61 protein-coding genes (1 of these 61 only partly in view) are annotated in these 52,515 nt (G+C 71.7%); 32 read left to right on the top strand and 29 right to left on the bottom strand.

Annotation, left to right across the window (positions count from 1 at the left end):
* Nucleotides 1-15 precede the first annotated feature (15 nt).
* Nucleotides 16-513: an SDR family NAD(P)-dependent oxidoreductase gene (locus ACGFI1_RS37410; RefSeq protein ID WP_392792354.1), complete on the bottom strand. Its 498-nt coding sequence runs from the start codon at nt 511-513 to the stop codon at nt 16-18.
* Nucleotides 514-643: 130 nt separating this feature from the next.
* On the opposite strand from ACGFI1_RS37410, the gene ACGFI1_RS37415 reads away from it, so the two are divergent.
* Nucleotides 644-1,078 carry an Rrf2 family transcriptional regulator gene (locus tag ACGFI1_RS37415; protein ID WP_392735552.1) on the top strand — a complete coding sequence of 145 codons (435 nt, stop codon included), beginning with the start codon at nt 644-646 and terminating at the stop codon, nt 1,076-1,078.
* A gap of 309 nt (nt 1,079-1,387) precedes the next feature.
* Nucleotides 1,388-1,513 carry a hypothetical protein gene (locus ACGFI1_RS37420; RefSeq protein WP_392735550.1) on the top strand — a complete coding sequence of 42 codons (126 nt, stop codon included), beginning with the start codon at nt 1,388-1,390 and terminating at the stop codon, nt 1,511-1,513.
* A 78-nt stretch (nt 1,514-1,591) separates the two neighbouring features.
* On the opposite strand, the gene ACGFI1_RS37425 is transcribed toward ACGFI1_RS37420, so the two are convergent.
* Both ACGFI1_RS37425 and ACGFI1_RS37430 read right to left on the bottom strand, forming a co-directional pair.
* On the bottom strand, nt 1,592-2,080 hold the full coding sequence (locus ACGFI1_RS37425; RefSeq protein WP_392792356.1) for a TIGR03618 family F420-dependent PPOX class oxidoreductase: 489 nt from the start codon (nt 2,078-2,080) through the stop codon (nt 1,592-1,594).
* Between the two features lie 73 nt (nt 2,081-2,153).
* The gene (locus tag ACGFI1_RS37430) at nt 2,154-2,759 is read right to left on the bottom strand and encodes a TetR/AcrR family transcriptional regulator (RefSeq protein WP_392792359.1); all 606 of its coding nucleotides are present in this window, start codon (nt 2,757-2,759) and stop codon (nt 2,154-2,156) included.
* Between the two features lie 104 nt (nt 2,760-2,863).
* Between ACGFI1_RS37430 and ACGFI1_RS37435 the strand changes: the two genes are divergently transcribed.
* The 4 genes from ACGFI1_RS37435 (at nt 2,864) to ACGFI1_RS37450 (ending at nt 8,418) form a co-directional block, all read left to right on the top strand.
* A complete protein-coding gene (locus ACGFI1_RS37435) occupies nt 2,864-4,051 on the top strand; it encodes an MFS transporter (RefSeq protein WP_392792614.1) in 1,188 nt (395 codons plus the stop codon).
* A gap of 55 nt (nt 4,052-4,106) precedes the next feature.
* Complete coding sequence (locus ACGFI1_RS37440; protein WP_392792362.1) at nt 4,107-4,607, top strand: FBP domain-containing protein; 501 nt, start codon at nt 4,107-4,109, stop codon at nt 4,605-4,607.
* Nucleotides 4,608-4,707: 100 nt separating this feature from the next.
* On the top strand, nt 4,708-7,452 hold the full coding sequence (locus tag ACGFI1_RS37445) for an ATP-binding protein (protein WP_392792365.1): 2,745 nt from the start codon (nt 4,708-4,710) through the stop codon (nt 7,450-7,452).
* A gap of 213 nt (nt 7,453-7,665) precedes the next feature.
* Nucleotides 7,666-8,418 carry an SDR family oxidoreductase gene (locus ACGFI1_RS37450; protein ID WP_392792368.1) on the top strand — a complete coding sequence of 251 codons (753 nt, stop codon included), beginning with the start codon at nt 7,666-7,668 and terminating at the stop codon, nt 8,416-8,418.
* 91 nt (nt 8,419-8,509) lie between these two features.
* Here the strand turns inward: ACGFI1_RS37450 and ACGFI1_RS37455 are convergent, their stop codons facing one another.
* From ACGFI1_RS37455 to ACGFI1_RS37470, 4 genes are all read right to left on the bottom strand, one after another.
* Nucleotides 8,510-9,085: a universal stress protein gene (locus tag ACGFI1_RS37455; RefSeq protein WP_392792370.1), complete on the bottom strand. Its 576-nt coding sequence runs from the start codon at nt 9,083-9,085 to the stop codon at nt 8,510-8,512.
* Nucleotides 9,086-9,328: 243 nt separating this feature from the next.
* Nucleotides 9,329-10,102, bottom strand: a complete 774-nt coding sequence (locus ACGFI1_RS37460) for an ABC transporter permease (RefSeq protein ID WP_138639357.1) — start codon at nt 10,100-10,102, stop codon at nt 9,329-9,331.
* On the bottom strand, nt 10,099-11,043 hold the full coding sequence (locus ACGFI1_RS37465; RefSeq protein WP_392792373.1) for an ATP-binding cassette domain-containing protein: 945 nt from the start codon (nt 11,041-11,043) through the stop codon (nt 10,099-10,101). Before ACGFI1_RS37465 ends, ACGFI1_RS37460 begins: the two co-directional genes overlap by 4 nt.
* 12 nt (nt 11,044-11,055) lie before the next feature.
* Complete coding sequence (locus ACGFI1_RS37470; RefSeq protein WP_392792376.1) at nt 11,056-11,724, bottom strand: DUF4097 family beta strand repeat-containing protein; 669 nt, start codon at nt 11,722-11,724, stop codon at nt 11,056-11,058.
* 224 nt (nt 11,725-11,948) lie between these two features.
* Here ACGFI1_RS37470 and ACGFI1_RS37475 point away from each other — a divergent pair, with 224 nt between their 5' ends.
* On the top strand, nt 11,949-12,692 hold the full coding sequence (locus tag ACGFI1_RS37475; protein WP_392735834.1) for a GbsR/MarR family transcriptional regulator: 744 nt from the start codon (nt 11,949-11,951) through the stop codon (nt 12,690-12,692).
* A 12-nt stretch (nt 12,693-12,704) separates the two neighbouring features.
* Here the strand turns inward: ACGFI1_RS37475 and ACGFI1_RS37480 are convergent, their stop codons facing one another.
* Nucleotides 12,705-13,574 carry an SDR family oxidoreductase gene (locus ACGFI1_RS37480; protein WP_392792378.1) on the bottom strand — a complete coding sequence of 290 codons (870 nt, stop codon included), beginning with the start codon at nt 13,572-13,574 and terminating at the stop codon, nt 12,705-12,707.
* Between ACGFI1_RS37480 and ACGFI1_RS37485 the strand changes: the two genes are divergently transcribed.
* Complete coding sequence (locus ACGFI1_RS37485; RefSeq protein WP_392792381.1) at nt 13,573-13,992, top strand: MerR family transcriptional regulator; 420 nt, start codon at nt 13,573-13,575, stop codon at nt 13,990-13,992. The two genes, ACGFI1_RS37480 and ACGFI1_RS37485, sit on opposite strands and share 2 nt — an antisense overlap.
* A 42-nt stretch (nt 13,993-14,034) precedes the next feature.
* Here the strand turns inward: ACGFI1_RS37485 and ACGFI1_RS37490 are convergent, their stop codons facing one another.
* Nucleotides 14,035-14,532: a MarR family winged helix-turn-helix transcriptional regulator gene (locus ACGFI1_RS37490; protein ID WP_392792383.1), complete on the bottom strand. Its 498-nt coding sequence runs from the start codon at nt 14,530-14,532 to the stop codon at nt 14,035-14,037.
* Between the two features lie 198 nt (nt 14,533-14,730).
* On the opposite strand from ACGFI1_RS37490, the gene ACGFI1_RS37495 reads away from it, so the two are divergent.
* On the top strand, nt 14,731-16,197 hold the full coding sequence (locus ACGFI1_RS37495; RefSeq protein WP_392792386.1) for an MFS transporter: 1,467 nt from the start codon (nt 14,731-14,733) through the stop codon (nt 16,195-16,197).
* A gap of 22 nt (nt 16,198-16,219) precedes the next feature.
* On the opposite strand, the gene ACGFI1_RS37500 is transcribed toward ACGFI1_RS37495, so the two are convergent.
* A complete protein-coding gene (locus tag ACGFI1_RS37500; protein ID WP_392735535.1) occupies nt 16,220-17,416 on the bottom strand; it encodes a site-2 protease family protein in 1,197 nt (398 codons plus the stop codon).
* Between the two features lie 140 nt (nt 17,417-17,556).
* Between ACGFI1_RS37500 and ACGFI1_RS37505 the strand changes: the two genes are divergently transcribed.
* From ACGFI1_RS37505 to ACGFI1_RS37525, 5 genes are all read left to right on the top strand, one after another.
* A complete protein-coding gene (locus tag ACGFI1_RS37505; protein ID WP_386874801.1) occupies nt 17,557-18,006 on the top strand; it encodes a hypothetical protein in 450 nt (149 codons plus the stop codon).
* A 93-nt stretch (nt 18,007-18,099) separates the two neighbouring features.
* Nucleotides 18,100-18,906, top strand: coding sequence for an SDR family NAD(P)-dependent oxidoreductase (locus ACGFI1_RS37510; RefSeq protein ID WP_392792389.1), 807 nt, complete (start codon nt 18,100-18,102; stop codon nt 18,904-18,906).
* Nucleotides 18,907-18,980: 74 nt separating this feature from the next.
* Complete coding sequence (locus ACGFI1_RS37515) at nt 18,981-20,342, top strand: FAD-binding oxidoreductase (protein ID WP_392792392.1); 1,362 nt, start codon at nt 18,981-18,983, stop codon at nt 20,340-20,342.
* A gap of 46 nt (nt 20,343-20,388) precedes the next feature.
* A complete protein-coding gene (locus ACGFI1_RS37520; RefSeq protein ID WP_392792394.1) occupies nt 20,389-20,754 on the top strand; it encodes an Mth938-like domain-containing protein in 366 nt (121 codons plus the stop codon).
* A 217-nt stretch (nt 20,755-20,971) separates the two neighbouring features.
* Nucleotides 20,972-22,486 (top strand): protein kinase domain-containing protein, encoded by a 1,515-nt coding sequence (locus ACGFI1_RS37525; protein ID WP_392792397.1) that lies wholly within the window; start codon nt 20,972-20,974, stop codon nt 22,484-22,486.
* A 31-nt stretch (nt 22,487-22,517) separates the two neighbouring features.
* Here the strand turns inward: ACGFI1_RS37525 and ACGFI1_RS37530 are convergent, their stop codons facing one another.
* Together ACGFI1_RS37530 and ACGFI1_RS37535 are read right to left on the bottom strand one after the other, a co-directional pair.
* Nucleotides 22,518-23,015: a GNAT family N-acetyltransferase gene (locus tag ACGFI1_RS37530; RefSeq protein WP_392792399.1), complete on the bottom strand. Its 498-nt coding sequence runs from the start codon at nt 23,013-23,015 to the stop codon at nt 22,518-22,520.
* Between the two features lie 20 nt (nt 23,016-23,035).
* Nucleotides 23,036-23,911 (bottom strand): NAD(P)-dependent oxidoreductase, encoded by an 876-nt coding sequence (locus tag ACGFI1_RS37535; RefSeq protein WP_392792401.1) that lies wholly within the window; start codon nt 23,909-23,911, stop codon nt 23,036-23,038.
* Nucleotides 23,912-24,008: 97 nt separating this feature from the next.
* Between ACGFI1_RS37535 and ACGFI1_RS37540 the strand changes: the two genes are divergently transcribed.
* Nucleotides 24,009-24,350 carry a winged helix-turn-helix transcriptional regulator gene (locus tag ACGFI1_RS37540; protein ID WP_392792403.1) on the top strand — a complete coding sequence of 114 codons (342 nt, stop codon included), beginning with the start codon at nt 24,009-24,011 and terminating at the stop codon, nt 24,348-24,350.
* Here the strand turns inward: ACGFI1_RS37540 and ACGFI1_RS37545 are convergent.
* A complete protein-coding gene (locus ACGFI1_RS37545) occupies nt 24,337-24,777 on the bottom strand; it encodes an ATP-binding protein (RefSeq protein ID WP_392792406.1) in 441 nt (146 codons plus the stop codon). The two genes, ACGFI1_RS37540 and ACGFI1_RS37545, sit on opposite strands and share 14 nt — an antisense overlap.
* A gap of 171 nt (nt 24,778-24,948) precedes the next feature.
* Between ACGFI1_RS37545 and ACGFI1_RS37550 the strand changes: the two genes are divergently transcribed.
* Nucleotides 24,949-25,803: a Scr1 family TA system antitoxin-like transcriptional regulator gene (locus ACGFI1_RS37550; RefSeq protein ID WP_392792408.1), complete on the top strand. Its 855-nt coding sequence runs from the start codon at nt 24,949-24,951 to the stop codon at nt 25,801-25,803.
* Between the two features lie 25 nt (nt 25,804-25,828).
* Nucleotides 25,829-26,017 (top strand): DUF397 domain-containing protein, encoded by a 189-nt coding sequence (locus tag ACGFI1_RS37555; RefSeq protein ID WP_392792410.1) that lies wholly within the window; start codon nt 25,829-25,831, stop codon nt 26,015-26,017.
* Nucleotides 26,018-26,134: 117 nt separating this feature from the next.
* Here the strand turns inward: ACGFI1_RS37555 and ACGFI1_RS37560 are convergent, their stop codons facing one another.
* Nucleotides 26,135-26,560, bottom strand: a complete 426-nt coding sequence (locus tag ACGFI1_RS37560) for a hypothetical protein (RefSeq protein WP_392792412.1) — start codon at nt 26,558-26,560, stop codon at nt 26,135-26,137.
* 156 nt (nt 26,561-26,716) lie between these two features.
* Between ACGFI1_RS37560 and ACGFI1_RS37565 the strand changes: the two genes are divergently transcribed.
* From ACGFI1_RS37565 to ACGFI1_RS37575, 3 genes are read left to right on the top strand one after another with little or no spacing between them, the layout of a single operon-like run.
* A complete protein-coding gene (locus ACGFI1_RS37565) occupies nt 26,717-27,361 on the top strand; it encodes a DUF998 domain-containing protein (RefSeq protein ID WP_392792414.1) in 645 nt (214 codons plus the stop codon).
* 45 nt (nt 27,362-27,406) lie between these two features.
* A complete protein-coding gene (locus tag ACGFI1_RS37570; protein WP_392735505.1) occupies nt 27,407-27,778 on the top strand; it encodes a YciI family protein in 372 nt (123 codons plus the stop codon).
* Nucleotides 27,775-29,013 carry an RNA polymerase sigma factor gene (locus tag ACGFI1_RS37575; protein WP_392792416.1) on the top strand — a complete coding sequence of 413 codons (1,239 nt, stop codon included), beginning with the start codon at nt 27,775-27,777 and terminating at the stop codon, nt 29,011-29,013. The genes ACGFI1_RS37570 and ACGFI1_RS37575 overlap by 4 nt, the downstream gene beginning before the upstream one ends.
* Before the next feature lie 120 nt (nt 29,014-29,133).
* Here the strand turns inward: ACGFI1_RS37575 and ACGFI1_RS37580 are convergent, their stop codons facing one another.
* Nucleotides 29,134-29,262 carry a hypothetical protein gene (locus ACGFI1_RS37580; RefSeq protein WP_392792419.1) on the bottom strand — a complete coding sequence of 43 codons (129 nt, stop codon included), beginning with the start codon at nt 29,260-29,262 and terminating at the stop codon, nt 29,134-29,136.
* On the opposite strand from ACGFI1_RS37580, the gene ACGFI1_RS37585 reads away from it, so the two are divergent.
* Entirely contained in the window at nt 29,240-30,358 is a 1,119-nt protein-coding gene (locus ACGFI1_RS37585) for an MFS transporter (protein WP_392792615.1), read from the top strand. The two genes, ACGFI1_RS37580 and ACGFI1_RS37585, sit on opposite strands and share 23 nt — an antisense overlap.
* Here ACGFI1_RS37585 and ACGFI1_RS37590 read toward each other — a convergent pair whose 3' ends face one another.
* Both ACGFI1_RS37590 and ACGFI1_RS37595 read right to left on the bottom strand, forming a co-directional pair.
* A complete protein-coding gene (locus tag ACGFI1_RS37590) occupies nt 30,359-30,871 on the bottom strand; it encodes a GNAT family N-acetyltransferase (RefSeq protein WP_392792422.1) in 513 nt (170 codons plus the stop codon).
* 2 nt (nt 30,872-30,873) lie between these two features.
* Entirely contained in the window at nt 30,874-31,755 is an 882-nt protein-coding gene (locus tag ACGFI1_RS37595; RefSeq protein ID WP_392792425.1) for an SDR family NAD(P)-dependent oxidoreductase, read from the bottom strand.
* Between the two features lie 68 nt (nt 31,756-31,823).
* Between ACGFI1_RS37595 and ACGFI1_RS37600 the strand changes: the two genes are divergently transcribed.
* On the top strand, nt 31,824-32,414 hold the full coding sequence (locus ACGFI1_RS37600; protein WP_138637368.1) for a TetR family transcriptional regulator: 591 nt from the start codon (nt 31,824-31,826) through the stop codon (nt 32,412-32,414).
* Here the strand turns inward: ACGFI1_RS37600 and ACGFI1_RS37605 are convergent.
* The 3 genes from ACGFI1_RS37605 to ACGFI1_RS37615 form a co-directional block, all read right to left on the bottom strand.
* On the bottom strand, nt 32,411-32,758 hold the full coding sequence (locus ACGFI1_RS37605) for a MerR family transcriptional regulator (protein WP_392792428.1): 348 nt from the start codon (nt 32,756-32,758) through the stop codon (nt 32,411-32,413). The genes ACGFI1_RS37600 and ACGFI1_RS37605 overlap by 4 nt on opposite strands.
* An 18-nt stretch (nt 32,759-32,776) precedes the next feature.
* Nucleotides 32,777-33,784, bottom strand: a complete 1,008-nt coding sequence (locus ACGFI1_RS37610) for an MDR family NADP-dependent oxidoreductase (protein ID WP_392792431.1) — start codon at nt 33,782-33,784, stop codon at nt 32,777-32,779.
* A 76-nt stretch (nt 33,785-33,860) separates the two neighbouring features.
* Nucleotides 33,861-35,243: an MFS transporter gene (locus ACGFI1_RS37615; protein WP_392792433.1), complete on the bottom strand. Its 1,383-nt coding sequence runs from the start codon at nt 35,241-35,243 to the stop codon at nt 33,861-33,863.
* An 80-nt stretch (nt 35,244-35,323) separates the two neighbouring features.
* On the opposite strand from ACGFI1_RS37615, the gene ACGFI1_RS37620 reads away from it, so the two are divergent.
* The gene (locus tag ACGFI1_RS37620; RefSeq protein ID WP_392792435.1) at nt 35,324-35,902 is read left to right on the top strand and encodes a TetR/AcrR family transcriptional regulator; all 579 of its coding nucleotides are present in this window, start codon (nt 35,324-35,326) and stop codon (nt 35,900-35,902) included.
* Between the two features lie 5 nt (nt 35,903-35,907).
* Here the strand turns inward: ACGFI1_RS37620 and ACGFI1_RS37625 are convergent, their stop codons facing one another.
* Nucleotides 35,908-36,336, bottom strand: a complete 429-nt coding sequence (locus tag ACGFI1_RS37625; protein WP_138637372.1) for a hypothetical protein — start codon at nt 36,334-36,336, stop codon at nt 35,908-35,910.
* An 86-nt stretch (nt 36,337-36,422) separates the two neighbouring features.
* Here ACGFI1_RS37625 and ACGFI1_RS37630 point away from each other — a divergent pair, with 86 nt between their 5' ends.
* The 3 genes from ACGFI1_RS37630 (at nt 36,423) to ACGFI1_RS37640 (ending at nt 37,785) form a co-directional block, all read left to right on the top strand.
* The gene (locus tag ACGFI1_RS37630; RefSeq protein WP_392792437.1) at nt 36,423-36,689 is read left to right on the top strand and encodes a helix-turn-helix domain-containing protein; all 267 of its coding nucleotides are present in this window, start codon (nt 36,423-36,425) and stop codon (nt 36,687-36,689) included.
* Nucleotides 36,631-37,209, top strand: coding sequence for an MmyB family transcriptional regulator (locus ACGFI1_RS37635; RefSeq protein ID WP_392792440.1), 579 nt, complete (start codon nt 36,631-36,633; stop codon nt 37,207-37,209). Before ACGFI1_RS37630 ends, ACGFI1_RS37635 begins: the two co-directional genes overlap by 59 nt.
* A gap of 168 nt (nt 37,210-37,377) precedes the next feature.
* The gene (locus ACGFI1_RS37640) at nt 37,378-37,785 is read left to right on the top strand and encodes a phosphoribosyl-AMP cyclohydrolase (protein ID WP_392792442.1); all 408 of its coding nucleotides are present in this window, start codon (nt 37,378-37,380) and stop codon (nt 37,783-37,785) included.
* On the opposite strand, the gene ACGFI1_RS37645 is transcribed toward ACGFI1_RS37640, so the two are convergent.
* Nucleotides 37,778-39,640, bottom strand: coding sequence for a cellulase family glycosylhydrolase (locus ACGFI1_RS37645; protein ID WP_392792444.1), 1,863 nt, complete (start codon nt 39,638-39,640; stop codon nt 37,778-37,780). The two genes, ACGFI1_RS37640 and ACGFI1_RS37645, sit on opposite strands and share 8 nt — an antisense overlap.
* Nucleotides 39,641-39,718: 78 nt before the next feature.
* Here ACGFI1_RS37645 and ACGFI1_RS37650 point away from each other — a divergent pair, with 78 nt between their 5' ends.
* Nucleotides 39,719-40,318, top strand: coding sequence for a TetR/AcrR family transcriptional regulator (locus tag ACGFI1_RS37650; protein ID WP_387068965.1), 600 nt, complete (start codon nt 39,719-39,721; stop codon nt 40,316-40,318).
* 121 nt (nt 40,319-40,439) lie between these two features.
* Entirely contained in the window at nt 40,440-41,252 is an 813-nt protein-coding gene (locus ACGFI1_RS37655) for a transporter substrate-binding domain-containing protein (protein WP_392792446.1), read from the top strand.
* Between the two features lie 12 nt (nt 41,253-41,264).
* Here ACGFI1_RS37655 and ACGFI1_RS37660 read toward each other — a convergent pair whose 3' ends face one another.
* Both ACGFI1_RS37660 and ACGFI1_RS37665 read right to left on the bottom strand, forming a co-directional pair.
* Nucleotides 41,265-41,942 carry a hypothetical protein gene (locus tag ACGFI1_RS37660; protein WP_392792449.1) on the bottom strand — a complete coding sequence of 226 codons (678 nt, stop codon included), beginning with the start codon at nt 41,940-41,942 and terminating at the stop codon, nt 41,265-41,267.
* Nucleotides 41,939-42,544: an RNA polymerase sigma factor gene (locus ACGFI1_RS37665; protein ID WP_138637378.1), complete on the bottom strand. Its 606-nt coding sequence runs from the start codon at nt 42,542-42,544 to the stop codon at nt 41,939-41,941. The genes ACGFI1_RS37660 and ACGFI1_RS37665 overlap by 4 nt, the downstream gene beginning before the upstream one ends.
* Before the next feature lie 659 nt (nt 42,545-43,203).
* On the opposite strand from ACGFI1_RS37665, the gene ACGFI1_RS37670 reads away from it, so the two are divergent.
* Both ACGFI1_RS37670 and ACGFI1_RS37675 read left to right on the top strand, forming a co-directional pair.
* Entirely contained in the window at nt 43,204-45,366 is a 2,163-nt protein-coding gene (locus tag ACGFI1_RS37670) for a bifunctional polysaccharide deacetylase/glycosyltransferase family 2 protein (protein WP_392792452.1), read from the top strand.
* Nucleotides 45,367-45,570: 204 nt separating this feature from the next.
* Nucleotides 45,571-46,179 carry a TenA family protein gene (locus ACGFI1_RS37675; RefSeq protein WP_386875062.1) on the top strand — a complete coding sequence of 203 codons (609 nt, stop codon included), beginning with the start codon at nt 45,571-45,573 and terminating at the stop codon, nt 46,177-46,179.
* On the opposite strand, the gene ACGFI1_RS37680 is transcribed toward ACGFI1_RS37675, so the two are convergent.
* Both ACGFI1_RS37680 and ACGFI1_RS37685 read right to left on the bottom strand, forming a co-directional pair.
* Nucleotides 46,176-47,261 carry an alkene reductase gene (locus ACGFI1_RS37680; protein WP_392792454.1) on the bottom strand — a complete coding sequence of 362 codons (1,086 nt, stop codon included), beginning with the start codon at nt 47,259-47,261 and terminating at the stop codon, nt 46,176-46,178. The genes ACGFI1_RS37675 and ACGFI1_RS37680 overlap by 4 nt on opposite strands.
* Before the next feature lie 5 nt (nt 47,262-47,266).
* Nucleotides 47,267-47,650, bottom strand: a complete 384-nt coding sequence (locus ACGFI1_RS37685) for a RidA family protein (RefSeq protein WP_392792457.1) — start codon at nt 47,648-47,650, stop codon at nt 47,267-47,269.
* Nucleotides 47,651-47,746: 96 nt separating this feature from the next.
* Between ACGFI1_RS37685 and ACGFI1_RS37690 the strand changes: the two genes are divergently transcribed.
* Complete coding sequence (locus ACGFI1_RS37690; RefSeq protein ID WP_364549521.1) at nt 47,747-48,184, top strand: MarR family winged helix-turn-helix transcriptional regulator; 438 nt, start codon at nt 47,747-47,749, stop codon at nt 48,182-48,184.
* A 79-nt stretch (nt 48,185-48,263) separates the two neighbouring features.
* Here the strand turns inward: ACGFI1_RS37690 and ACGFI1_RS37695 are convergent, their stop codons facing one another.
* The 3 genes from ACGFI1_RS37695 to ACGFI1_RS37705 form a co-directional block, all read right to left on the bottom strand.
* Entirely contained in the window at nt 48,264-50,549 is a 2,286-nt protein-coding gene (locus tag ACGFI1_RS37695) for a heavy metal translocating P-type ATPase (protein WP_392792459.1), read from the bottom strand.
* Nucleotides 50,550-50,581: 32 nt separating this feature from the next.
* The gene (locus ACGFI1_RS37700) at nt 50,582-51,553 is read right to left on the bottom strand and encodes a hypothetical protein (protein WP_392792461.1); all 972 of its coding nucleotides are present in this window, start codon (nt 51,551-51,553) and stop codon (nt 50,582-50,584) included.
* Nucleotides 51,554-51,614: 61 nt separating this feature from the next.
* Nucleotides 51,615-51,821, bottom strand: coding sequence for a heavy-metal-associated domain-containing protein (locus ACGFI1_RS37705; protein WP_364549530.1), 207 nt, complete (start codon nt 51,819-51,821; stop codon nt 51,615-51,617).
* 201 nt (nt 51,822-52,022) lie between these two features.
* On the opposite strand from ACGFI1_RS37705, the gene ACGFI1_RS37710 reads away from it, so the two are divergent.
* On the top strand, nt 52,023-52,515 hold the 5' portion of the coding sequence (locus ACGFI1_RS37710) for an Fpg/Nei family DNA glycosylase (protein ID WP_386875055.1). The gene runs 371 nt beyond the window's last position; only the first 493 of its 864 coding nucleotides appear in the window; it begins with the start codon at nt 52,023-52,025; its stop codon lies beyond the right edge, outside the window.

Consider the following 52,515-nt stretch of genomic DNA (forward strand, 5'->3'; position numbering starts at 1 on the left):
CGCAAGGCCCGCTGCTCACCCAGCCGCCTCACCGCCACCGTCCAAGCCATCCTCACCCTTCACCACCAGGGCCAATGAAGTTGGAATTAGCTCAATGATGCGGCCGCCCGCGCGCAGCACTCGGGAGGCGGCCCGGATGATGGCGATCACGCCGAGGTAGTTGGTGGCGTGCATCCGGTCCAGTGCGGCGGTGTCGGCGTCCGGGTCGTCCACCGTGCCGCTCACGCCGATCGCCGCGTTGTTGACGAGGATGTCCAGGCCGCTGAAGTGCGCCACCACGTCGTCAATCAGCGCCGGCGCCTGACTCGTGTCCGCCTGGTCGGACTTGAAGGCGACGGCCTTCGCTCCCTTGCCGCGCACCTCGTCGACGACAGCCTGCGCCTGCTTCTCGGAGCTGACATAGGTGAAGGCGACGTCGGCGCCCTGCTCGGCCAGCAGTCGTACGGTCGCGGCTCCCAGTCCGCGCGAACCCCCGGTGACCAGGGCGACCTTGCCCGTCAGCGGCTTGTTCATTCTTCTCACCTCACTGGTTGACCATCTTCCGACTGTCGTAACGATAATGATTACGACAGCCTGTCGCAACTTTGGCTGTTACGACTGGTTCGTCGTAACATCGGGAGTTGCGATCGAGAGGAACGAGTTCATGAGCGCCAACAGCAGGTTGACCATCGCCGCCCACGCGCTGGCCTGGATCGGTCTCTACCAGCGCCAGGGCCATGAAGTCGCCACCTCCGAGCAGATCGCGACCAGCGCGAGCACCAATCCCGTGGTCATCAGGCGGCTGCTCGGCGAGCTGCGCAGGGCCGGGCTCGTGGAGTCCCGGCGGGGCGTGGGCGCGGGCTGGTCACTGGCGCGCGAGCTGGGGTCGATGACCCTGCTCGACGTGTACGAGGCAGTGGAACCCGGCCCGCTGTTCGCGATGCACCGCACCACCCCGGACCAGGGATGCGCGGTGGGTTGCGGCATCCAGCCGGCAATGCAGGGCATCTACGACGGCATCGAGGAGACCCTGAGACACGAGCTGGCCCGCGTCACGCTCGAGAAAGTACTCCAGGACGTACTCGCGGCACCTCGCTAGCCTCCCCATTACGCCCTGACATCACCAAGATCCCCTCCATGCCCAGGCCAGTGAATAGCCTGGCAACCAGTCACGCCGGAGACCGTTGCAGTATTAGACCGTGTCCTACGAGCTCGTCTGGGCGAACTCAGCGAGCAGATCGAGCATCTGCGGATCAGCCGCAAGGCCCTCATCTCCCTCGCCGAGGAGGACGCCGCCCCGGTCGAGCCGGTCGCAACTCCTCCCACCATCCCCGATCACCCCGCCTATCAGCAGATCCTCACCGTCTTCGGCAAGGCCGGCGGCTCCCTGCGCGCCCGCGATCTGGCCATGGCCATGGACCTGCCGCCGACACAGAACGCCATCCAGAACGTCCGCGCCAAGCTCAAACGCCTGACCAGCCGCAGCATCCTCGTCGAGACCGAACCGGGATTGTTCACCCAGCCGCGCCCATAGTCCGAACGGTTCGTCTCCGACCAGCAGGCCTGACCCAACCCCAACGACGAAAGGGACATCAACTCGCGAACCGCCCTCTTAGGTCAGTGGACCGTCCAGGGCGATTCCGTACATGTGGGAGACCCGGAGCCGGATGACGAGGCGCCGGTCCCGCACCATCCGCTCGAAGAACTCCGCTTCGTCGGCCGGGTCGATGGGGCCGAACAGCGGCAGCAGTTCGCGGCCGACGGCGTCGCCGGGCCGCGTGGTGACGCCCGAGACCTCGGCCTCGCCCTCGGCGACGGCGTAGGAGAGGACGGTCTCGCCCTGGACCTGGAAGGTCGCGCGCGGGTCCCGGAGGAGGTGGCGCACCTTGATGCGGTCGGCGACCGACGGGATCCGGATGATCCGCTCGTCGGGATCCCACGCGTAGACCATCGAGGCCAGGTGCGGCTGGCCGCTGCGCTTCAGTGTCGCCAGCGAACCGAATTGCTGCCCGCCGAGGAGCCGGCTCGCCTCTTCCTGGGTGAGGGCGCGGGGGCCGGGCCCTTGGCCGGGGCGGTACTCGGGGGTGTTGTCGTCGGTCATGGTCGCCCTCCTGGTGGTAGCCAACAGGAGGGACTTTAGCAGATAGTTTTGTTGTAGATGGTTTTGTTCGGATCTACCGGTCCGTGGTCGTGTCGGGGCCCAGGGACTGGATCGCGGCGTCGATCGCGGTGGCCAGGCGGGCGGGGTCGTGGCCGGCGCGTTCTCGTACGCGGAGCCCGAGGACCGTTGTGAACAGCAGTTCCACTGAGGCTTCGATGTCGAGGGTGGTGGGCAGTTCGCCCCTCTGGTGGCCCTCGCGCAGGAGTGAGCGCAGGGCCTGGCGGGTGACCTCGAAGGCGGCCTCGGTCCGCTGGTGGATCTGGTCGTCGGCGGTGCCGAGCTCGGTGGCGGTGTTGACCACGAAGCAGCCCCGGCCGGGCTCGCCGTCGGACGGGCAGGAGACCAGCCACAGCATCCAGTCGCGCAGCACCTCGCGGACCGGGCGGCCGGCGGCGTCCAGCTGCTGCTCGGCCTCGGCGGAGTCGGTGGCCCGGTAGTGGTCGAGCGCGCGCAGGAAGAGCGTGTGCTTGTCGGTGAACGTCCGGTACAGGCTGCTCGGAGTGAGTTCGAGTTCGGCGCCCAGGTCGCGCACCGAGGTGGCGTTGTAGCCGCGGCGCCAGAACAGCCCGGTCGCCCGGGTGACCGCGTCCTGCTCGTCGAACTGCCGGGGGCGTGCCATGTCCGTCACCCTACCCGGCTTGTGGAGCGATCGCTCCCATACTAGGGTCCGCCGTCATATGGGAGCGATCGTTCCCAAATGGCGAGGAGGCATCCGTGACGACGATGGGCAAGTCCGCGGTCCGGGCGGAGCAGGCTCCACCGAAGAACCGGTGGGCGGCGGTCGCCGTGGTGGCGCTCGGGACGTTCCTGCTGGTGACCGCCGAGCAGCTGCCGATCGGGCTGCTGACCCGCGTCGGGTCGGCGCTGGCGGTCTCCGAGGGGACGGCCGGGCTGATGGTGACGGTGCCGAGCCTGGTCGCCGCGGTCGCGGCGCCGCTGGTTCCGGTGCTCGTCGGCGGGATGGACCGGCGCCTGCTGCTGCTCGGGCTGATGGGGCTGATGACGCTCGCCAACGTGGCCTCGGCCCTGGCGCCGAGCTTCACCGTCCTGGTGACCTCCCGGGTGCTGGTCGGGGTGGCGATCGGCGGCTTCTGGGCCGTCGCGAGCGGCCTCGCCGTCCGGCTCGTCGCCCCGGCGGCGGTGCCGCGCGCCACCGCGGTCATCTTCGGCGGCGTCGGAGCCGCCAACGTGTTCGGCGTCCCGCTCGGCACGCTGCTCGGCGACTTCTCCGGCTGGCGCGTCGCGTTCGCGACGCTGAGCGTCCTGGCGCTCCTCGCGCTGCTGGCCCTGCTGGCCGTGCTCCCGCCGCTGGCCGCGTCGCGTCCGGTCCGGCTGCGGCTGCTGGCCGCGCAGTTCCGCGACCCGGGCGTCCGCGTCGGCATCCTGGCGACGTTCCTCATCGTGACCGGCCACTTCGCGGCCTACACCTTCGTCAGCCCGGCGCTGCAGAGGCTGTCGGGAATCGACGAGCGGCTCGTCGGCCCGCTGCTGTTCGCCTTCGGTGCGGCGGGCATGGCCGGCAACTTCATCGCCGGTGCCGCGCTGGCCCGCCGTCCGCACCGGACCGTGCTGGTGATCGCCGTGGCGCTGGCGGCCGCGATGCCGCTCTACCCGGTGCTGGGCGGGACGCCGGCCGGCGGCGCCGTCCTGCTGATCGCCTGGGGCCTGGCCTTCGGCGGCGTGTCGGTCGGCCTGCAGACGTGGATGATCAAGGCGGCGCCCCAGGCCGTGGAGGCGGCCTCCTCGCTGTGGGTCGCGGTGTTCAACCTGTCGATCGGCCTGGGCGCCCTGGTGGGCGGTGTCATCGTCGACTCGCTCACCCTCCAGGCCGTCCTGTGGGTCGGTGGTGCCTTCGCCTTGGCGGCCGCAGTGGCGGTCTGGTGGGCGCGTACCAACGAGAACCTGCGCTGAGCTACGCCGATAATGCTTTGCCCGTGCGTGGGACGCGAACCTAAACTCGCAGGTCATGCGTCCGATAACCGAACGCGGCCTGCGGTCCTGCTTCGTCAACTGCTCCAAGGGCGAGGCCAAGCGCCTCACCCTTCCCAAGGACTTCGCGGAGTCGCCCTGGGACGACCTCGACTTCCTCGGCTGGCGGGATCCGAAGGCCCCCGACCGCGCTTACCTGGTCGTCGAGACGGACGACCGGCTCACCGGGGTGGCGTTGCGGCTCGCGTCCGCGCCGGGCAAGGCGCGCGGGTTCAACTCGACCAGCCTGTGCTCGTTCTGCCAGACCGTGCACACGGGCGGCGGTGTCGCGTTGATGAGCGCGCGGCGCGGCGGCGACGCCGGCAAGCAGGGCAACACCATTGGCCGGTACCTGTGCGCCGACCTGGCCTGCTCCCTTTACGTGCGGGGACGGAAGCAGACCTTGCTGGGCACTGGTGATGACGGTGTCCCCATTGAGGAGAAGGCTGCGCGCATCAGGGCGAATCTGGACGAGTTCATCGGCTCGGTCGTCGCCTGATCGTCTCTGCCTCAGAGCATCCCTCGCCCTCTCCACCGCCGGGCGCATTCGGACATAATGAGCGGTGCTGCGGCATCGTCCGCAATTAAGGCTGGTAGCGGTGGACCAACTGCTCGGGCGGGACGCGGAGCGCGCTCTTCTGGATCAGGCGATCGCGGCGGTGCGCGCCGGGGAGAGCCGCGTGCTGGTCCTGCTGGGAGAGCCCGGGGTCGGGAAGTCCACGCTCCTGGGGTACGCCGAGCGCGCGGCGACGGGCATCCGGGTGCTGCGTGCGGCGGGCGTCGAATCGGAGATGGAGCTGGCGTTCGCCGCTCTGCACCAGCTGTGCGTCCCGCTGCTGGACGGCCTGCCGAACCTGCCGGAGCCGCAGCGTGAGGCGCTGGAGACGGTGTTCGCGTTGCGCGCCGGGCCCCCGCCGGAGCGCTTCCTGGTCGGGCTCGCGGTGCTGGGGCTGCTCTCGGACGCGTCCGAGAAGGGCCCCGTGCTGTGCGTGGTGGACGACGCGCAGTGGCTGGACCGCGCGTCGGCGCAGATCCTCGGTTTCGTCGCGCGCCGGCTGCTGGCCGAGTCGGTCGCCCTGCTGTTCGGCTCCCGGGAGCGTCCGCGGGATCTGATCGGGCTGCCGGAGCTGGAGGTCGCGGGCCTGGCGGAGGCGGACGCGCGGGCGCTGCTGGAGTCGGTGGCGCGGGTCCGGCTCGACCGGCACGTCCGCGAGCGGTTCCTCGCGGAGACGAGGGGCAACCCGCTGGCCCTGCTGGAACTGCCGCGCGGGCTGTCGGCGACGCAGCTGGCGGGCGGGTTCGGCCTGCCGCACGCCGGCGCGCTCCCGAACCGGATCGAGCAGAGCTTCCTGGCCCGCATCGAGGCGCTTCCCGAGCAGACCCGGATGCTGCTGCTGGTCGCCGCCGCCGAGCCCACCGGCCGGCCCGCCCTGGTCTGGGCGGCCGCCGAACGGCTCGGGATCACGCCCGAGGCGGCCCTCGCGGCCGGGACGGACGGGCTGCTGGAGTTCGACACCCGGGTGATCTTCCGCCATCCGCTGGTGCGGTCGGCCGTGTACGGGTCGGCGGGGCGGCGGGACCGCCGGTCGGCGCATCTGGCCCTCGCCGAGGTGACGGACGCGGTGGCCGACCCCGACCGCCGCGCCTGGCATCTCGCGTCCGCGGCGACCGGGCCGGACGAGGAGGTCGCCGCCGAACTGGAACGGTCCGCCGGGCGGGCGCAGGCGCGCGGCGGGCTGGCTGCGGCGGCGGCGTTCCTGCAGCGGTCCGCGGTGCTCAGCGTCGACACCGCGCGGCGCGCCGACCGCGCGCTGGCGGCGGCCGACGCCGCGCTCCGGGCGGGCGACCTCGACGCCGCGCGGCAGCTGGCCGCCCTCGCCGACCGGAACGCCCGGACCGAGATCCAGCGGGTGCGCGCCCACCTCGTCCACAGCCACATCACGTTCGCGGCGGGCTTCGACGACGCGGCGCCGCCGATGCTGCTGGAGGCCGCGCGGCGGCTGGAGCCGTTCGACATGGACGCGGCGCGGGAGACCTATCTCATCGCCTGGGGCAGCGCGTCCTACGGGGCCGCGAACCGGGAGAGCCTCGTGGCGATCTCCGAGGCGATCGGGCGGCTGCCCCCGCCGGACGGGCCGCCGAGCGTCCGCGATCTCGTGCTGGAGAGCTACGCGCTGCTCGTCACCGCCGGCCGGAGCGCCGCGCTGCCGGTGATGCGGAAGGCGGTGCGCGCGCTCGTCGACGCCCCCTCGCAGGACTTGCTGAAGTGGAGCTGGGCCGCGAACGGGCTGGTCGCGCTGGCCTGGGAGGACGGGCTCATGACCGGGACGCCCGCCCGGGTGCTGGCGGAGGTCCGCGCGGCCGGCGCCCTCGCCGACCTTCCCGTCTACCTGCACGCGCTGGGCATACCGGTCTCGCTCAGCGGCGACCTCGACGCCGCCGCCGAGATCGCCGCCGAGTCCGAGGACGTCGCCGCCGCGACGGGCGTGCCGATGACGCAGCACACCCGGCTGCTGCTGGCCGCGCTGCGGGGCCGGGAGGCGGACGCGTCGCCGCTGCTCACCGCCGCGATCGAAGAGGCGGGCGCCGGCGGCCAGCTCGCGGGCGTCGCGACCGCGCAATGGGCGACGGCGATCCTCTACAACGGCCTGGCGGACTACGAGCGCGCGCTGTCGGCGGCCCAGGCCACCATCCAGAGCGCGAACGAGCTGGTCTGCCAATGGGCGCTGCCCGAGCTCGTCGAGGCGGCGGCGCGCACCGGGAACGGCACGGCCGCCCACGGGGCGCTGGAGGAGCTGGCGGGCACGGCCGAACCCTGCGACACCGACTGGGCGCAGGGCATCCTGTCCCGCTGCCGGGCGCTGCTGAGCGACGACGACGCCGCGGCCGACCTGTACCGCGAGGCGATCGAGCGGTTGGGACGGACGGTCCTGCGCCCCGAACTGGCCCGCGCTCACCTGCTGTACGGCGAGTGGCTCCGCCGCGACCGCCGGCGGGTCGAGGCGCGGACCCACCTGCGCACCGCGTACGACATGTTCACGTCGATCGGGATGGAGGCGTTCGCCGAGCGCGCGCGGCGCGAGCTGCTCGCGACCGGCGAGACCGTCCGCAAACGCAGGAGCGATGCCGCGACGGACGTGCAGCTGACGCCGCAGGAGCAGCAGATCGCCCTGCTCGTCCGGGACGGCCTGTCCAACCCGGAGGTCGCGGCCCGCCTCTTCGTGAGCCCCCGCACCGTCGAATGGCACCTCCGGCAAGTGTTCGCGAAGCTCGGGATCAGCTCGCGCAAGCAGCTCCCCGGCGTCCTGCCGCGCGACGAGTCGGTGTCCACACCCCGCGCGTAGCGGCCTGCCACGCGGCGTCCGGGGGGTCTCGGCGGCCCTAGCCGGAGCCGACCAGTGACACACCCTGGTGCGACCGGTGACCGGCTGGACGAGATTTGGACCGTCGGCGTTCCGCCGAGCGCCCGGAGGCGCGGGTCCAGCGACCGGCTCCCCGGACGTCCCGGGTCCCACCGGTCACCGAGTCCTCCGTGGCCACGAGCGAATGAGGCAGCCTTGTCGGAGCAGCCGCTGGAGGGAGCCGTCGCGCTCGTCACCGGAGCCGGCGACGGGATCGGCGCGGCGACCGCGCGCCGCCTCGCCCGCGAGGGCGCGGTCGTCGCGCTGCTCGGCTCCCGCGGCGACCGCCTGCGGCAGGTCGTGGGCGACATCGCGGAGTTCGGCGGGTACGCCGTCGCGGTGGAGGCCGACCTCACCGAGCCGGACCGGGCCGAGGACGCGGTGCAGGAGGCGCTGGACCGGTTCGGGCGGCTGGACGTCCTGGTCAACGATGCCGGGATCATGCTGCTCAACTCGGCGCTGCACACCACCGTCGAGGAGTGGGACCGGATGGTCGCGGTCAACGTCGCGGCGCTGCTGCACGTCACGCACGCCGCCGTCCCGCACCTGATCTACGCGGCGTCGACGTCGCCGCGGCAGGTCGCGGACCTGGTGAACGTCGGCTCGACGGCCGGGCGCGCCGCCCGGCCGGGAAGCAGCGTCTACTCCCTGACGAAGTCCGGCCTGAACGCCTTCACCGAGTCGCTGCGGCAGGAACTGCTCGGCGAACGGGTCCGGGTCAGCGTGGTGGAGCCCGGCTTCGTCGACACCGAGTTGATGGACCACCTCGGCGAGGCCGGCCGGGGTATCGCCGGGGCGGGGGCACTGCGTGCGGAGGACGTCGCGGACGCCATCGGCTACATCGTTACGCGGGACCGGCGGGTCGCCGTCAACCAGATGCTGGTGCGCTCCGGCGACCAGACGTGGTGACCGCGCGGGAGCGGTCGGCGCCCATTCCTCCGCCCTGGCCGGCCGAGGCTCGTGACTGCTCCGGTTCTTCTCATGGCCGCCTCCCGCGCCATTAGCCGGGGAAAAGGAGGCCGGAATTGAGGTGCAGTTCCAGTGGCCCGGTGGTCGCGAGCAGCCCGTGCAGGCCGATCTCGTCCTGCTGTGCGTCGACCGGGTCGAACAGCCATTGCGCGGGCGAGAGCCGGACGGCCTGCGCCGTCCGGCGCACCACGACCACGTCGCACAGGACGTAGGTGGAGACGCCCAGCCCGGCCGAGTTGACCGGCGGCTCGCTGAAGGTGCCAAGGCCGTGGTCGGCGAGCCCCCGGTCGCCGATCACCAGCAGTTCGGCCTCGCGCGCCGCCTCGATCAGCGCGGGCCGGGGGTCGCCCCGGACGACCGCGGTGGTCACGGGGACGCGGGGCCCGGCGGCCAGGGCCGCGGCGCGCGCCCGCTCCAGGACCGCGCCGGGGCCGTCGCCGATCGCCTCCACGGCCTCGGCGATCCCGTCCTCCTCGGCGAACGGCTTCCACGCCACCGAGGCGGCGTGCAGGACGTGCAGCGCGATCGTGCGCCGAGCCGCCTCGCGCGCGGCCCATCCGACGGCCCGGAGGCCCGCCTGCGAGCCGTCGGCCACCACCACGATCATGTCCGTCTCCTTCGTTTCGCGCATCGCGCCCGGACCAAGGGGCGGTCAATGTGCCTCGTCCCGGTCGATGAAATGGCGGCGAAAAGCCATTCCCCGGGGCGTCGGTCGCCGTCCGCCACCACGTACGACCAACCGGCCCCGCGGTTTGTGACAGCTCGAATGGGAGGGAACATGTCCGTGCAAAAGTTCAGGGCCGTCCGACCTGGAGGTCGGGCGGCCCTGTCGGTGGGCGGGCATTCGGGGTCAGGCTTTGTTGAAGGTCCGCTTGGCCCAGAGGTAGGAGGCGACGGCGATGCCGGCGCACCAGGCGGTGGCGATCGCGGCGTTGTCGCCGATCTCGGTGCCGAGCAGCAGGCCGCGGACGGTCTCCATGATCGGGGTGAAGGGCTGGTAGTCGGCGAACCAGCGCAGGGCGGTGGGCATGGAGTCGGTGGGGACGAATCCGCTGCCGAGAAACGGCAGCAGGACCAGCGGCAGCGGCGCGTTGCTGGCCGCCTCGGGCGTCGAGGACTTCAGGCCGAGCGCGACCGCCAGCCAGGTGACGGCCAGAATGAACAGGGTCAGCAGGCCGAGGGCGGCCAGCCATTCGACGGCGGTCGCGTTCGGGCGGAACCCGATCGCGAAGGCGATGCCGATGAGGACCGCCATGCCGAGGAGCTGCTGGACGACGCTGCCGACGACATGGCCGGTGAGCACCGACGCCCGGGAGATCCGCATGGTGCGGAAGCGGGCGATGATGCCCTCGGTCATGTCGGTGGCGACCATGACGGCGGTGCCCGTCGCGGCGGTGGCCGCCGCCATGAGCAGGATGCCGGGCAGGACGTAGTCGACGTAGGCGTCCCGGCCGCCGCCGAGGCCGCCGCCGAGCGTCCCGCCGAGGACGTAGACGAACAGCAGCAGCAGGATCACCGGCGTGATGATCAGCTGGACGGTCATGGACGGGTAGCGGAGCAGCCGCTTCAGCTGGCGCCGGACCATGGTGGACGAGTCGCGGGCGGCGAGGGCGAGGGTGCTCATCGGACGGGCTCCTTCTGGTTCTGCTGGCCGGTGAGGGTGAGGAAGACGTCGTCGAGGTCGGGGGTGTGGACGCTCATCTCGGCGACGTCGATGGCGCGTCCGTCCAGCAGGACGAGCAGTTCGCGGACGGCGTGGACGCCGCCGTCGCTCGGCACCCGCAGGGTGAGCGCGTCCGCGTCGGCGATGCCGGTGCCGACGGCGTCGCGGGCCGCGCCGAGCAGGTCCGCGTCGGCGAAGGTGAGCTCGATGTGGCCGCCGGGGATGAGCCGCTTGAGCTCCTCGGCGGTGCCCTCGGCGATCAGCCGCCCGCGGTCGAGCAGCGCGATCCGGTCGGCGAGCTCGTCGGCCTCCTCCAGGTACTGCGTGGTGAGGAAGATCGTGACGCCGCCCGCGACGAGCTCCCGGACGATCTGCCACATGCCGCGCCGGCTGCGCGGGTCGAGGCCGGTGGTGGGCTCGTCGAGGAAGATCAGGCGCGGGTCGCCGACGAGCGTCATCGCGAGGTCGAGCCGGCGCTGCATCCCGCCGGAGTAGGTGGAGGCGGGCTTGCGCGCCGCGTCCACCAGGTCGAAGCGCTCCAGCAGTTCGGCCGCCTTGCGCTTGCCGTCCCGGCGGGACAGGTGCCACAGGTCGGCCATGAGGAGCAGGTTCTCCTCGCCGGTGAGCAGCTTGTCGACGGCGGAGTACTGGCCGGTGACGCCGATCGCGCCGCGCACCTCGTCCGGCTCGCGTTCCAGGTCGTGGCCGGCGACCTGGACGGCGCCACCGTCGGCCTCGATCAGGGTGGACAGGATCTGGACGGTGGTCGTCTTGCCGGCGCCGTTCGGGCCGAGCAGGGAGAAGATCGTCCCTTCGGGGACGGCCAGGTCGACGCCGTCGAGCACGGTCTTGTCGCCGTAGGACTTGCGGAGCCCGGTCGCGGCGATGGCCAGGGGGGTCATGGTCGGTGCTCCTCAGAGGCTGCGGGCGACGATGTCGCCGTGGCTGGTGGTGGCGTGGATCGCCAGGTCGGCGACGCCGCCGGCGTTCTTGAGCGAGTTGCGGATCCGGCCGTGGGAGGTGCCGGCGTCCAGCGAGGCGGAGACCCCGGCGGCGGCGCCGACCGACACCTCGCCGGACTGGGTGCGCAGCACGACCGTGCCGCGCACGGCCTCGGCGACGCTGATGTCGCCCTTCTGGGTGCTGATCTGCGCGGAGCCGGTGAGGCGGCCGACCGAGACGTCGCCGGCGGCGGTGGTGAGCCGGACGCCCGCCGCCTCGTCGATCTTGATGGGGCCGTGGGAGCCCTCGAAGGCGACCTCGCCGAGCCGTCCGACGCCGCGGAACTCGCCGCTGGCGGACTTCGCCTCGACCTGGGAGCCGGCGGGCAGTTGCACCGTCACCTCGACGGACCCGGACGGGCCGAAGAGCTGGTTGCGCGGCGCGGTGCCCGTGATCCGCAGGACGCCGTCGCCGTACTCGACCGCGGTCTGCTCCGCGGCCTGCACGTCGCGGGACTTGTCGGGGTTCGCGGGCCGGACCTCGACCGCGCTGTCGGCCCGGTCGGCGGCGATGATCTGGACGCGGCCCGCGGGGATGTCGAGGACGGCGGTGATCGGTGCCGGGGTGTCGAAGCGGTGCATCGTGCACTCCTCTGCTCGTTGTTTCGAACAATGGAAACGCTACGTTGCCTTTCCGATCTTGGCAACAAGCTCGTTGCACTAGACCAGCATCTCTGCACGTCAATACATGTTAATCGTTGCAACGACCCAGAATGGAATGCAATGATCGAGCGTCGTTGCATTGCAATGGAATGACCGTGAACGCTAAGCTGGGCGCGGAGCGCAGACGCATGAAGGAGGCCGCGATGCCGGGAGGCCGGCTCACCCAGCAGGAACGCCGGCAGATCGCGCTGGGCCTGGCCGACGGCCTCGCCTACGCGGAGATCGCCAGACGGCTCGACCGACCAACGTCCACGGTCACCCGAGAGGTGATGCGCAACGGCGGGCCCACCGGCTACCGCGCCGACCTCGCCCATCGCGCCACCGAGCGCCGCGCCAACCGGCGCAGGCAGACCGCTTCGCGCGCGCCGGGCGCCATCCCGCAGGCCGACGGGCGCGACCCGGAGGTGCTGCGCGAGTACGAGGAGGCCGTCACGGACGTCCTCATGCAGTCGGGCCTGGCCAACCGGATGATGGCGCGGATGCTGGTCGCCCTCTACATGAGCGACTCGGGCAGCCTCACCGCGTCCGAGCTCGTCCAGCGGCTCCAGGTCAGCCCGGCGTCGGTCTCCAAAGCGATCAAGTTCCTGGAGAGCCAGGACCTCGTCCGCCGGGTCCGGGACGAGGGCCGCCGCGAGCGCTACGTCGTCGACGAGGACCTCTACTACCAGTCCATGATCGGCAGCGTCCGGTCCCTCCACCAGCAGGCCGAGATCCTCCGGGAGGGCGTCGGCATCCTCGGGTCCGGGAGCCCGGCCGCCGTCCGGCTGGAGAACGTCTCGCGCTTCCTCGACTTCGTCGCCGAGAGCCTCGGCCGCGCCGCCGACCAGGCCCGCGAGGTCCTCTACAGCGGCACCCCGGCGACCGAGCCGAAGCCGGACGACGGGTAGCCGGGCCGCCGCTCAGACGACGAACTCGGCCGCGTGGTCGAGGGCCCACTCCGTGAACGACCGGGCCGGGCGGCCGGTGAGGCGCTCCACGTGGTCGGTCGTGAGCTCGGACGCCGGCCTGCGCACCGACGCGGCGATCAACGCCTCCACCAGCGGTGCGGGACGCCCGTCCGCGAGCATCCGGGCCCGTGCCGCGTCGGCGGGGACGGCCGCGAACCGCAGCCGGCGTCCGAGCGCGGCGCCGAGGCGCTCGACCTGCTCGGCACGGCTGAGAACCTCGGGCCCCGTCAGCAGGTAGGGGCCGTGACCGGACGGGTCGTGGCCGCCGAGCAGCACGGCCGCGGCCGCGTCGGCGACATCGCGCTCATCGACGACGGCCGTGCGCGCGACGTCCGGCCCCGACACGACGTCGCCCGCGCGCAACTGCGGCACCCAGCCGCGGGTGTTGGTCGCCAACGTGTCGCTGCGCAGCACCACGGGCCGCAGGCCGGCGTTGTGCAGCAGGCCCTCCATGTCCGCGTGCACCTGCACGATGGGATCGCTCTGGCGGGCGGCCCGGTCGTCCACGGCCGTCGATGAGAGGTAGACGACGCGGGGCTCCGCCGCCGCGAGTTCCGCGACCAGGCCGTGCGCGGGCGCGGAATCGAGCAGTGGCCAGATGAGGAAGACCGCGTCGACGCCGTCGAGGGCAGCGCGCACGCTGGCGCGGTCGGTGAGGTCGCCGACCACCGCTCCGGCGGTCGGTCGGCGCGTCAGGCCCAGCACCCGCACGCCGCGCGCGCGGAGGCGGCCGGCGACCTCGCGGCCGAGGTTGCCGGTCGCGCCGGTGACCAGGATCGTCGGACGGAGCCGGGGGCTCGCGGGGCGGTCGGCGTCGGGCATGATCGAGACGGTAGGGGTTCAGGTCGACATGAAGGCAAGGCGCGCGGTGCGGACGATCGGGGAGGTGGCCGCGGAGCTCGGTGTCGCCCCCCATGTCCTGCGGCATTGGGAGGACGTCGGAGCCCTCGCCGTCCGCCGCGATGGCAACGGCCACCGCCGCTACGACGACGCCGCCGTGGAGGAGGCCCGCACGGTGCTGAAGCTCCGCCGGGTCGGCCTGTCGCTGCCCGAGGTCATCGCCGCGATGGCGCCGCGGAAGGCGGCGGCACAGGCGGTCGTGCAGGCGAAGATCGCTTCGCTGGAGGCCGAGATCGCGCGGCGCCGGGAGGCCGTCACCTTCCTGCGGCACACCGCCGAGTGCCGGCATCGGTATCTCGACGAATGCCCGGAGTGCGCGACGTTCGTCCGCGAGGACTGAGAACGGCCGGCACCCCGAGCGCCCGTGCCCGGTAGGGCGTTGTCAGGCGTGGAGTCTGGTGTCGGTGGGCTGGTCGGCGTCCGAGTTCTTCTTCGTGTTCGTCGGACGGGGCCAGGTGCGGCCGCTGAGGCGTTCTATGTCGGTGTTGAAGCGGCGCAGGTAGGCGGCGAAGGTGGCGATGTCCTCGTCCGACCAGTCGGCCATGACGCGGTCGAGGCCGTTGATGATGATCGTGCGCTCCTCGTCGAGGAGGCGGGCGCCCTCGGCGGTGATGCGGAACTTGCGGGCGATGCCGCCCTCGGGGTCGGGGATGCGCTCCAGGAGGTCGGCGCGCATCGCCGCGGCGGTCTGCCGGTTGAGGGTCGAGGCGTCGAGCCCGAACGCCTCGCTGAGTTCGCCGATGGACATCGGCCCCTGGAGGCGGATCCGGCTGAGCAGCACGTAGGCGCTGCGTTCCAGTCTCCCGGCCCGGTGGCGCATGACCTCGTGCCGGCTGAGCAGCATCTGCTCGTACTCGACCTCGTGCGTGGGCCTGACCATGGCCGTTGCCCTCCTCCTGCCGGGACCGCCCGCCCCTTCGGGGGCGTCCCCGGCCTCCATCCTCGCAGAGAGCCCCCCGGACTCGCGGGGAGGTGTGCATCACACACATCGTGTGCTTGATACATAGTACGTGTATCGTGCACGTTTGGTGCCGGCCGACGGCCGGACGGATACGGACGACACGCAAGGAGCCGCGTCATGGACGCCCCTCAGCCCGCTGCCCGATCGGGCGGTGTGGTCGCCACGCTGGCGCTCGCCGGCATCACCGCCGCGATCATGCAGACGCTGGTCACGCCGCTGATCGCCGACCTGCCGAAGATCCTGCACACCTCGCCGTCCAACAGCGCGTGGGTCATCACGGTCACCCTGCTGGTGGGGGCCGTGTGCGTGCCGGTCTTCGGCCGCCTGGGAGACCTCGTGGGCAAGCGCCCCATGCTCCTGGTCTGCGCGGTGCCGCTGATCGCGGGCTCGGTGGTGTGCGCGCTGTCGTCGTCGGTCGTCCCCATGATCATCGGACGCGGGCTGCAGGGCATGGGGATGGGCATGGTGCCGCTCGGCATCGCCCTGCTGCGGGACGTGGTGCCGCAGGAGAAGCTCAGCTCGTCCATCGCGATCGTCAGCGCGTCCATGGGCATCGGCGGCGGCCTCGGCCTGCCGATCGCCGCGGCGATCGCCGAGTACGCGAGCTGGCGCGTGCTGTTCTGGGGGTCGACCGGCCTCGCCGTGCTCATCGCGGTGCTGATCTGGCGGCTGATCCCTGACGTCCCGGCCGGGGCCAAGGGCGAGCGGTTCGACGCGCCCGGCGCGGTCGGGCTCGGCATCGGGCTGGTCTGCCTGCTGCTGGCGGTGTCGAAGGGCGCCGACTGGGGATGGGCGTCCGCCACCACCCTCGGCCTGTTCGTCGCGGCCGTCGTGGTGCTGCTGGGCTGGGGCGTCTGGGAGATCCGCACCACGCAGCCGATCGTCGACCTGCGCACCACGGCCCGTCCCCGGGTGCTGCTGACCAACCTCGCCTCGATCTTCGTCGGGGTCGGCATGTACGCGTCGATGCTGATCGTCCCGCAGCTGCTGCAGTACCCCGAGGCGACCGGCTACGGCCTCGGCCAGTCGATGCTCGCCGCCGGCCTGTGGATGGCGCCCGCCGGCATCGTGATGATGCTCGTCTCGCCGATCGGCGGGAAGATCACCAACGTCCGCGGCCCGAAGTTCACGCTCGTCATCGGCATCCTGGTGGTGGCCGCCGGCTACGGCGCCTCGCTCGGGCTCATGGGTGCGGCCTGGGGCCTGATGGTCGGCCTGATGATCATCAACTGCGGGGTCGGGCTGGCCTACGGCGCGATGCCCGCGCTGATCATGAGCTCGGTGCCGCTCAGCGAGACCGCCGCCGCCAACGGCTTCAACACGCTCATGCGCTCGCTCGGCACCTCTGTCGGCGCCGCCGTGGTCGGCGTGGTGCTGGCCGAGATGACCATCAACCTCGGCGGGCACGAGCTCGCGTCCGAGAACGGGTTCCGCGTCGGCCTGCTGATCGGCGCCGGCGTCGCGCTGCTGGCCGCGCTCATCGCCGCCACCATCCCGTCCGGACGCCGCGCGGTCGCCGGCGCCCACCACGCCCCGTCCGCGCCCGCCGCCGTGGTGTCCAAGCAGGTCACCAGCGACACCTGAGCGCCGTCCGCCGCGCCCGTGTTCAGGACGACCAGGGGCCGCGCCGCCCGTGCCGGAGCGTCATGTCGGCGCCGCGCGGCGGCGGGTAGGGGTGGCTGCCGCGGAAGTCGCTGGTCTGCATCGCCCGGCTGATGTCGCTGGGGCTGACCAGGCCCACCACCTGGTTGCCGCCGCCGAGCACGACGGCGCGGCCGTCGGTGCAGCCCGCCATGCGGGGCAGCAGGTCGGTCAGCGGGTCGTCCGGGTGCGCGGTCGGGACCTGGTCGGGCGGGCAGGCGATGTCGGCGAGGCGGAGCGTGCTCCGCTCCTCGGGCGGGGTCGCGCGGACGCGGTTCAGCGTCACCAGGCCCGCCAGCCGCCCGTCCTCCACCAGCGGGTACGTCGAGAAGCGGTGGGTCAGGACGATCTCGTCGATCAGGGCCTGCACCGGCTGCTCGGCGTTCGCCACGACGGGGTCGCGGGTCATGACCTCGCCGACGCGGATGCCGTGCAGGGCCGCGTTGACCCGCGCCTGCTGCTCCTCGGAACTGGCGGCGCCGACGACGAAGAGCCCGATGAGGGCCAGCCACAGACCACCGAAGCCGAGCCCGAGCACGAACTGCAGGAATCCGATCGCGATCAGGAGGTAGCCGAAGAACCGCCCGGCGCGGGCGGCGGTGACGGCGGCGGCGGTCCGGTCGCCGCGGCGCCACCACAGGTACGCCCGCAGCACCCGGCCGCCGTCCAGCGGCGCCGCCGGGACCAGGTTGAACACGGCGAGGATCACGTTGATCCCGGCCAGGTAGGTGAGCGTCTCCACGCCGAGGCCGGCGCCGGTCGCGGCGGCCGCCACCGCGGCCGCGGCCGCGAAGATCCCGCCCACGGCGAGGCTGGCGAGCGGGCCGACGACGGCGATCCGCAGGTCCGCGCCCGCCGAGCGCGGTTCGCCGCGCAGCTCGGCGACGCCGCCGAGCAGCCACAGCGTGATGCCGGAGACCTCGATCCCGTTGCGGCGCGCGACGACCGCGTGCGCCAGCTCGTGGACGAGCAGCGACACCAGCAGCAGGATCGCGCTGACCAGGCCCGCCACGACGTAGGCCCACGTGGCGAGGCCCGGGTGCACCTGCGGGAACCGGCCGAACGCCAGCCCGAAGACCAGGATCACCACGATCAGCAGCACGCTGTAGTTGACGCCGACCCTGACGCCGGCGATGCGGCCGAGGCGGATCGACTCCCTCATCGGCGTCTCCCGTCGTCGGTGCGTCCTCGGCCCGCGCCCACGGGCTCTACCTGCGCACGCACGGGCTACCCGCTGCCCGCACGTCCATGCCTTGTCGCGCCCCGGGTGGGATCGCCGCTCGTTCGGGTAGCGGGCAGGGCATGGACAAGATGACGCGCGGACTGATCGCCGGTGCCGCCGGAACCACCGCCCTCAACGCGGTGACATATCTGGACATGGCGGTTCGGGGGCGTCCGGCCAGCAGCACCCCCGAACAGAGCGTGGAGAAGCTGGCGGACGCCGCCGGAGTGGACCTCGGCGACGGCGAGAAGGGGGAGAACCGGAAGGCGGGGCTCGGCCCGATGCTGGGCTTCGGCACCGGCCTCGGCGCCGGGGCCGCGTACGGCGCGATCGCGGGACGCCGCAGCGTCCCGATGCCGGTCGCGACCGCGGCCCTGACGGTGCTCGCGATGATCGGGTCGAGCGCGCCGATGACCGCCCTCGGCCTGACCGACCCCCGCGAATGGTCGCCGACCGACTGGCTGATGGACGCCGTCCCCCACCTCGCCTACGGCGCCGTAGCCGCCGGCGTCTACGCCGCCCTCCGCTAAAGGTTTTCCGGCCGGGCTGCAACCGGCTCGGGCGGGGCGGGGTTCAGAGGGTTCACGTCCGATCGGGCGTGCTCGCTCTCTGAAGGGAAACCCATGGATCTGCGGCTTGCCGGACGCGTCGCCGTCGTCACCGGAGCGTCGAAGGGCATCGGACTGGCGGTCGTGCGGACGCTGCTGGACGAGGGCGCCCGCGTGGCGGCGGTGTCGCGCAAGTCGGGGCCGGAGTTGGACGCGCTCGCCGGGCCGAACCTCCTGCACGTCCCCGCCGACTTCATGGACCCGGCCGCCCCGGCCGCGGCCGTGGAGCAGGCGGTGGAGGAGTTCGGCCGGCTCGACGTGCTGGTCAACAACGCGGGCGGCCCGCCGCCCGGAGCGACGCTGCCGCGCTTCGGCTTCCTGACCCCGTCGGACGACGACTGGCGCGACATGTTCGAGTTCAACCTGTTCGCGGTGGTCCGGGCGGTGCGCGCGGCGCTCCCGCACCTGCTGCGCAGCGACGCGGCGTCGATCGTGAACGTCTCGTCGGGGAACGGTCGCCGCCCCGGGCCGATGAACTACGACTACAACGCGGCCAAGGCGGCGCTGACCAACCTGACACTGGGGCTGTCCGAGGAGTACGCGCCGCAGGGCGTCCGGGTGAACGCGGTGTCGCCGGGTCCGGTCCTGACCCCGTGGTGGACGGACGAGGGCGGCGCCGCCGACGTCATCGCCGGGGCGACCGGCTCCGACCGCGACGCGGTGCTGAACGGCGGGGCCGCCGAGATGATGGGCCTCACGACCGGCCGCCTCGCCGACCCCCAGGAGGTCGCGGACGTGATCGTCCACCTGGCGTCGCCGCGCTCGGCCAGCACGACCGGCGCCGACTACGCGGTCGACTCCGGCTTCCTCAAGGAATTCTGAGTCATAAGCGAACCTGCTGGCTCTGATCAGATCTATCTCTTGGACTTCTGGCAGGCGGCTCCCCAGGATGGGAGATGAGCAGCGAGAACGTCTTAGAGGGGGTCGCCGTGCTCGACATGATCAAGGGGCAGGTCTTCGCGCCGGGCGACGACGGATATGACGGCGAGCGGGTCGGCTTCCAGACGGCCGGCCCGCACCGGCCCGCGCTGATCGTCGCGGCGGCGGACGCGGACGATGTGCGCGCCGCCGTCCGGTACGCGGTCGACCAGGGGCTGCCCGTGGCCGTCCAGAACACCGGCCACGGGCTGCCGCTCGGCGCCGACGGCGGTCTCCTGATCAGCACGCGGCGGATGATCGGGCTGCGCGTCGACGCCGAGGCCCGCACCGTGTGGATCGAGGCCGGCGTGCGGTGGGCACAGGTCGTCGAGGAGGCGGCGAAGCACGGGCTGGCGCCGCTGTCCGGGTCGTCGCCGGGCGTCGGCGCCGTGTCGTACACGCTCGGCGGCGGCATCGGCCTGATGTCGCGGATGTGTGGGTTCGCTGCCGACCATGTCCGGTCGATCGACGTCGTGACGGCGGACGGCCGGGCGCGGCACGTCACGCCCGGCGACGACCTGTTCTGGGCGCTGCTCGGCGGCCGGGCGAACTTCGGCGTCGTGACGGGCCTGGAGATCGGGCTGCTCCCGGTCACGCGCCTGTACGGAGGCGGGCTGTACTTCGACGCCGAGCACATACCGGACGTCCTGGAGACCTGGCGCACGTGGACGGCGACCGTGCCGGACGAGATGACGTCATCGCTCGCGCTGATGCCCGTCCCCGACATCCCGGTCTTCCCGGAACCGCTGCGTGGGCGGCATGTCGCGCACGTCCGCATCGCGCACCTGGGCGACGACGGGGAGCGGCTCATCGAGCCCCTGCGCGCCGTCGCCCCTCGTCTGATCGACACGGTGGACGACATGCCGTACACCGAGTCGGGGACGATCCACAACGAACCGCCCGTCCCGATGGCGTACCACGCGACGAATGTCGCCCTGGAAGAACTGGACGCGGGAACCGTTCGCGACCTGCTCGCCCTGGTGGGGCCGGGTGCGCCCGAGCGCGCGATCTTGGAGATCCGGCAGTTGGGCGGGGCGATGGCGCGGCAGCCGTCCGTCCCGAACGCGGTCGGCAATCGAGGCGTCGGATACCTGGTCGGCGTCCTGTCGAAGCTGGAGCCCGGCTCCGACGTCGAGCCGCTGCACACGCGAGTTGGGGACACGCTCGCGGAAAAGGCGTCCGGCACACTCCTGAACTTCCTCTTCGGACGAAACGCGACCCCGGATCAGGTACGCCGGGCCTACGCACCGGAGACGTACCGGCGATTGGCCGCGCTAAAGGCGACCTACGACCCGTCCAACATCTTCAGCCTGAACCACAACATCCCACTCGCCACCTAAGCTTGCTCTATAACCTCCGCCGAGGTTGGTCCGAAAGGGGGCCCTGATGGCGAGGTCACCCCAGATCACGCACGTGTCATGGGGCCGCATGGAGGTCGAGGGCCTTGCCGCCGGCAAGGACTTCAAGCTGTATCCAGGCGGCGGCCGCGCTTGGGACTGGTCCGAGCACGGCACTCGTCACGAGCCGGGCATCCAGCCGGCCGACGTCCAGGAGCTTCTCGAACACGGCTGCACAGTGATCGTGCTCAGCCGCGGCATGGAACTGCGCCTGCAGACGATGCCCGAGACCGTGGAGATGCTGAAAGACCACGGGATCGAGGTCCACATCGAGGAAACCACCGCAGCCGTCGAGCACTACAACAGGCTCGCCCAGAGCAAGGCCGTCGGCGGCCTCTTCCATTCCACATGCTGACCAGCCCGAGCACCCGCCAAAGTTAAAGCACGAGCTGAGCGCGTCTTTGTTGGCTCAGAGCGCGGCGCGGCACGGCACGGCACGGCGACTGGCCCGTATCGAGATCGGCCGTCCATGCCCGTCCGCTGATCTGGGCCTCGCCTTCCCCCGAAGATGAGTCGTTTGGGATGATCTCAACTCGTCCTTCGGGGATAGGCATTTTGGAAGGTGTCTCTGGATGAAGCCGTTGCAGCCGGGTGATCCGGGCAGGGTGGGCCCGTACCGGCTGGAGGGGAGGCTGGGCGGCGGCGGGATGGGGCTGGTGTTTCTGGGCCGGTCTCAGGGTGGAAGGCCCGTCGCGGTCAAGGTGGTGCGCCCGGAGTTGGCCGACGACGCCGGTTTCCGGCGCCGGTTCACTAACGAGGTGGAGGCGGCCCGGCGAGTCGGCGGCTTCTACACCGCCCAGGTGGTCGACGCCGATACCCTGGCGCATCCCCCGTGGTTGGCCACGGCGTTCATCCCCGGCCCGTCGCTCGAACAGGCCGTCCGTGACCACGGGCCCTTGCCCGACGATGCGCTCAGCGCCCTGGGAGCGGGACTCGCCGAGGGGCTGGCCGCGATTCACGACGCGGGTCTCGTGCACCGCGACCTCAAGCCCGGCAACATCATCCTCGCGGCGGACGGCCCCCGCGTCATCGACTTCGGCATCGCCCGTGCGCTGGACGACGCCCACACCTCGACCGTCGCGCTCGGGACTCCCGGGTACATGTCACCCGAACAGGCGCGCGGGTTGGAGGTCGGGCCGCCCAGCGACGTGTTCGCACTGGGAGCGGTCCTCACCTTCGCCGCGACCGAACGCGGCCCCTTCGGCACAGGGCCGGCCGGAACGATCGTCTACCGGATCGTCCATGAAGCCCCCGACCTGACCCGGCTCCCTTCTCACCTCGCGGGTCTGGTCGGCGACTGCCTGGCCAAGGACCCTGCGCTACGGCCGGGTCTCACCGAGATCCTGGACCGTTTCGCGGACACCTCCAAAGCGACCCGGGTCATGCCGAGTGGCCTGTTCGGAGAGGTGGGTGATCCGGCTGCGCATAGTTCGGCTGATGGTCGGATTGAGGTGTTCATGCGTGATGCGGACGATCACGTGTGGCATGTGTGGCAGGTCGTGCGGGATGGCGGCTGGTCCAATTGGGATGATATGAGCGGGTATCGCTTGCTTGCGAGTGACGGCCCGCTAGAGGTCGCGGGTGACCCGGCCGCGCATAATTCGGCTGATGGTCGGATCGAGGTATTTGCGCGTGGTGTGGACGGCCATCTGTGGCATGCGTGGCAGGTTGCTCGGGATGGCAATTGGTCGAATTGGGAGGATCTTGCTCAGCATCGGCCGCTGCCGAATGGGGCATTGCTGACGGTGGCTGGCGATCCGGCTGCGCATAGTTCGGCTGATGGTCGGATTGAGGTGTTCGTGCGCGGTACCGACAACCACCTGTGGCATGCGTGGCAGGTTGCTCGGGAGGGCAACTGGTCGAGTTGGGAGGATCTCAGTCGCCATCGTCCACTTCCGAATGGTGATTTGCTGACGGTGGCTGGCGATCCGGCTGCGCATAGTTCGGCTGATGGTCGGATTGAGGTGTTCGTGCGTGGCGCCGACAATCATCTATGGCACTTGTGGCAGGTCGCCCGAGACGGCTACTGGTCCGACTGGGAAGATTTCGGCCCCCACCAGCCGGCCCCGAATGGGGCGCGCGGCTGACGACTGCGGCGACCCGCTGTAGAAGATCGCCCTAGACCGTCCCAGGGCTCGTCAGGTCTTTGACGTAGCGGTGGACGGGGACGTCGACGGTGCCGGTCGCGGTGGGGGCCTGGTAGGTGATCGGGCCGGTGTCGCGCCATCCGTGGTGCTCGTACATGCGCCCGGCCCGCGCGTTGCCGGGGACGACCGCGAGCCATGCTTCGCGGTGCCGTCCCCGGAACCGGTCTTCCGCGCTCCGCAGCAGCGCTCCGCCCACGCCCTGCCCGCGCGCGGACTGGTCGACGGCCAACTGGATCACCTCGCCGTCGTCGTCCCCGAGGATGATCAGGCCGAGGATCCGGCCGTCATCCCCGGCGGCGACGAGGGTGGAGGCCAGGTACGTCTCGGCGCGGTCGGCGAAGTGGTCGGGGCCGCGCGCCTTCATCAGCGCCTCGGGGACGTGACCGTCGTGGCCGTCGTGCCAGGCCGCCCGCCACAGCGGCGCGAGCGTCGGCAGATCGGCGGGTTCGGCCGGTCGTACGATCATCATCGTCCCCTTCCCGAGACGCCCTAGGCTCCGCGGAGCAGCAGGTCGACCACGCCGGTGGTGCCCTCGTCGGGGTGGCCGTCGGCGAGGCGGCGTTCCATCAGTGCCATGAACGGGGTGAGGAGTTCGGGGCTGACCCCTTGCTCCTCGGCCGTGCGCAGCAGCGTCCTGTTGCCCTGCACCATCATGGCGAGGTTGGACGTCACGCCCAAGGTGTAGTCGCCGCTTTCCAGGTGCTCCGCCATGCCGTCCGCCCCGCCGGCCATGGCGGTGAGCCACTCGATGAGCAGAGGCGCGAACTCCTTCGGCGACGTTGCCCCGCGCGTGAGCGCGAACGCATGGGCCATCCCGGCGAACATGCTGGTCATCGCGCTCAGCAGCGCCACGTCGTGCAGTGCGGCCGAACCGGGGTCCTCCCCGACGTACTTGGCGGCGGCCGGGACGCCCAGCGCGTCGCGGTGCTCGGCGAACAACTCCGGCGACCCGCTGTAGAAGACGTAGGCGCCCGACTCGGGGACGCCGATCATCGGCGGCACGGCCATGATGCCGCCGTCCAGGTACCGGGCCCCGCGTTCGGCCGCCCATCTCGCGCGCTCGCGGGCGTCACCAGGCGTACCGGTGGTGATGTTGACCAGGTTCTTGCCCGTGAGGTCGGCGTCCGCGAGGGCTTCGCCGACCGACGCGTCGTCCAGCAGGCAGACGATCACGAGGCCGCTCGCGGCGACGGCTTCATCGGCCGTCGCCGCCGCCTTCGCGCCCTCGGCGACGAGCGGCTCGGCGCGGCTCGCCGTCCGGTTCCACACGGTCGTCTCGTATCCGGCGGCCAGCCACGCGCGAGCGATCGCGGCGCCCATCGCGCCCAGGCCGAGCACGCTGATCTGCTTAGAGTCATGTCCCATGCCGTCCAGGCTCGGCCCCGTCCGCGCAGTTGATCAAGTACGCACTTCGAAGTGCGTGGTTACCCTGACCTCAGCGACGAGGTCAGGGGACGGAACGATGCGGACGGCACAGCGGCCGGGGTCTTACATCTGCGGGATCGACGCGGCGATGGACGTGATCAGCGGCAAGTGGAAGGGGCTGATCCTCTGGGCGCTGAACGAGCGGCCCTACCGCTTCGGCGAGCTGCGCAGGGAACTGCCCGGCGTGACCGAGAAGGTGCTCGCCGCCCAGCTGCGCGAGATGGAGCAGGACGGCATCGTCCACCGCGAGGTGTTCGACGAGGTGCCGCCCCGCGTCGAGTACTCGCTGACGCCGCGCGGCGTCTCGCTCAACGAGGCCCTGGCCCCGCTGGGGGTCTGGGGACGGGAGAACGTCCTCGCCCACATCACCCATCGTTGACGTCCTCGGCCGGCACCGCGCGGAACTCCGCCCACACGGCCGTGCCGTTCAACGACGGATGCGACCCCCAACTCTTGGAGAGCGCATCGACGAGGAACAGCCCACGGCCGTCCTCCGCGTACGGGTCGGTGCGGACCTGCGGCTGCTTCTGGGCGCCGCCCTGGTCGAGGACGGTCACGCGCAGCACGTCCTCGCGGGCGCTCACCACGACGGTGACCTGCCCGCCCGTGCCGGACGCGGTGTGCTCGCACGCGTTGGCGACCAGCTCGTCCACGCAGAGGACGACGTCGGCCAGCGCCTCGCCGTCCACATGGGTCGCGACCCCGCTCACGAAGGCCCGCGCGACCCGCGCGGACCTCGGCTCACCGGGCATCGTCATCGTCCCGAGCAACCGCAAGTCTCCGGACTCCGCCTCACAAGGCGTCATTGCCTCACTCCCTCCGGTAATCGACGCCCGCAAGCATGAATGCCCAGGTGAGAGCCCACAACCGTCTTCTTGAGAGAGGGAGGACGGTCCGATGGGAGAGGCGTAAAGCGGGATTTCCCGCTTGTTGGAAATCGCGTGACAGTCTGTGTCGAGTCCGTGACAATCAGTGTCATGGCGACACGACCCCCGACCGTTCGCCGCAGGCGACTCGGCGTCCAACTGCGCAAGATCCGCGAAGACCGCGGCCTCACCCTCGACGGTGCCGCGGCCTACCTCAAGATCTCCAAGTCCGCTCTCAGCCGGATGGAGAACGCCCAGATCGTGGCACGCGTCCACGAGATCAACTACATCCTGATGATGTACGGCATCCAGGAGGACGACGACCTCAGAACCGCACTGATCGGCCTCGCCACCGGCGGCCCCTCCCGCGACTGGATCCGGCGGCACAAACAGCTAGGGATCGGAGCAAACTACGGCGAGTACGTTCTTCTCGAACAAGACAGCTCACAGCTCTTCGCGTACCACGTTGATCTCATCCACGGGCTCCTGCAGACGCCCGAGTACGCCCGTGCCGTCATGACGTCGGTACCCAGCAATGCCGGACGCGACATCGACCGTGCGGTGGCCTACAGGATGGCGCGCAAGGATGCCCTCACCAGAGCAGATCCCTTGAAGCTCAGCGTCGTGATCGGTGAGGCCGCGGTTCGTCAGCTGACGGGAGGCCGCGAGGTCATGGTCGCCCAACTCCGGCACCTGCTCGAACAGTCGGAGCATCCGAACATCGAGATCAAGATCTTGCCCTTCACCGCCCCTCGAAACCCCGGTGTTGACGGATCGTTCGCGATCCTGCACGTTGAGGCGGGAGACTTCCTCATCGTGGTCATCGACGGACTACGGCGAAGCATCTTCCTGGAAGAAGACGAGGAGGTTGCGCCCTACCGGGACATACAGGCGGAGCTGTGCCGGGTCGCGCTCACCCAGGAAGAGACGAGGGAGCGGATCGAACGGGCCATCCGTGATCTCTGAACCGATACGGCTAAGGAGACGACAAGTGATTCGCTGGCGAAAGAGCAGTCACAGCGGCGCTGAGCCGCAGACCTGCGTCGAGTGCGCGCTCCTGCCGAATGGATCGGAAGGCACCGTCGGGATCCGGGACTCCACGAACCCGGACGGGCCACGTCTGACCTTGACGCCCGACACCTGGAGTGCGCTGCTCGTCCGGCTCAAGGACGGCGGGTGACACCGTCCCGCTGGCGACGGCTTCCTTAATCGCGCACTCTGAAGTCCGGCGGCGAGCCGTTGAGGACGGCTCGCCGCTGGCGCGTGTTCTCCGGAGAGGTCGGGCCGGGTCCCTTGATCAGATGCGGGTTGAGGTGGAGGCGTACCCGCCGCCGCCGGGGTAGACCCACTCGCCGGTGAGCGTGGTGTCGTCGGCGCTGAAGGTGCCCTTGTAGTAGGCCGGGCCGCCCTTGGCACCGGCCCAGATGGTCAGCGTGTCGCCCTCCAGCTCGTAGACGTAGTCGAAGGTGTTGCCCGCCGAGTCGTAGTAGCGCGACACCACTTCCGCCCCGGTCGGCTCGCCGAACGGACGCAGGTTGCCGATGATCTCCATGCCGGTGACGGGCTCGCCGAACTGGGTGAGCTCGACGTGCTGGACCAGGAAGAACCGGCCGGGCATCCACTCGTAGCGGACGGTCCCCTCCGCGCCGCCGGTGACCTGCCAGGTACCGACCAGGCGGTCCAGGGCCTTCAGTTCGGGGCTGGGCTGCTGGGTCTCGATCATGTCGTCCTCCTCTGTGGGTTGCTCGCCGGTACCTCGGAGCCCCCAGCCGGGCTTTGACGCGACATCGATGTGGCATGGATCACATTGGATCGGCGTCAAAAAGGCCGATCCGGGTCCGAGGTAGCGGGCGAGAACCCAACGACATGGGAGGACGTCATGACCGCCGCCACCGCCGTTCCCGTCCGCCGGACCGCCCAGACGTCCGGACGCCTGCTGCTGGCCGGAGCGCTCGCCGGGCCGCTCTTCTTCGCCTCGGCGATCACGCAGATGCTCACGCGCGAGGGCTTCGACATCACCCGGCACCCCATCAGCCAGCTGTCCACCGGCGACCTGGGGTGGATCCAGATCCTCACCTTCGTCCTCGCGGGGACGGGCGCGCTGGCGCTGGCCGCCGGCATCAGGCACACGCTCACCGAAGGGGGCGGACGCCGGGCGCTGCCGATCCTGGTGGGCGTCTTCGGCGCCGGGCTGGTGGCGGCCGGGGTCTTCACCATGGACCCCGAGAAGGGCTTCCCGGTCGGCACTTCCGAGGGGCCGGTCGCGCAGATGTCCTGGCACGGCATCGCGCACTCGGCCGCCGCCGTCGTGGCCTTCACCGCGCTGGCCATCGCGGCCATCGTGATGACCGTCCGCTGCGCCCGCCGCCGGGCGATCGCGCCCGCCGTCCTCAACGCCATCGCCGCGCTGGTGCTGCTGGTGCCGATGTCGCCCGATCACATGAGCATCCAGATCGCCGTGAACGGCCTGGTCGCCTTCACCTGGACGACCGTCCTGGCGATGTCGCTGCGGCGCGCCGCCTGAGACGCCCGTAACGTGACCTGCGAGGACCCAACCGAGGGATTCACCATGAAATACCTGCTGCTCGGCTACACCCCGGCCGCCGCGTGGGACGCCGCCACCGCCGACGCCCCCTCCGAGGAGGCGCTGGCCGCGTTCGCGACCTACCAGAAGCTGGAGCAGGAGCTGATCGCCTCCGGCGAGTTCGTCACCAGCGAGGGCCTCGGACACCCGGCGGTCAGCACCACCGTCCACCGCGACGGTGACAAGGTCGTCGCCACCGACGGCCCGTTCGCCGAGCTCAAAGAGGTCCTGGCCAGCTTCGCCGTGATCGACGTGACCGGCAGGGAGCGCGCCGTCGAGATCGCCGCGCGCATCGTCGAGGTGCTCGGCGAACCGATCGAGATCCGCCCGATCATGGGCGAGGACTTCACGGCGTGAACCGGGAGCTGGAGCACCTGCTGCGCACCGAGGCGCCGCAGGTGCTCGGCGCGCTGGTCCGCCGCTTCGGCCGCTTCGACATCGCCGAGGACGCGGTGCAGGAGGCGCTGCTGACCGCCAGCCGGACCTGGCCGTCCGAAGGCGTCCCGGACAACCCGCGCAGCTGGCTCATCCGCGTCGGGTACCGGCGCATGGTCGACCTGATCCGCTCCGACCAGGCCCGCGCCCGCCGCGAGCAGCAGGCCGGTGCGGCCGAACTTGCCATGCAGGCACCCGACCGCCGGGCAGACCCCGCGCCCGAGACCGACGACAGCCTGACCCTGCTCCTGCTGTGCTGCCACCCCGCGCTGGAGCCCACCTCCCAGGTGGCGCTCACGCTACGCGCGGTCGGCGGCCTCACCACCGCCGAGGTCGCCCACGCCTACGGCACGACCGAACCCACCATGGGCGCCCGGATCAGCCGCGCCAAACAGCGGCTGGCCCGCGCCGGAGCACGCTTCACACCACCCACCGACGCCGACCGCGACAGCCGCATGGCCGCCGTGATGCGCGTCCTCTACCTGATCTTCAACGAGGGCTACACCGCCACCGCCGGCGACCGCCTCGCCCGCGTCGACCTGACCCGCGAGGCCATCCGGCTGACCCGCATGCTCCACGCCACCCTCCCCGACGACGCCGAGGTGACCGGCCTGCTGGCGCTGATGCTGCTCACCGAGTCCAGACGCACCGCCCGCACCGACGGCGGCGACCTCGTCCCCCTGGACGAACAGGACCGCACCCGCTGGGACCGCGACCTGATCGACGAGGGCACCGCCCTCATCGACGGCGTCTGGAACCGCGCCGAAACCGGCCCCTACCAACTCCAGGCCGCGATCGCCGCCGTGCACGCCGCGGCCGCCTCACCCGACCAGACCGACTGGGCCCAGATCGCCATGCTGTACCTGTGGCTCGAACGGCTCACCCCCACCGCACCGGTCCAGCTCAGCCGCGTGGTGGCCGTGGCCCACGCCCACGGACCGTCCCGCGGCCTGGCCCTGCTGGACGACCTCAACCAACGCCACCACCTGGACCAGCACCCGCTCACGAGGCAACGCGAGCACGCCGTCCGCGCCCACCTGCTCCAGCTGACCGGCGACACCACCCGCGCAGCCGCCCTCTACCGCCAGGCAGCCGACCTGACCGCCAACCAGGTAGAACAACGCTACCTACTAAACAAAGCCAAAACCCTCACTTAACGCGGCCCGCTTGTCGCGAATAAATGGTCGCGGGAATGCGACGGCAACCTCCGGTGTGCAGGGTGACGGCGGAAACTCGCGAGAGCTTCGCTGATGACGGCTGTTGGGTGGGATGCGCTTTCACTGGCGTTTCTCCACCCACAGGACGGAATCGATGTCCATAGCAGGTGCCGCCACGTCGCCCCGCTCGTCGACGGCAGGCTGGGCGGCGGTGCTTTCGGTGACGATGGGGATCTTCTCGATCGTCACCACCGAGATCCTCCCGATCGGACTGCTGACGTCCATCGGCTCCGGCTTCACCGTCTCCGACGGGACGGCCGGGTTGATGATGACCATGCCCGGATACCTGGCGGCGGTCGCGGCTCCCGCGGTCACCATCGCCACGGCGCGGATCGACCGGCGGTCGATGCTGTGCGCCTGCATGTTCCTGCTGGCGGCGGCGAACTTCCTCGCGGCCGCCGCGCCGGGCTACTGGGCGATGCTCGTGTCGCGCGTCCTGGTCGGAGTCGTCATCGGCGGCTTCTGGTCGATCGGCGCGGGCCTGGCGGGCCGGCTGGTGCCCGCCGGCTCGACGCGCCGGGCCACCGCGGTGATCTTCTCGGCCGTCCCGCTGGGGTCGGTGCTCGGTGTGCCACTGGGGACGCTGATCGGCGACCTGGCCGGGTGGCGGGCCAGTTTCGCGGTGATGGGCGTGCTGTCCACGGCGGTGCTCATCGCGCTCGCCGTACTGGTACCGCCGCTGCCCGCCGAACGGGCCACGCGGTTGGACGTCCTGCGCGGCATGATCCGGAACGGCGGCACCCGGTTCGCGCTGCTGGCGACCTTCCTCGTCGTCCTGGCGCATTTCGCCGCCTACACGTATGTGACGCCCTCCCTTGAGCGGGTCACGCATGTGCCGTCAGAACTGCTCACGGTGTTCCTGCTGATCTACGGTCTCGCCGGAATCCTCGGCAATTTCCTCGGGGGCGCGGCGGTCGCTCGTCACCCGTACGCCGCTTTCGGCGTCGCCGGGTGTCTCATCGCGGTCGCCACGCTGAGCTTTCCTCTTCTCGGCCGATGGGAGGCGGGCGCCATCGCGCTGCTGATCGTGTGGGGCGTCGGCTACGGCGCCGTCCCGGTCTGCTCGCAGACGTGGTTCATCAAGTCCGCCCCGCACGCGCCGGAGGCCGCATCCGTGCTGTTCACGTCGTCGTTCCAGGCGACTCTCTCAACCGGCGCGCTGGTCGGCGGCATCGTCGTGGACCGCACGTCCCTCTCGACGGTCATGCTTCTCGGCGGGACCGCAGCGGCCCTGATGACGACGACCATGCTCCTCCGTTCACAACGCAGTCCATCCAATCCTTGATCACGGCTTTTGAGGGTTTTGTTGGCCGTAGATGAGGGCGGGGGCGTTGTTGTAGGCGGTTTCGTGGAGGAGGTGGTGGCCGATGCGTTCGGCGACTGAGATGGAGCGGGTGTTTCCTGGACGGATCACCGAGATGACCTCGGGGGCCTTCAGGGTGGTGAAGCAGTAGGTGATGGCGGCGCGGGCGGCTTCGGTGGCGTAGCCCTTGCCCCAGTGCGGGCGGGCCAGGCACCAGCCGACGCCGAGGCCCGGGAAGCCGTGGGGTTGCCAGGGGCCGGCGCGTCCGACGAAACGGCCCGTTGCCCGTTCGATCACGGCCCAATGGGAGTAGCCGCGGATTTCGCGGTGGCCTATGAACAGGGCCAGGCTGCGCCAGGCGTCGGCGGGTGTGCGGCCGATCGGGGCGGCTAGGCCGTCCGCCACTTGGGGGTCGGCCATCATTGCGGCGTAGTCGTCGAAGTCGTCCCCTGTGAGGGGGCGGAGGGTCAGGCGGTCTGTTTGCAGGACGGTCATGATCACAGTGTGCGCGGGCTTTGGAGGATGAGGCCGGAGAGTTGTTCGCAGAGGTGCTGGACGGCTTTGGCGGCCTCTTCGTCGCGGGCTCCGGGCGGCCAGGGGACGCGCTGGAGTTGGGCGTTGGTGTAGGTGTCGGTGACGCCGTCCAGGTCGGGGCTGGCGGCCAGGTGGACGCTTGAGCGTGCCGCCTTTGCCAGGTCGTTCAGCAGACGAGGGCCGAAAAAATGGATGAGCGGGGCCACGGGCCGGTAGGCGTAGGGGAACGCGCTGATTGATGTGGCCTTGTTGCCCGGCGTGTAGGCGTGGCCGGGGTAGGCGACGTTGACGGTGATGTCGTCTGGGGCCAAGCAGTCGGCCATCCTGCGGCTGACGGCCATCAGGGCGGTCTTGGCGTGGTTGTACTGCGAGAACGTCCAGCCCAGGTACTTCTTTTCGCCTTGGAGATTGGCGATGTCCAGGGGCTTGCCGGGGATTCCGCCGGTCAGGTTGACGACGCGGGCGCCTTCTGCGGCGCGCAATTGGGGCAGTAGTCGGCAGGTCAACGCGTAGGGCGCCAGGACGTTGAGGGCGAAGGTCCGCTCCACGCCGTCCTGTGTGAGGGTGCGGGACGGGCTCATGCCGCCGACGTTGTTCACGAGGACGTGCAGGTGGGGGTGCCGGTCCGCGATCTGGTCGGCCAGGCGGCGGACGCCGTCGAGGCTGGTGAGGTCGCCGGTGCAGGCGGTCGCGCCGATCTCGGCGGCGGCGGCCTCGGCTCGTCCGGCGTCGCGTCCGACGAGGATGACGCGGGCGCCGAGCCGGGCGAGTTCCCGCCCGGTCTCCTTGCCGATCCCGCCCGTACTGCCGGTCACCAGGACGGTCTTACCGCTCATCGGTTCCATGACGTCTCCTGTCATGTTTGGCACTCAGTGACACAAACGCTAGCAGGTGCCAGAAGTATCCTCCATGCGTGAGCGGTGGAGAGCGAGCGGGGCTGCGGGAGCGGACGCGGCGGGCGGTACGGGCGGAGTTGTCCGCCCTGGCGGTCGAGTTGTTCCTGGAACGCGGCTACGAGGGCACGACGGTGGAGGACATCGCCGCGGCGGCGGGCATGTCGCGGCGCAGCTTCTTCCGGTACTTCCCGTCCAAGGAGGACGTGGTCTTCGGCGAGGCGGGGGATGTCGCCGAACGTGTCGCCGAGGCGATTCGCGGACGTCCCGGCGACGAGGCGGCATGGGCGTGCCTGTGCGCGGTGCTGCGCGAGTGGCAGGAGGCGATCCACGCGGCGCAACCCGACCTGCGGACGCTTCGGCTGATCGAGGAGGCGCCCGCACTCCGGGCGCGGCTGCACGCCGAGCGGGACCGGATGCGCGAGCTGATCAGCGCCGCGCTGCGGGAGCGGCCCGGCGGCGGGGTGGACGCCTTCACCGCCGACCTCCTCACGGGAGCGGCCGCCGCCGCCCTGGACGCGGCCGACCGGGAATGGCTCCGCAGTGGTGGCACGGCCGACCGCGCCGCACTGCTCGACCGTGCGTTCGGGGTTCTCAGGCTGTCCGGTTAGACGTCGAGTTCGGCGGCGAGGGTGTCGCGGAGGAGGGTGAGGCGGGCGATCTCGGCGTCGAGGGCCCTGAGGCGGCGGCGTGCGGTTCCGTTGCTCTGCGCCGCGCACCCTGGGGCGTCGCCGTCCAGGAGGTGGAGCCGGTCGGCGCAGCCGCGGACGTCCTCGATGGTGAGGCCGAGCGACAGCAGCCGCCGGATGGTCAGCACGCGGGCGACCTCGGCCGGGCCGTACCGGCGCTGCCCACCCGGGGTGCGGGACGGCGGTGGCAGCAGGCCGCGCTGCTCGTAGAGGCGCAGTGCCCGCGGGGTCGTTCCGGCCGCCGCCGCCGCGTCGCCGATCCGCATGGGTCCTCCTCCGGCCGTCTAAGGCTCGACGATGACGGCGCCCAGGTGTCGTCCGCTGATCAGTTCGTGCAACGCCCGCGGCGCCCGCTCGATGCCCGCGACGCGCGTGTGCGGGAAGGTGACGGCGCCCGAGCGCAGCCAGGCGCCGAAGCGTTCGGCCCACTCGGCGCCCGGGGCGGTGCCGCCGAAGCCGCGCATCTCGATGCGCTTGGCGATCAGCGTGAACGTGTCGATCTCGACCGGGGACGTGGTGCCGGGCAGGCCCGGTGAGAGCTGCCCCGCCAGCGCCCCGACGAGGACGAACCGGGCGCCCGGACGGGCGGCGGCGATCGCGGCGCGGAGCTGCTCGCCGCCGACGTTGTCCACGAGGACGTCGATCCCCTCGGGCGCCGCCTCCGCCAGCTGCTTCGCGATGGGCCGTTCGCCCCGGACCAGGGCCGCGTCGTAGCCCAGCTCGGACACCAGGTGGGCCGCCTTGTCCCGCGAACCGGTGCTGCCGATCACCTGGCCCGCGCCGAGCATGCGGGCGAACTGGCCGGCCAGCGAGCCGACCCCGCCGGCGCCGCCCGCGACGAACACGGTGTCGCCGGGACGGACCCGCGCGTCCCGGGTCAGCGCCGCGTAGGAGGTGGCCGCCTGCCCGAGATGGGCGGCGGGGTCGGGCAGCGCGCCGGGCAGCGGCGCGCACTGGTCGGCGGCCAGGACGGCGTGCTCGCGCCAGCCCAGCCAGTGCTGGACGAGCTCGCCCGCCCGCAGCCCGGAGCCGGACGGCGCCGAGACGACCTCGCCGATCGCCGCTCCGAACAGCGCGTCGCCGGGGCGCAGCGCCGGGAACGGGGTGCCTTCCACCCCGCCGCCGATCAGGGTCCGCAAGGAGGGGAAGACCTGGAAGAAGCGGTTCCGGACGAGCACTTCACCGTCGTCCGGCACCGGCATGGGCACCTGCTCGACGGTGAAGTGCTCCGGCTGCGGCAGCCCGTCCGGCAGGGCGGTGAGCCGCACTATGCGGGATGTGGTGGACGACATCGAACGCTCCTCGGGCGTCCGGGCACGGTGCCCGGAGACGGCGCCGAGACGCTAACCCTTGACCCGCGGGTCAGGGTCAAGTGCTTTGCGGCGCGCGGTCGCGCGGCGGGGTGAGGGCGGCGGCCGCGAGGGCTCCCACGGCGGCGGCCACCGCGGCCAGGACGAAGCCGTCGGTGAAGCCGTCGAGGGTGTCGCCGGTGAGGCTCGCGGCGGCGACGCTGGAGATGACCGCGGCCCCGATGGACGCGCCGAACTCGTGGAACGTGCTGACGATGCCGGACGCGATGCCGGATTCGTGCGGCGCCACCTGGCCCAGCGCGGTCGCCGACGCGACGACGAACATCGCGCCCGTGCCGGCGCCCGCCACCGCCGTGCCGATCACGACGGACACCGGGTGCAGCGACAGGACGGGCAGCGCCATGCCCAGCGCGGCCGTGAGCAGGCCGACCACGGCCAGGCGGCGGGCGCCGATCGTGGCGATCGTCCGCCCGGTGACGTTGGCGCCGATCATCGTCGCGACGGCCACCGGCAGGAACAGCAGGCCGGTGCGCAGGGCGCCGTAGTCCTCCGCGTGCTGGAAGTAGAACGTGCCGAGGAAGAACACCGCGATCATCAGGGCCGTCGCCATCAGGATCAGGAAGGTGCCGGTCGCCACCGGCCGCCTGACCAGCAGCGAGAGGTCCATCATGGGCGAGCGGGCGGTCCGCTGCCGGACGACGAACGCGAGGTAGCCGAGTGCGGCGAGCAGGATCAGGACGCCGGTCGCGGCGGTGAGCCAGCCGTCGTCGCCGGCGCGGATGAACGCGTAGATCAGCGCGCCGGACGAGGCCGTGACCAGGAGCGCGCCCAGCACGTCCAGCCGGGGCCGGGGCGCGGTGACCTGCTGGTGCGGCAGCATCCGGGCGAGCGCCGCGATGATCACCACGCCGATGGGGACGTTGACGTAGAAGACCCACGGCCAGCCGGGGCCGGCGGTCAGCGCCCCGCCGAGCAGGACGCCCAGCGCGGCGCCGCCACCGCCGAGCGCCGACCAGATGCCGAGGGCCCGGTTCCGCTCGTCGCCGTCGAACAGGCTGACCACGAGGGAGAGGGCGGCGGGAGAGAGCAGCGCGGCGCCGAGCCCCTGCGCGATGCGGCCGCCGAGCAGGACTTCCGCCGATCCGGCGAGGCCGGTCGCGAGGGACGCGGCGGTGAAGATCAGCAGTCCGGCGAGGACGACGCGCTTGGCGCCGATCAGGTCGGCGGTGCGGCCGCCGAGCAGCATCAGCCCGCCGAAGGTCAGGGTGTAGGCGCTGACCGTCCAGGTCACGGCCTGGCGGCTGAGGCCCAGGTCGGTCTCCATGTGCGGCAGTGCGATGGCCACGACGGTGACGTCGAGGATCAGCATCAACTGGGCCACGCCCAGGAAGCCCAGGATGCGCCAGCGCAGCGGGTGCGCGGATGTCTGCTGTTGTTGCATCACGTCTCCTTAACTCGTACTTCCCCATACGAGTTCTTGGAGAGTAACACGTATGAGGCAGTACGAGTTAAGATGCGGGCATGCCCACCGCCCCTACCGGCCGCCGCCGGCGCGCGGACGCCGAGCGCAGCATCGCCCGCATCGTGTCCGCGGCCCGCGAGTGCCTGCGCGCCGATCCGAACGCGAGCATCGACGACATCGCCAAGGCCGCCGGCGTCGGGCGGATGACGCTCTACGGCCACTTCCGCAACCGGCGTGAACTCGTCGAGGCCGCCCTCGCCGACGCCCTCCGCGACGGCGAGGAGGTGCTGTCGGACGTCGATCTCGACGGCCCCGCGCGGGACGTCCTGAGCCGGCTGCTCGAATCGAGCTGGGCGCTCGTGGCCGAGTCGACCGCCCTGCTGGCCGCGGCCCAGGGCGTCCTTCCCGCCGGACGCGTCCGGGAGATGCACGCCGGGTCCGCGAAGCGCGTCGAGGAGCTCATCCGCCGAGGCCAGGACGAGGGCGCCTTCCGCACCGACATGCCGATCGACTGGCTGGTCAACGTCGTGCACTACGTCCTGCACGGCGCCGCGGAGGAGAACCGCGCCGACCGGTTGAAGCCCGAGGAGACCGCCCGGGTCGTGATCGCGACCGTCCAGTCCATCCTGGCCGCGTAGCGGAATCAGCCGACGAACTGGTGATCGGTCCGGATGCGGCCACCGGGGTCCAGGGAGAGGACGTCCAGGCCGCCGCCGACCGGCTCGTGCGCGCCGGCCGTCACCATCGACCACCGGACGGCGACCACGTTCGCCGCCAGGACGACCGGGTCCGCGGCCGCCGCGAACACGTGCTCGCCCGGCGCGACGAACATCTCGTAAGCCCTGGTGACACGTGCGTCCAAGGCGTCATGGCCGCGGACGTCCAGCGGCGGCGCCGGGACGGCGAGCCCCGCGGCGGCGTCCCGGATCGCCTCCGGCGGGTTGACGAGCACGTGCAGCGCGTCCGGCGCCCACAGCTCCCTGATGAGGGCGCTCCGCGCCGCCGGGTCGGGTTCGTTCCACTGGGCGATGTACCGGTCGGTCAGTCGTTTCGCGTCGAAGGTGTCGCTCATGGCGAGCAGTGTGCGGGCCCGGCCTGCGGCGCGGCGATTCCCCGCGGGGAATCGCGGAACGGCGGGCGCCCCGTTTGGATGGGGGTATGACGGTGCCGGTGGAATCCGACCAGTTCGCCCGTGAGCTGAGGCGATGGCGGGAACGCCGCCGTTTCAGCCAGCTCGACCTCGCGATCCGGGCCGACACGACCCAGCGCCATCTGAGCTTCCTCGAACAGGGGCGCTCGCGGCCCGGACGCGCCATGGTGGTGCGGCTCGCCGAGTCCCTGGAACTGCCGCTGCGAACGCAACGAAATGCTGCTGTCCGCCGGTTACGCGCCGATCTACCCGGAGTCGAGGCTGGACGCCCCTGAACTCGGGCCGGTACGCGAGGCACTGGAGCGCGTCCTGGACGGGCACATGCCGTACCCGGCGGTGGTCGTCCGGCCGTACGGGGAACTCGTCGCCGCCAACCCCGCCTTCGCCGTGCTCTCCGAGGGCGCCGCTCCCGCACTGCGGGAACCGCCGGTCAACGTGCTGCGCCTCGCCCTGCATCCGGACGGGATGGCCCGCAGGGTCGGGAACCTGGCCGAATGGGGTCGCCACATCACCGGCAGCCTGCGCGACCAGGCCCGGCGCGTGCCCGCTCCGGGGCTCGCGGCGCTCATCGAGGAACTGGACGGCTACCTGCCCGACCTGGAGTCGTCCGCCGGCCACCTGGGTTTCGCCGTGCCGCTGCTCTTGCGAGTACCGGAGGGCGACCTGCGCCTCATCACCACGCTGACGTCGTTCGCGACCGCCGTCGATGTCACGCTGTCGGAACTGCGCCTCGAAGCGTTCCTGCCCGCGGACGAGGCGACCGCGACCATTCTCACGCGGCGCGCCCGAGACTAAGCGGGATGCTCGGCGCAGAAGCAGCCGACGCCCTCACCGAGCCGCCTGGTGGTGGCGTGGCCCGCCGCGCGGCCCAGCCCGCTCGTCCGGTCCCTCGTGGCGCTCGCCGCCGGGGTCGTCTGAGTGTCATGGGACGCCGGCGGCGGGTTCGGCGGGCAGGATGGCGGGGTGAACGAACTCGAAGAAGGCACCCGGCTGACCCTGGACTTCGACAAGCTCGCCGGCGTCGCGGCGACCGGGGCGCGGGTCGTGCCCGCCGTCCTGCAGGACGCGGCGACCGGCGACGTCCTGTTCATCGGCTACGCGAACGACCAGGCGCTCAAGGCCACGCTGGACGAGCGGATCGCCGTGCTGTGGTCGACGTCCCGCAACGAGCTGTGGCGCAAGGGCGCGACCTCGGGGGACGTCCTCAGCTTGGTCGACGTCCGCGTCAACTGCGAGCAGAACTCCCTGCTGTACCTGGTCAACCGCACGACGGGCGGGGCCTGCCACACCAAGGACGCGTCCGGCGAGGCCCGGCCGACGTGCTACTACCGGTCGGTCGCCGACACCGGAACCCTGCGCCACCTCAGTTAGCGGCGGCGGGGAATTCCTCGGTCAGCCAGGTGGAGAGGGCCGTGCGGGCGGCGCCGAGCTGCGCTTCGGTGGGCGGGGTGCCGGTCGCGGTGTTGACCACGAGAGCGAAGTGGACGGCGTCGTCCTGAGCGGTGATCCGCAGTTTCTTCGCCGTCGCGGAACCGGTCTCGGCGACGGCCGCGATCGGGCCCGACGCCGGGACGCCGTTGAGCGTCGCCAGGTCGCTCACAATGGCCGTGCCGGACGGGGCGAAGGAGTTCGGCAGGTGCAGTTCGGTCGGTGCGCTCGTACCCGCTGAACGCCAGACGAGAATGCCGTACTGGCGCCCTTGCAGAAGGGCGGTAAGGGACGACGGCGCGGTCAGCCACGCCTTCTCCTGCCCGGCGCCGCCGTAGCCGGAGCGCGCCAAGTCCTCGAAGGCGAATGCCAGGGTGTCGCCGTTGACGGCGGACGGGTAGAGCCGGTCGAGGACGCGCCGGTCCAGCCGGAGCGCGACGGCTCCCGCGTCGTCGGTGGCCACCACGGAATGGTCCTCGTCGTTCCAGCCGTCGCCCTCGGTCTGCACCTTGTCGGGATTGCCGTTCATCAGCTCGTGGTGCCGGCCGCTGTAGATGTCCCAGTGCCACTGCATGGACGACAGCACCTGCCCGCCGGACGCGGGCGCGCTCCACCAGTTCTTGCCGGGAACGCCGTAGTCCATCGCCTGGTACATGGCGCGGATCATCCACGGGGTGCGGCCGTCCGACATCTTGTTGCCGAATTCCGAGACCAGCGGCGCGGTGCCGAGGTCGGCGGCGCGCTGCCGGATCTCGTTCATCGCGGCGTCGTACGTCCCGTCGGACGCGGCGGTCGGGTCGAGCGTCATGCGCGCCCCGTCGTAGTAATGGCTGTTGAACACAAACCGGGTGCCGAGCTGCCCGACGGTCGTCATTCCGCCCTGCTCGAAGAACCCGGTGTTCCAGAAGACGAGCGGCTCGGCGAACGCCGGTTTGGCCGTCCAGCCGGCCTCGTCCATGGCGGTGCGGACACGCTGGTAGAACGGCATCAGGAAGTTCTTCTCCCAGTCGGTGCCGTTCTTGCCGTCGAGGCCGCCGTCGAACGGCTCGTTGAACGCGTCGAGGCCGAGGATGTTGTCGAACGCCGGCTGGGGGAGTTTCTGCTTGAGGTACGCCATGGTGGCCTTGGCCTGCGTGATGTAGGCGTCCTGGACGCCGATCTGACCGGCCGGTGTCGTGAGCACGCGGTTGCGCCAGAAGTCGTAGGCCGCCTTGCGCACGGCGGTGTTCGTCTGCATGTTCTGGCCCCACATGATGCAGATCCCGCACGACTCCTTCGGGTAGCCGCCCGCGTCGATCACCCATTTCGGAGCGCCGTCCCCGGTGTACCAGCTGCCGGAGTTGAACAGGTGGGACGAGTACAGATCCTGGTGGTAGTCCAGCAGGACGCGGATTCCCCGGTCGGTGAACGCCCTGATCTGCGCGATGGCCCGGTCGAGATAGGCGTTGTCGATCCGGTCGGGGGCAGGCTGGACGCCCTCCCAGCTGATCAGGAACCGGACGGCATTGGCGCCGGTCAGGTCGCGCATCGCCTGCGCCGACTTCACGGCGTCGGCCGTGCTGCGGAACGGCAGCAGGCCGTTCTCGTAAAGCTTCGTGCTGCCCGAGACATTGAAGCCGCGCAGCGTGACCTCGCGTCCCGCGGCGTCCCGCAGCACCCAATTCCGCTGCTGCGGGGAAACGACGACGTCCGCCTGCGCGGGAGCCGCGGCGACGGCCACCGTACCCGCGGCGGCGACCAGCGCGGCGGCCAGGACGGTTCGGCGGGAACGGGCGGACGAAGCGCGCATCGCTGCCATGGCGGGGGCCTTTCCGAGGGCTCTTGATCCAGCAGTGTGCAAGAACCTTCTTGCATGCGCAAGAACTATCTTGCAGACGTGCCCTCCACCACGCGCGACCGCGTCCTCGACGCCGCCCTGGAGCTGATCCAGCAGCACGGGTTCGGCGGCACCACGGTCACCGACATCGAGGAACTCGCCGGGCTGTCCCCCGGCAGCGGCAGCTTCTACCGGCATTTCCGCTCGAAGGAGGAGGTGTTCCGCGCGGTCCTGGAGCGGGAGCTGGACCGGGCCCGGCGGCACCGCGAGGAGTTCGAGCGCGGCCCCGTCGACGACGATCCGCGCGCGGCGCTGGCCCGGCGGCTCGTCCAGCAGCTCGACTACCTGGCCCGGGTCCGGCCGCTGATCAACCTGCTGGCGCGGGAGCACGGCCGGTTCCCCGAGGTGACGCGGCGGATCCGCAGCGTCCTGGTGGACCAGGGCATCGCCGAGGAGGCCGAGCACCTGACCCGCGACATGCCGGACGGCGACGGCCACGACGACCCGCACGCCCTGCTCGCGGTCGTGGTGTCGGCGCTGACCGGCTACGAGCTGTCCCGCGGCTTCTTCGGCCGCCCGCCGGCGGACATCGCCCCCGAGCGGTTCGCCGCGGCCCTCGCCGCCCTCATCACCGACCCCCCGGAGCGCGACGCACCGTAGTGAGACGGGCCGGATCCGGTCACGGGGTGGAGCCGTCCCCGCTCGGCTGCGACTTTGTATCGCAGTGCGCCCCGCGCTCCGCCGGGGCAGCCACCGCGCTGACGAGTCGGGGGTCCGGAGTATGCGGCGACTGATCGCGGCCGGGACGGCGGCGGTGACGGCGTGCGCCGCGCTCAGCGGCTGCGGCGGCGACGAAGCGGCGTCCATCCTCGGCAAGGGCACGCTGGTGGCGGGCGTCCGGCCGGACCTGCCCGGCATCGGGTTCAGGCGCCCCGACGGGACGTTCGAGGGCCTGGACGTGGACGTGTCCCGCTACCTCGCTCAGCGGCTCGGGAAGCGGGTCCGGTTCGTCCCCGCGCTGGCGCGCGACCGCGAGCGCCTGCTCCGCGAGGGCGGCGTCGACATGGTCCTGACGTTCTGGCTGGAGCCCGAGTGGCAGCAGCGCCTCGCGTTCGCCGGGCCGTACCTGCTGTCGTACCAGGACATCCTCGTCCGGGACGGCGAGCGGGCCGTGCGCGGCGTGCGCGACCTCCAGGGGCGCAAGATCTGCGCCGTCACCGGGTCGGGCGCGGCCGAGGCCGTGACCGTGGAGCGGCAGGTGCCGGCGGTGCCGGTCACGGCGCGGTCCTACGCCGACTGCATGACCATGCTGCGGGACGGCCGGATCGACGCGATCACCACGAACGACACGATCCTGGCCGGGCTGAAGACCCGGCAGGGCGCCGGGTTCCGGCTGCTGAACGCCAGGTTCGGCGAGCGGCGCACGGGCATCGCGATCCGCATGGGCGACCCCGACGGCTGCGAGGCCCTCAACCGGGCCATCACCCAGATGTACCAGGACGGGACGATGGGGAAGTTCATGGCCAAATGGTTCGGCACGTCCGGCCTCGACCTGTCGGACCTGGAGGTCCCCCAGTTCGAGGGCTGCCTGTGACCGCCGGGACGGTCACCGGCGCGGGGCGCCGGCGCCGTCCGGCGTCCCGACCATGGGGACGCCGGCGTCCGCGCCCCGGTCCCTGCTCTTGGTGGGCGTGGCGCTCGGCTTCTTGCCGTTGGTGTTGTCGGGGCCGCGCGGCGGCGGGCTGGTGCTGTGCGCGTTCGGGCTCTGGGACGCCTTGCCCGGCGAGGCCGGCTTGCCGTGCTCCTTGCCCGGCGCCGACGAGGGCGCGGACGGCGAGGAGGTCGACGAGGACGACGAGGACGACACCGACGGCGACGCGCTCGGCAGCGGCGACGGCGAGTACTGCGTCGCCGGCGTGCTGTCGTGGCCGCCGCCCCCCGACTCCTGCTGCGTCGGGGACGGCGCGGGAGCCGGCTCCATGCCGGGGAAGTGCCCGGTCGCGTAGGCGACGCCGCCCGTCAGCACGAGCAGGGTGCCGCCGACCAGCGCGATGACCTTGGCGGTCAGGAAGCGGCGCAGCGCGGCCAGCCGGGAGGGCCGGGCCGCGGGCGGCGCGGACCGGAAGGCCGCGACGGCGGCGTCCTCGCCCGCGATCTCCGCCGCGCGGCCGGGGGCGGCGGCCGCCGCGAGCAGGGTGTGCAGGGCGGGGTGCCCGCCGGCGCCGTCGAGCAGGCGCTCGGCGGTGCGCTCGTCGAGCCGTCCGGCCTCGGTGTGGTCGCTCATGACACCCCTTCAGCGCCCGTACCGCCGGTTTTGTCACCCCGGACCAGCGACCGCTCGGCGCCGCCGTCCGACAGCCGGTCGGCGAGGCGGCGCAGGCCGCGGTAGGCGGCGGTGCGGACGGCGCCCGCGCGCTTGCCGAGCACCTTGCCCGCGGACTTGGCGTCCAGGCCCACGACGACGCGCAGCAGCACCGCCTCGGCCTGGTCGCGGGGGAGTTCGGAGATCAGCCGGAGTGCCTCCTCGGTGGCGATGCCGTTCAGGGCGTCGAGCTCGGTGTCACCGTCCGCGGCCATCGTGACCAGTTCCTCGGCGGGCAGGTCGGAGCCGGGCCGGCGGGACTTGCGGCGCAGATGGTCCAGCGCGCGGTGCCGGGTGATCGTGGCGGTCCAGCCGCGGAAGCCGTCGAGGTCGCCGCGGAACGAGCGCAGGTCGCGCGCGATCTGCAGCCACGCCTCCGACGTCACGTCCTCTGCGTCCGCGCCGACGATCGCGCCGGCGAACCGGATCAGCCGGGGCTGGACGTCGCGGTAGAGCATGCGGAAGGACTCCTCGTCGCCGTCCTGCGCCGCCCGCAGCGCACGACCGAGTTCCTCCTCGCCCATCGCGCCATTGTGCAGAAAATCTCACGGTGGTGTGACACCTACGCGTGGGTTCGCGCTGAACGAATGACTCCCGCGCCGCCGGGACGTCCTCTCCCCGCCTCAGAGTGATGGACGACGATGAACGGCAACAGCCCGCAGGACCGGGACGAACTTCTCGTAACGGGTATCCCACCAGCCGCGGAACGGGTGCCGCGCCCGCTGACGGACCCCTCGGCGGATCCCGTCACCGAGACGAAAACGTTAACGGCCGCGGCTCCCGTCTTCGTCGACGCGTCCGGATGGCGGTCGCGCCTGGGGCGGCGGCTGGGCCTGCTCACCGGTTCCCTCCTCATCGTGTTCCTGGGCGCGCTGGGGCTCGGTATGACGACGGGAACCGATGTGCCGTTGACGCCATGGAGCGACCCGTCCCCGCACCCGCGTGTGAAGGTGAGCCAACCCCAGGCCAAACCGACCCCGACGGAGAGGTCCGAATCGCCCGCCGCCGGTAGGGCGACACCCAGCAGCAGGGGCGCGGCACCGGCTCCCCCTGCGACGCCCAGGCCGTCGTCTGCGTCGGCGACCACACCGGCGGGGGCCGCGTCCACTAGCCATCCCGGCAGGTCCACGGCGGAGCCCCCGGCATGGGGACGCAACAACACCAAGAAGAAGAGCCCCTGACCGTGCGACGCAGCGAACCGCGGGGCCACTGGATCCTGCTCCTGCTCGGCGGGCTGGCGCTCGCCGTGCTCCTCCTGCTGGACGGCTTCGCGAACGGAGCCCTGGGTGAGGCGCCCAGGGACGAGCCGACGAACCCCGTCCAGGCTCCCTCCCAGGCCCTCACCGGCGGGCCCGTGCTGAACCTCGCGGACGCCACCCCGCGCAGCCGCCGCATGCCGCCGAAGACGATCGCGCTGACCTTCGACGACGGCCCCGACCCCGAGTGGACGCCGCGGATCCTGGACGTCCTGCGCCGCCACGACGCTCGCGCGACGTTCTTCACGGTCGGCGCGCGCGTCGCGGAGAACCCGGCGCTGACCCGCCGGATCCTTCGCGAGGGCCACGAGATCGGCTCGCACACGTACACGCACGCCGACCTCGCCACCGCGCCCGCGTGGCGCGGGCGCCTGGAGATGGACCTCACGCAGCGGGCGCTGGCGGGCGCGGCCGGCGTCCACACCCGGCTGATGCGGATGCCGTACTCGTCCCGCCCGGACGGCCTGACGGCGCCGGAGTGGCGGGCGGCCGAGCGGGCCGGTGCGGCCGGGTACATCGTCGTCCTCACCGACCGCGACACCGAGGACTGGGCGCGGCCCGGCACCGACGCGATCGTGCGGACGGCGCTGGCGGCGGAGCGGCGCGGCGAGGGCGCGGTGGTGATGCTGCACGACTCGGGCGGCGACCGGACCGAGACCGTCGCGGCCGTCGAGCGGATCCTCGCCCGGCTCCAGCCGCAGGGGTACCGCTTCACGACGGTCACCGAGGCGCTCGGCATGCCCGCGGCGGAGGTCGGCGTGCCCGCCCGCGAGAAGGCCGTCGGCTGGACGCTGGTCGCCGCGCAGCGCGCCGCGTCCGCGCTCACCGGGACGATGGGCGCCCTGTTCGCCGTCGCCGGGCTCCTCTACGTGCTGCGGCTGATCCTGCTGCTGGTGTTCGCGCACGTCCACATACGGCGCGTCCGCCGGCCGGGCCCGCCCCCCATGCCGGACATCGGGGAGCCGGGGGAGCTGCCGCCCGATCCGTTCCCGCCCGTGTCGGTGATCGTCCCCGCCTACAACGAGGAGGCGGGCATCGCGGCGACCGTCGCGTCGCTTCTGGACACCGACTATCCGGGCAGCGTCGAGGTGATCGTGGTGGACGACGGCTCCGCCGACCGCACCGCCGAGATCGTCGAGGACCTCGGCCTGCCGGGCGTCCACCTGATCCGCAAGCCGAACGGCGGCAAGCCGAGCGCGCTCAACGCCGGCCTGTTCGTGGCCAGGGCCGACATCATGGTGCTCGTGGACGGCGACACCGTCTTCCAGCGCGACACCCTGCGGCACCTCGTCGCGCCGTTCACGGACCCGAGGGTGGGCGCGGTCAGCGGCAACACCAAGGTCGCGAACCGGGGCGGCATCCTCGGACGCTGGCAGCACATCGAGTACGTCATCGGCTTCAACCTCGACCGGCGCATGTTCGACGTCCTGCAGTGCATGCCGACCGTGCCCGGCGCGATCGGCGCCTTCCGGAGGAAGGTCCTGGCCGAGGTGGGGTGCGTCCCAGACGACACTCTGGCCGAGGACACCGACCTCACCATGGCGATATGCCGCACCGGCGCGCGCGTGGTGTACGAGGAGAAGGCCATCGCCTGGACGGAGGCGCCGTCGTCCCTCAGGCAGCTGTGGAGGCAGCGCTACCGCTGGTGCTACGGGACGATGCAGGCGATGTGGAAGCACCGCCGCTCCCTCATCGAAGGCGGCGGCTCGGGACGCTTCGGCCGCCGCTGCCTCCCCTACCTGACGGTGTTCCAGGTGCTGCTTCCGCTGTTCGCGCCCGCCGTGGACCTGTTCGCCCTGTTCGGCTTGGTCTTCCTTGACCCGACCCTGCCCGTCCTCACCTGGACGGCGTTCGTCGCCGCGCAGGCCGCCGCCGGCGCCTACGCCCTATGGCTGGACGGCGAATCCGTCCGTCCGCTGTGGGCACTGCCGCTCCAGCAGTTCGTCTACCGGCAGCTCATGTACCTGGTGGTCGTCCAGTCCGTGGTCACCGCGCTGCTGGGGTCGCGCCTGGGCTGGCACACGATCCGGCGTACCGGGACCTTCGCGGAGGGCCGGGAACAATCCTGGGGACCCGTCGGTTACACCTGATGGCCGATGTGCCTGGTGTCCCCGGGCCTCACCTATTGCCTTCACGGAATACCGTTCGGCTGGAGCCGTGTTGTGCCTTTCGCCGAGAGGCGACCCGCACATCGGCCGCACGACCAGGACCCCGCCGGGTCTCCCGACCCGGCGGGGTCTGGTCATTTCGGGGTGATGTCCAGGTCAGGGAGGGTCTGGGGCAGACTGACGGCCATGAGTCTCGCCGCACATCTGGAAGAACTCGGCCGTCCCCTCGTGGAGGAGCAGCTCAAGCACCCCACCGTGGCGGGCATCGCCCAAGGGAACCTTGACGAGGCCGTATTCCGCTCGTGGCTCGAACAGGACTACCTCTACCTGCACGACTACGTGCGCGTGTTCTCCCGCCTCGCCTGGCAGGCCCCCGACGCCCATCTAGGCGACCTTGTAGACCTCGCCTACTCGACCTTCCACGACGAGATGGAGCTGCACCGCTCCCTCTCGGCTGAGTTCAACGCCGACCTGGACGGCGCCAAGAAGGGCCCCGCCTGCGTCGCCTACACCTCGTTCCTGCTGGAGAGCGCCGCCGACTATGACGAGGGCCTCGCCGCCCTGTACCCCTGCATGTGGGGCTACTCCACGCTCGGGCAGCGGCTCGCCGAGAACCCGCCGTCCGAGCCGCGCTACCGCCGCTGGGTCGACACCTACGCCGACCCCGGCTTCGCCGAGCTGACCGCCCGCATCGCGCAGATGATCGACGAGTCCGGGGCGGACACGGAGACGGCCGAGCGCTTCTTCCTGGAGGGCATGCGCCACGAACTCGCCTTCTGGGACGTCCCGCTCTAGGCGTCGGCGGCGGCGAGGGCCGGGTAGTCGACGTAGCCCTCGCCGCCTCCGCCGTAGACCAGCCCGGGGATGTGCCGGTTGAGCGGCGCGTCCGCGGCGAAGCGGGCCGGCAGGTCGGGGTTGGAGATGAACAGCCGCCCGAAGGAGAACAGGTCGGCCAGCCCCACCGACACGACCTGCTCGCCGGCCTGCCGCGTCGTCGGCTCCGGCCCGTTGAAGTTCCCGATCAGGGTGCCCGACCAGCGCGGGCGCAGGTCGGCCAGCGCGCCGTAGGCGCCCCGCTCGATGACGTGCAGGTAGGCGAGGCCGAGCGGGTCGAGGGCGTCGACGAGCGCCCGGTAGGTGCCCTGCGGGTCCTCCTCGGCGATCTCGTTCTCCGGGTTGTGCGGGGAGACGCGCAGGCCGACCCGTTCGGGCCCCACCTCGGCGGCCACGGCCTCCACCACGTCCAGCGCGAACCGCAGCCGTCCGTTGCGCGACCCGCCGAAGCGGTCGGTGCGCCGGTTGGTGTTCTCGGCGAGGAACTGCTGGATCAGGTAGCCGTTCGCGCCGTGCACCTCCACGCCGTCGAACCCGGCGCGGATCGCGTTGCGGGCCGCCGCCGCGAAGTCGGCGACCGCCGCCTCCGCCTCGGCGGTGGTCATGGCGCGCGGCGTGACGTGCTCGACGTCGCCTTCGGCGGTGTAGATCGGCTCGCTCTCGATCCGGACGGCGGAGGGGGCGACCGGCGTCGTCCGGTCCGGCAGGTTGAGCGGGTGCGTCATCCGTCCCACGTGCCAGAGCTGGGCGAAGATCGTCCCGCCGGCCGCGTGGACGGCCTCGGTGATCTCGCGCCACCCGGCGACCTGCGCGTCCGTGACCAGTCCGGGGATGCCGGGCCCGCCCTTGCCGAGGACGTGCGGCCACAGCCCCTCGGTGACGATCAGCCCGGCCGACGCGCGCTGCGCGTAGTAGGTGGCGGTCAGCGGGTGCGGGACGCCGGTCACGTCGTCCGCGCGTCCGCGCGTCATCGGCGCCATGACGATCCGGTTGGGCAGCGCGAGGTGCGGGCCTTCGTAGGGGGTCAGCAGCGTGCTGGTCATCGTGTTCACCTTTCGACCGCGACGGCTTCGACTTCGATCCGCCAGTCGGGCTGGGCCAGGGAGCTCACTTCGAGGAGGGTGTCGGCGGGGTAGGGCTCGCTGAGGAACTCCTCGCGGAGCCGGATGACGCCGTCGAGGTCGGCCGCCATGTCCCGGACGAAGATGCCGATCTTCACGACGTCGGTCAGGTCGGCGCCCGCCGCCGCCAGCACCCGCTGGACGTTCCGGAACGCCTGGCGCCCCTGGTCGAGGAAGCCGCCGGGCACCGTCCGCCCCTGCTCGTCGATGCCGGCCTGCCCGGAGACGTAGATGAACCCGTTGGCCCGGATCGCCTGCGAGATCCGGTACGGCTCGTACCAGTCGGGGGTGGTGGCGACGCGTTCGATCATGCCGGACTCCAATTTGCATGTACATGCATGTCTTGTATGTGCATGCAGATATTCGCACTGCATGTAAGCTGGTGTCAACCAGGAAGCGGGTACGGGATGAGCGTGGACGAGAAGGCGCCGGTCACGGCGGACGGTCTGCTCTGGGACGGCGTCGTGACCCTGCACGGGCGCGTCGAGCACCGGCTCTCCAAGGCGCTGCAGGGTCGCCACGGCATCGGCCTGTCGGAGTACCGGGCGCTGTGCCGCCTGTCCCGCGCCGCCGACGGCGAGCTGCGCATGCAGGAGCTGGCCGACCTCATCGGCCTCAACCAGAGCTCCGTCAGCCGCCTGGTCGCCCGGCTGGAGACCGCCGGCCTCACCCGCCGCGACATGTGCCCCAAGGACCGCCGCGGCGTCTACACCGTCATCACCGACGAGGGACGCGCCGTCCACCGGGACGCCGCCCCCACCTACGCCGAGACCCTCACCGCGGCCCTCGACGACGCCGCGGACGACCCGGCGCTCGCGCCCCTGCTGGCCGTCCTGCGCCCCTGACGTCCGAAAACGCCGAAGCGCGCGACCCCTGGACGGGGCCGCGCGCTTCGCGGTTCTGCCTCAGCTCGCGGGTTCTGCCTCAGCCGCCGGCCGCCGGAGCGGCCGCCGCGTCCTGGGAGCCCGTCAGCGGCTTGAACCGCCGCAGGCGCAGGCTGTTGCTGACCACGAAGACCGAGGAGAACGCCATCGCGCCACCGGCGATCATCGGGGTGAGCAGGCCGGTCGCCGCGAGCGGCAGCGCCGCCACGTTGTAGGCGAACGCCCAGAACAGGTTCCCCTTGATCGTGCCGAGCGTGCGGCGCGACAGCCGGATCGCGTCGGCCGCGGCCCGCAGGTCGCCCCGGACGAGCGTCAGGTCGGACGCCTCGATCGCCACGTCCGTCCCGGTGCCCATCGCGAGCCCCAGGTCGGCCTGGGCGAGCGCGGCGGCGTCGTTGACCCCGTCGCCGACCATCGCCACAGTCCGGCCCTCGGACTGCAGGCGCTTGACGACGTCCACCTTGTCCTGCGGCAGGACCTCGGCGATGACCTCCTCGATCCCGACGGCGTCCGCGACCGTGCGGGCCACGGTCTCGTTGTCGCCGGTCAGCAGGACCGGACGCAGCCCGAGCGCCGTCAGCTGCTCGATCGCCTCCCGCGAGGTCGGCTTCACCTGGTCGGCGACCGTGACGACCGCGCGGGCCGCGCCGTCCCAGCCGACCGCGACCGCGGTGCGGCCGAGCGCCTGCGCCTCCGCCATGGCACGCTCCAGCTCGGGCGTGAGGTGCTGCGACCACTCGGCGAGCAGCCGCGGGCGCCCCGCGAGGACGCCGTGGCCGTCCACCATCCCCTGGACGCCGAGGCCCTCGACGTTGGCGAAGTCCTCGACCGTGCCCAGCTCGCCGACCCGGTCGGCCGCGCCGCGCGCGATCGCCTGCGCGATCGGGTGCTCGGACGCGTTCTCCAGCGCCCCCGCCAGCCGGAGCACCTCGTCCTCGGACACCCCCTCGGCCGTGATGACGTCGACCAGGGCCATCTTCCCGGTGGTGACCGTGCCGGTCTTGTCCAGGACGACCGTGTCGATCGCGCGGGTGGACTCCAGCACCTCCGGGCCCTTGATCAGGATGCCGAGCTGCGCGCCGCGTCCCGTCCCGACCATCAGGGCGGTCGGGGTGGCGAGGCCGAGGGCGCACGGGCAGGCGATGATCAGCACGGCGACCGCGGCGGTGAACGCGCCGGCGAGCGGCTCACCGGTGCCGATCCAGAAGCCGAGCGTGCCGATCGCGAGCGCGATCACGATCGGGACGAAGATCCCGGAGATCCGGTCCGCGAGCCGCTGCACCTGCGCCTTGCCGGTCTGCGCCTCCTCCACCAGCCGCGCCATCTGCGCGAGCTGGGTGTCGGCGCCGACCCGGGTCGCGCGGACCAGCAGCCGGCCGCCGGCGTTCACCGTCGCGCCGACCACCGCGTCGCCCGGCCCGACCTCCACCGGGACCGACTCGCCGGTCAGCATGGACGCGTCCACGGCGGACGAGCCCTCCTCGACCGTCCCGTCCGTGGCGATCTTCTCGCCGGGACGGACGACGAACACGTCCCCCGCCGCGAGGCTGTCGACCGGGATCCGCTCCTCGCGGCCGTCCCGGACGACCGAGACCTCCTTGGCGCCGAGCTCCAGCAGGGCGCGCAGGGCGGCGCCGGCGCGGCGCTTGGACCGCGTCTCGAAGTACCGCCCGGCCAGGATGAACATGGTCACGCCGGCCGCGGCCTCGAGGTAGATGTTCATCGACCCGTCGGAGCGGGTCATCGAGAACTCGAAGCCGTGCTTGATCCCGATCTCGCCGGCGGTGCCGAAGAACAGCGCCCACAGCGACCAGCCGAGCGCGGCGATCGTGCCGAGCGAGATCAGCGTGTCCATGGTCGCCGCGCCGTGCCGCAGGTTGATCGCCGCGGCCCGGTGGAACGGCCAGCCCGCGTACACCACGACGGGCGCGGCGAGCGTCAGCGACAGCCACTGCCACGCGTCGAACTGGAGCGCCGGGACCATCGCCATGGCGATGACCGGCACCGACAGCACGACCGAGGTGATCAGCCGCTGCCGCAGCGGGCGGAGCCCGTCGTCCGGCTCCGGCTCGTCCCCGCCCGCGGCGTCCGACCGGGGCGGGGCGGGGAGCTCGGCGCTGTAGCCGGCCTTCTCGACGGTCGCGATCAGCTCGTCCGGGGACACCCCGGGGGCGAACTCGACGCTGGCCTTCTCGGTGGCGTAGTTGACCGTCGCGGTCACGCCGTCCATCTTGTTGAGCTTCTTCTCGATGCGGTTGGCGCACGACGCGCACGTCATCCCGCCGATCGCCAGCTCGATACGCGCGGACTCGATGTCCGTGCTCATCGCTCCTCCTCTGCCTCGATCGAGTGGGACGTTCAGTGCGTGTGCGGCGTGTCGTCGTGCCCCTGCCCCGGCTTCTTCGCAGGTTCCTGCGTGGGCCCGGCGGGGACGGCGGCGCCGCCCGCGTGCACGGTGAACTCCGCCGTGCGGACCTTGTCGCCGTGCTTGAAGTCCAGGTACAGACGGTATGCGCCGCTGCTGGGCGCTTCGGCGAAGAACGTGATGCCGGGGCCCGGCTCCGTCTTCCCGTCACCGGGCTCCCCGTCCGGGTGGACGTGGAGGTAGGCGAGGTCGCCCTGCCGCAGCGCGACCAGGTGGCCGTACGCCTCCAGGTACGGCTGCAGGTCGGTGACCGGCTTGCCGTCCTTGCTCACCGTCAGCGTGAGTTCGGTGGACTTGCCGGGCGTGAGGCCGCCGGTGAGCGCGACCTCGTACCCGTCGACCTTCGCGACCTGCGCGGGCTTCGGCAGCGGCGCCGGCCGGAGGTCGCCCGGGGCGAAGACGTCGGTGCCCAGGGTGAGCTGCCGCGTCGCGCCGTCCGGCTGGATGTCGGTGAAGAACCGGTACACGCCGGGCTCGGGCAGCTCGATCGGGACGCTCCAGACGCCGCCCCCGATCTCGGTCGGGTGCAGGTGCTGGAAGCCGGACAGGTCGCGCTGCGCGACGATCAGGTGCAGCCGCTTGCCGTGCAGGGGCTTGAACCCGGTGACCGGCGTGCCGTCCGGCCCGTTGATGGTGAACCGGAAGTCGGTCTTCTCGCCCGGAGTCACGGTGGTCGTGCGCGGGGTCAGCGTGTAGCCGTCCTCGGAGACCTGGAGGCCGCCGGGGGTGTGGGACGCCCCGCCGCCGTCTCCGCCGCCGTGCCCGCCGCCGTGGCCGTCGCCCTCATGGGACGCCATCTCCGCGGTGCCGCCGACGGGTCCGACCGCCTTGCCGACTCCGGCGGCGCCGCCGAAGACGACGGCGAGGCCCAGGGCGTACACGCCGACCTTGGTCGCGCTGTTCATGCCGATCCACTCCACTCGCTGTTCGTCCGGGCGCGCCCCCCGGGCAGGGGGCGCGCGCCGGTCATGCCTGCAGCTGGTAACCGGCCTCTTCGACGGCGCCCTTGACCTGGGCGTCGTCCAGCGGGGCCTCGCTGGTGACCGTGACCTTGCCGGTCGGGAGGTCGACGTCGACGGCGGTGACGCCGGCGATCTGCTCGACCTCCTCGGTGACCGAGCTCACGCAGTGGCCGCAGGTCATACCGGTGACGGTGTAAGTGGCGGTGCTCATCGGCATCTCCTTCGCTTTTCCGGATATTTACCCCTGGGGGGTATCTTCCGGGCCTCATGCTGCCATAACGCTTCACCTCCTGGCAACCGGTACCCCCTATGGGTTATTTCGAGATCCCGGTCACACCCGCTCCCCAGGGTTTTCCACAGGTGTCCACAGCCCTGTGGACGAACCGCCGGCCGGTTCGCCGATACTGAGGTCATGCCTGAACTACCCGAGGTCGAGGCGCTGGCGGGGTTCCTGCGGGAGCGCGTGGTCGGCCACGCCGTCGCCCGCGTCGATGTTCTCGCCATCTCCGCGCTGAAGACCTATGACCCGCCGGTGACGGCGCTCGGCGGGCTGACCGTCACCGGCGCGTCCCGGCACGGCAAGTTCCTCGACCTGGACGTCGACGGGCTGCACCTCGTCGTCCACCTCGCCCGCGCCGGCTGGCTGCGCTGGCGGGACGAGATCCCCGCGAAGCCCGTCCGGCCCGGCGGCAAGAACCCGCTCGCCCTGCGCGTCCACCTGGACGACGGCTCGGGCTTCGACCTCACCGAGGCGGGCACGAAGAAGGGCCTCGCGGTCTACGTCGTCCGCGACCCGTCGGACGTGCCCGGCGTCGCGACGCTCGGCCCCGACCCGCTGGACGACGCCTTCACCGCCGAGGCGCTCGCCGCGATCGTCGGCGGCAAGCGCACCCAGATCAAGGGCC

This window comes from Actinomadura geliboluensis, assembly GCF_043197915.1.
GTDB classification, from domain to species: Bacteria; Actinomycetota; Actinomycetes; order Streptosporangiales; family Streptosporangiaceae; genus Spirillospora; species Spirillospora geliboluensis.

Coding starts and splice junctions, on each gene's coding strand:
- ACGFI1_RS37500 (WP_392735535.1), bottom strand. CDS start 17,416: ATGAGGGAGTCGATCCGCCTCGGCCGCATCGCCGGCGTCAGGGTCGGC.
- ACGFI1_RS37545 (WP_392792406.1), bottom strand. CDS start 24,777: ATGACGCCTTGTGAGGCGGAGTCCGGAGACTTGCGGTTGCTCGGGACG.
- ACGFI1_RS37680 (WP_392792454.1), bottom strand. CDS start 47,261: ATGACCAGCACGCTGCTGACCCCCTACGAAGGCCCGCACCTCGCGCTG.
- ACGFI1_RS37630 (WP_392792437.1), top strand. CDS start 36,423: ATGACGGTGCCGGTGGAATCCGACCAGTTCGCCCGTGAGCTGAGGCGA.
- ACGFI1_RS37645 (WP_392792444.1), bottom strand. CDS start 39,640: ATGGCAGCGATGCGCGCTTCGTCCGCCCGTTCCCGCCGAACCGTCCTG.
- ACGFI1_RS37625 (WP_138637372.1), bottom strand. CDS start 36,336: ATGAGCGACACCTTCGACGCGAAACGACTGACCGACCGGTACATCGCC.
- ACGFI1_RS37410 (WP_392792354.1), bottom strand. CDS start 513: ATGAACAAGCCGCTGACGGGCAAGGTCGCCCTGGTCACCGGGGGTTCG.
- ACGFI1_RS37505 (WP_386874801.1), top strand. CDS start 17,557: ATGGACAAGATGACGCGCGGACTGATCGCCGGTGCCGCCGGAACCACC.
- ACGFI1_RS37565 (WP_392792414.1), top strand. CDS start 26,717: ATGACCGCCGCCACCGCCGTTCCCGTCCGCCGGACCGCCCAGACGTCC.
- ACGFI1_RS37425 (WP_392792356.1), bottom strand. CDS start 2,080: ATGACCGACGACAACACCCCCGAGTACCGCCCCGGCCAAGGGCCCGGC.
- ACGFI1_RS37540 (WP_392792403.1), top strand. CDS start 24,009: ATGCGGACGGCACAGCGGCCGGGGTCTTACATCTGCGGGATCGACGCG.
- ACGFI1_RS37585 (WP_392792615.1), top strand. CDS start 29,240: ATGGGGATCTTCTCGATCGTCACCACCGAGATCCTCCCGATCGGACTG.
- ACGFI1_RS37460 (WP_138639357.1), bottom strand. CDS start 10,102: ATGAGCACCCTCGCCCTCGCCGCCCGCGACTCGTCCACCATGGTCCGG.
- ACGFI1_RS37525 (WP_392792397.1), top strand. CDS start 20,972: ATGAAGCCGTTGCAGCCGGGTGATCCGGGCAGGGTGGGCCCGTACCGG.
- ACGFI1_RS37480 (WP_392792378.1), bottom strand. CDS start 13,574: ATGCCCGACGCCGACCGCCCCGCGAGCCCCCGGCTCCGTCCGACGATC.
- ACGFI1_RS37595 (WP_392792425.1), bottom strand. CDS start 31,755: ATGGAACCGATGAGCGGTAAGACCGTCCTGGTGACCGGCAGTACGGGC.
- ACGFI1_RS37535 (WP_392792401.1), bottom strand. CDS start 23,911: ATGGGACATGACTCTAAGCAGATCAGCGTGCTCGGCCTGGGCGCGATG.
- ACGFI1_RS37675 (WP_386875062.1), top strand. CDS start 45,571: ATGAGTCTCGCCGCACATCTGGAAGAACTCGGCCGTCCCCTCGTGGAG.
- ACGFI1_RS37430 (WP_392792359.1), bottom strand. CDS start 2,759: ATGGCACGCCCCCGGCAGTTCGACGAGCAGGACGCGGTCACCCGGGCG.
- ACGFI1_RS37490 (WP_392792383.1), bottom strand. CDS start 14,532: ATGGTCAGGCCCACGCACGAGGTCGAGTACGAGCAGATGCTGCTCAGC.
- ACGFI1_RS37615 (WP_392792433.1), bottom strand. CDS start 35,243: ATGCAACAACAGCAGACATCCGCGCACCCGCTGCGCTGGCGCATCCTG.
- ACGFI1_RS37435 (WP_392792614.1), top strand. CDS start 2,864: ATGGGCAAGTCCGCGGTCCGGGCGGAGCAGGCTCCACCGAAGAACCGG.
- ACGFI1_RS37635 (WP_392792440.1), top strand. CDS start 36,631: ATGCTGCTGTCCGCCGGTTACGCGCCGATCTACCCGGAGTCGAGGCTG.
- ACGFI1_RS37515 (WP_392792392.1), top strand. CDS start 18,981: ATGAGCAGCGAGAACGTCTTAGAGGGGGTCGCCGTGCTCGACATGATC.
- ACGFI1_RS37705 (WP_364549530.1), bottom strand. CDS start 51,821: ATGAGCACCGCCACTTACACCGTCACCGGTATGACCTGCGGCCACTGC.
- ACGFI1_RS37560 (WP_392792412.1), bottom strand. CDS start 26,560: ATGATCGAGACCCAGCAGCCCAGCCCCGAACTGAAGGCCCTGGACCGC.
- ACGFI1_RS37550 (WP_392792408.1), top strand. CDS start 24,949: ATGGCGACACGACCCCCGACCGTTCGCCGCAGGCGACTCGGCGTCCAA.
- ACGFI1_RS37455 (WP_392792370.1), bottom strand. CDS start 9,085: ATGATCGTGGTGGTGGCCGACGGCTCGCAGGCGGGCCTCCGGGCCGTC.
- ACGFI1_RS37610 (WP_392792431.1), bottom strand. CDS start 33,784: ATGTCGTCCACCACATCCCGCATAGTGCGGCTCACCGCCCTGCCGGAC.
- ACGFI1_RS37570 (WP_392735505.1), top strand. CDS start 27,407: ATGAAATACCTGCTGCTCGGCTACACCCCGGCCGCCGCGTGGGACGCC.
- ACGFI1_RS37620 (WP_392792435.1), top strand. CDS start 35,324: ATGCCCACCGCCCCTACCGGCCGCCGCCGGCGCGCGGACGCCGAGCGC.
- ACGFI1_RS37605 (WP_392792428.1), bottom strand. CDS start 32,758: ATGCGGATCGGCGACGCGGCGGCGGCGGCCGGAACGACCCCGCGGGCA.
- ACGFI1_RS37700 (WP_392792461.1), bottom strand. CDS start 51,553: ATGAACAGCGCGACCAAGGTCGGCGTGTACGCCCTGGGCCTCGCCGTC.
- ACGFI1_RS37685 (WP_392792457.1), bottom strand. CDS start 47,650: ATGATCGAACGCGTCGCCACCACCCCCGACTGGTACGAGCCGTACCGG.
- ACGFI1_RS37475 (WP_392735834.1), top strand. CDS start 11,949: ATGCCGGGAGGCCGGCTCACCCAGCAGGAACGCCGGCAGATCGCGCTG.
- ACGFI1_RS37510 (WP_392792389.1), top strand. CDS start 18,100: ATGGATCTGCGGCTTGCCGGACGCGTCGCCGTCGTCACCGGAGCGTCG.
- ACGFI1_RS37695 (WP_392792459.1), bottom strand. CDS start 50,549: ATGAGCACGGACATCGAGTCCGCGCGTATCGAGCTGGCGATCGGCGGG.
- ACGFI1_RS37520 (WP_392792394.1), top strand. CDS start 20,389: ATGGCGAGGTCACCCCAGATCACGCACGTGTCATGGGGCCGCATGGAG.
- ACGFI1_RS37415 (WP_392735552.1), top strand. CDS start 644: ATGAGCGCCAACAGCAGGTTGACCATCGCCGCCCACGCGCTGGCCTGG.
- ACGFI1_RS37530 (WP_392792399.1), bottom strand. CDS start 23,015: ATGATGATCGTACGACCGGCCGAACCCGCCGATCTGCCGACGCTCGCG.
- ACGFI1_RS37665 (WP_138637378.1), bottom strand. CDS start 42,544: ATGGGCGAGGAGGAACTCGGTCGTGCGCTGCGGGCGGCGCAGGACGGC.
- ACGFI1_RS37590 (WP_392792422.1), bottom strand. CDS start 30,871: ATGACCGTCCTGCAAACAGACCGCCTGACCCTCCGCCCCCTCACAGGG.
- ACGFI1_RS37655 (WP_392792446.1), top strand. CDS start 40,440: ATGCGGCGACTGATCGCGGCCGGGACGGCGGCGGTGACGGCGTGCGCC.
- ACGFI1_RS37495 (WP_392792386.1), top strand. CDS start 14,731: ATGGACGCCCCTCAGCCCGCTGCCCGATCGGGCGGTGTGGTCGCCACG.
- ACGFI1_RS37465 (WP_392792373.1), bottom strand. CDS start 11,043: ATGACCCCCCTGGCCATCGCCGCGACCGGGCTCCGCAAGTCCTACGGC.
- ACGFI1_RS37660 (WP_392792449.1), bottom strand. CDS start 41,942: ATGAGCGACCACACCGAGGCCGGACGGCTCGACGAGCGCACCGCCGAG.
- ACGFI1_RS37470 (WP_392792376.1), bottom strand. CDS start 11,724: ATGCACCGCTTCGACACCCCGGCACCGATCACCGCCGTCCTCGACATC.
- ACGFI1_RS37690 (WP_364549521.1), top strand. CDS start 47,747: ATGAGCGTGGACGAGAAGGCGCCGGTCACGGCGGACGGTCTGCTCTGG.
- ACGFI1_RS37440 (WP_392792362.1), top strand. CDS start 4,107: ATGCGTCCGATAACCGAACGCGGCCTGCGGTCCTGCTTCGTCAACTGC.
- ACGFI1_RS37420 (WP_392735550.1), top strand. CDS start 1,388: ATGGCCATGGACCTGCCGCCGACACAGAACGCCATCCAGAACGTCCGC.
- ACGFI1_RS37485 (WP_392792381.1), top strand. CDS start 13,573: ATGATCGAGACGGTAGGGGTTCAGGTCGACATGAAGGCAAGGCGCGCG.